Origin of the sequence: Schaalia sp. lx-260 (genome assembly GCF_021083645.1) — a bacterium.
Classification (GTDB): Bacteria; Actinomycetota; Actinomycetes; order Actinomycetales; family Actinomycetaceae; genus Pauljensenia.
Window position 1 is genome coordinate 57,672 of sequence record NZ_JAJNRQ010000003.1, and the last position, 57,671, is coordinate 115,342.

Here is a 57,671-nt window from a genome sequence, read left to right on the forward strand (position 1 = left end):
CAGTCCTACTTCTTTTAGTCGTTCGCTGATGCGGGCGTGGTCATGTGCTGTACGTGGTCGATGGGTCAGAATCTGTTGGCCACATGTATGAGCTGGTGATAGGGAGGTAAAAGGATCCTGCGGGAGCCACACAATACCGTGTCCACGCTGCTTACGTACATGTGTTTTTTGTGTCGCAAGGTCACTGGTGATACCGGCTAAGGTGAGGCTACCTGTTACTTTTAATTGTGGAGGCAAAAGTGCGCACAGTGCGCGTGAGAGTAAAGATTTACCTGCACCTGATTCTCCGACAATCACCAAGGTTTGACCGCTGTAGGCACGTATATTTAGGTGGTCAACCAGCAGTTTTCCGTCAATAGTAGATACGGTCACGTCATGTGCTTCAAGCGCCGGCAGGGTCATATTTTTGTCCTTTCTTCAGCGCGTAAAGCACAGTAATCACCCGCGATGTTAATTGCCGCTGCTGCTAGGACAATAAGGATTCCTGGGATTAGCGTTGCTGCGGGATTTTGGAAAATGAATGCGCGACCATCTGCTAATTGTCGTCCCCAGTCAGCTGCTTGTGCGGAAACTCCGAAGCCGAGGTATGACAGACCTGACAAAGATACAAGAGCGAAAGCCACGTTAAGGAAAAGGTTTGCCCACACAATCGGGGTGATATTTGGAACGATGTGGACGGCGAGGATACGACGTGTTGGTATTCCAAGTAAAAGTGCAGATTCGATGTATGGTTTAGGCATTTGTTGCAGTGTGGCAGCGCGTACCATTCGGATATCTGAGGGAGCAAAAAGAAGGATGAGCACAGCGACTGTCACCCAGTAGCCGCCTCCTAAAATGCCTGCTACAACTATTGCCAGCAAAGTTACCGGCATTGCCAAAAGAATTTCACAGGTTCGTGAAACTGTGCTGTCCCATAGTCCTCCTCGCCAAGCGGCGGTGACGCCAAAAAATAAGCCGATCAACATTGATCCTGCAGCAATAACTAAAGGACCGATCAGAGCCGATCGTGTTCCTGCCAGAGAAAGGAAAAGTACGTCTCGTCCTAAATTATCTGTCCCAAGGATATGTCCTGCGCTTCCGGCAGGGCTCACGCCTAAAGCAAGATTTTGTGCCAATCCGATAGGTTCAATGAGCGGAGTCATGAGGGTAATTGCGGTAAAAAATACGAGGATGAGCACCGATACTGCAACTGATAGGGGTGAAGTTGTCACTTTACGTAGATATTTTTGCCATAGTGTACGCATGCTGCGCCGGTCAGTGGTATCTGTCATTCCTGCTGTTGCTTTTCGGGTAGTTTCGCTCGGATGGGGCTGGTTTTTCTGCGATGAAGCTTCAGCGTGAGGGGTGTGTGTAGGCGAAGTATTCATCAGAGTTTTGTCCTACGCTGGGAAGTTGAGGGATCCACAATGAGCACAGATATATCCACAAGTAGGGTTGTTATCACGATCACTGCGGCAACAAGTAATACGATGGCTTGAACAACGGGTATGTCTTTGAACGTAATGGAATCAGCAAGTAGCTGTCCAAGTCCAGGAAGGGCGAATGTCTGTTCAACAAGGATCGTTGAACCGAAAAGGGTTCCCAGAATCAGGCCTGCTGAAGTCATAATTGGTATTGCAGCATTTTTCATAATAAGGGACCGGATGCGCGCAGGTTCGCACCCACGGGAGTGAGCAAAAGTCACGTAATCTTGCGTATTTTCGTAGGAGACAGATGCGCGTGTGACACGGATAATCATGGCGCACACGCCGACAGCAAGCGCAAGAGCAGGCAAGGTCAAATGCCACAAGGTATCAAGTAGGCTTTCACCTATACCGTATATGGGGAACCATCCCAGCATGACTGAGAATACGTACAGCAGAATCAGACCTAATGCGAAACCTGGGGCGCTAATTCCAACAACAGCCCATCCAACGATCATGCGATCTGCAGCTTTGCCTGTCCTTCGGGCCGCATATATTCCCAGAGGAATACCGATAACTAAGGCTATGGCAAAAGCCATCATCGTAAGGAGGAGTGTCAAAGGGGTACGTTCATACAGGAGGGTCATCACGGGAACTTGTGAGCGAATGGATGTTCCAAAATCACCGCGCACAGCTTTGCCAAGCCAGTGTAGGTATTGAAGAAAAACCGGTTCGTCAAGATGGTATTGCGAGGTAATGGCCGCACGCACGTTTTCTGTTACTTTACGGTTCCCTACCAGCGTTTTCACGAGGTCACCTGGAACAAGGTGTGCCAAGGAAAAAACGAGGAACGACAGGATAAACAAAACGACCAGTGATTGCGCGATGCGTGACATCACCTGCTTCAGTGCCATCCGACTCCTTCCTGCATATCTCAAGGAAGTGGTTTTTAGGGATACAGATAAGACTAGGACAGGTCTTAGAGTAATTTTCCCTCAAAATAATGGGTTGGGACGATCATCACGTTTCTTCCCTTTTTCTGTAGGCCGTACTGGGAAACCCGTATTGTCCTACAGAAAAAGGGAGTGCAGAAACATGCTCAGAGTTTTAGTTCTGAGAATCTGTCAGGCCGATCTGGCTGGCCCATCCGCTCATAAAGAAATATGAGTTTATTTCTGGGTGTAGGACACGTGAAGCAAATGCGGTCGTGTTTTTACCCCACCAGATTGGCGAGTAAATGACATCATTGAGCGCAATCTTTGTTGCTTCAAGGATTTTTGTGGCGCGAGCAGCATCATCTACTTCGCCTGCTTGCTCTGTAATCAGCTGACGCACATCGGATTGGCTATAGCGTGCTGGGTTGGATTCTCCCAGTAACCATCCTGTGATTTCAGCAGGATCACCGGTTGTCGGTGTGTAAGACATGTAGGAAAGACCGTATTCGCCAGTTCCTAAAGTCGTAATCCACTGTTCCACAGGTTTGCCGGTAACTGTTAGTTCAATCCCTAAAGATTTGAGATTTTCAGCGATCGCTAAGGCCGCAGTCCCTAATTCTGGGATAGAAGTGGGGTACAACAGTTCTGCGCTGAAGCCCTGTGGCACCACTGATTGTGCAAGTTCTGCCCGGGCAGCTTCCATATCGAAAGAGGCGGTTTGAATGTCTGCGAGGTTTTGTGCAATCAAGCTTCGCGCACTCTCAACACCAATGTGTGACCCTAATTGTTCAGGTGATTCGATTGATGTTGCGACTTCACCTTTCCCATTCAAAACAGAGGAGACAATGGAGTTACGGTCAACAGCATAGGCAATGGCACGACGCACGTGGATGTCATCAAATGGAGCCACAGCCGTATCAAAAGTAAGACCGACATAGGAGCGGTCTGTCACTGTTGTCACTTGCGTGTTCGAAAGTGCCTCATATTGAGGTTGCTGTGAGGCAGGAATTTGCAAGGAAATATCAAGTTTTCCTGATTGTTGGGCTAGTAGTCGAGTGGATTCATCAGAGAAGAAATCAAATTCGATTTTTTTCGGAGCTTTTTCGTTTGTTTTTCCCCACCACGTATCGACGCGTTCAAAAGTGGCGTGAGAATCTGCTTGAAATTCCACGGCACGGTAGGGGCCGGTTCCCATAATGAGATCTGAGGAGGAACCATATGACTGTGCGGCTTCGTAGAAGGCGCGTGAAGTAATCCATAGTCCTCCACTGGCTGTCACGGTCCAGTCGAAGTTCACGGACGGTTCAGGCAGGGTAATAGTAATTTCACGTTCCCCTGTTTTTTCCACCTGAGTTCCTTCAGCCCAGTACACCGCAGTTGAGGGTGAACGTTCAGGGTCACGCGCTATGTCGAGTGAAAAGAGGACATCGTCTGTGGTGACCTGCGTTCCGTCTTGGAATTTTGCGCCTTCACGCAGTGTGAAAACCCATGTTCGACCGTCTGTTGTTTTCCATTTTTCAGCGAGTGCAGGAACTATTTTTCCTTCTGTATCGACTCCCAGAAGTCCTTCAGAACTCACTTGAGCAACGTAGTAGTTGAGGATTCCTGCTTCGTGGGCTACGTCAAGAGTGGACAAGGATCCGGGTAGTCCGACGGTGAGCACTGAATCAGTATGATTGTTTTGTGCCACAGCTCCTGATGGTGCAGAGGTCGGCGCACAAGCGGCTACGACCAGTGTGGCAACTGAAAATGTCACGAGAGTGCTTAAATGACGCACATATTTACGTGAACCGGACATGCTTCGACCTCCTGAAAATGTGTCGTGTGTATTTTCTGACAGATCGTTGATCGCTCTGTGTGTGACCGTGAAAGGCCAAGGAAAAGCATAATCATATCTGTATCGCCTGCACGATGAATCATTTGTTGGTCGTATGTGAACAGATTCTTTGAGAATATTCAGTGATACGACTTGCAAGCACAGTCAGCCTAGATTTTATGTTTTACTGAAAAAAGTTATTGTTCATATCATTAATTCACATATTCTTCCCTAAGATTTTCCTTCTTTTTCTTTCGTTACCTACGCGGAAGTGAATTAACGCACGCATACGCTCTTATGCATTGTTTTATCTACCAGAGGCGCATAAGAACGTATATACACGTGAGATATACCCGCATTTTTCTTTCATATTGTGTTGGCATAGGCTCAACACGTACCCTTAGAAGGTTGGATGTCCACGACTCGGATGGAGACGCTCACAATGAGTACCCCCTCAACTCCCCTTTCTGTTCCTGCTCCCACGTTGCCTGACACAGTGGGTGCCGAAGGCCTCGAAAATAAGTGGGGAACCGCTTGGGAAACACACAGCACTTACGCATTTGATCGCAGCGCCACACGGGAGCAGGTGTACTCCATTGACACGCCACCCCCAACCGTATCTGGTTCACTGCATGTAGGGCATGTGTTCTCTTACACGCATACTGATGTCATTGCGCGACATCGACGTATGCAAGGGAAATCTGTTTTCTATCCGATGGGTTGGGACGATAACGGGCTACCAACAGAACGCCGCGTACAGAATTATTTCGGTGTCCGTGTTGACCCAACATTGCCTTATGTCCCTGACTTTGTTCCTCCGCATATTGGTGGCGAAGGTAAATCTATTAAAGCGAAAGATCAGCTCCCAATTTCACGTAAAAACTTTGTTGAGCTGTGCGAACGCCTCACCGTGGAAGATGAAGCACAATTTGAAGCCCTGTGGCGTTACCTTGGTTTGTCTGTTGACTGGAAACAGCACTACCAAACCATTGGCTCACGAGCTCGTAAAGTAGCTCAAGCTGCTTTCTTGCGTAATCTAGCCCGAGGTGAGGCCTATCAAAGCGAAGCCCCTGGCTTGTGGGATGTCACTTTCCAAACAGCCGTTGCTCAAGCTGAGCTGGAATCACGCGAATACCCTGGTTTCTACCATCGTCTTGCTTTCCATCTGAGCGACCCTGAAGCTGCTGCCACCGCAGCCGCAGCGGGAGCACCTATTGAAAACGGTGTTGATGTTTGCATTGAAACCACTCGACCAGAATTACTGGCTGCGTGCGTGGCTCTTGTTGCTCACCCGGATGATCCTCGCTATGCCCCCTTATTCGGAACCACAGTAACCTCACCCGTTTTCGGTGTGGAAGTTCCTGTTTTAGCTCATCCTCAAGCAGAAATGGATAAGGGCGCTGGCATTGCCATGTGCTGTACTTTTGGCGATACCACTGATATTGATTGGTGGCGCGATCTGGACCTGCCTTTGCGTGCAATTCTACGTAAAGATGGTCGTATTCATACTGAGCTTCCTGATTGGATTACCTGCGCTGAGGGCGTGGAAGCCTACAAGGAAATCGCAGGTAAAACAACATTTTCTGCACGCGAGGCAGTGGTTTCACGTCTGAAAGCCAGCGGTGAAATGCGAGGCGAACCAGTAAAAACTGTTCGTCAAACGAACTTCTTTGAAAAAGGCGATAAACCTTTAGAGATCGTCACTTCACGCCAGTGGTATATCCGAAATGGCGGTAAGAAGTGGACCCGTCCCAATGCTGGGCAGGATTTACGTGAAGAACTCATTGGCCGTGGGAATGAATTATCGTTCCATCCAGATTTCATGCGAGTGCGCTACGAAAACTGGGTCACAGGTTTGAACAATGACTGGCTTATTTCCCGTCAGCGTTTCTTCGGTGTCCCATTCCCTCTGTGGTACCGCATCAATGAGCATGGGGAAGTTGACTACGAACAAATTTTGACTCCTTCCGAAGATCAATTACCTATTGATCCTTCCACTGATGTTCCGGAAGGTTTCACTGCTGATCAGCGTGGTGTCGCAGGTGGATTCGCAGCAGAACTCGACATTATGGATACGTGGGCCACGTCTTCGTTATCACCGCAGATTGCCTGTGGCTGGCTTGAAGATGATGATTTATTTGCCCGCACCTACCCCATGGATTTACGCCCACAAGGTCAAGATATTATTCGCACCTGGCTTTTCTCAACGGTTGTACGTGCTCATTTAGAGCACAATAGTTTACCGTGGAAACATGCGGGTATTTCTGGATGGATTCTTGATCCTGACCGCAAGAAAATGTCAAAGTCTAAAGGTAATGTTGTTACCCCCATGGGCTTACTCGAAAAGTACGGCTCGGATGCTGTGCGTTACTGGGCTGCTTCGGCACGTCTGGGTCTTGACGCTACTTTTGATGAAGCGCAGATGAAAATTGGACGCCGCCTAGCCATTAAAGTCTTGAATGCCTCAAAATTCGCCTTATCAATGGGTGGGGAGGACACGCCTGTTGACCTCAATCCGCAGCATGTGACTGAGGCATTGGACCGTTCAATCCTTGCTGAGCTTCGCAATGTTATTCGCCTGTCAAGTGAGGCTTTAGAAGCCTACGATCATACGAAGGCTTTGGAAACAACTGAATCGTTCTTCTGGACCTTCTGCGATGATTACTTGGAGCTTGTAAAAGAACGGGCTTATAACCACGAAGGTAAATGGAGCGCTGCTCAGGCACAATCAGCCCGTACCGCTCTAGCAATTGTTATCAATACAGTTGTGCGTTTGCTCGCCCCATATTTGCCTTTCGTTACAGAGGAAGTATGGTCCTGGTACCGTGAAGGATCAGTCCACACGACGCTTTGGCCTCATGTGGATGAGCTTGATGGAATTGACGGTGACCGGGAGGTTTTGTCGGCAGCTTCAGCGGCTTTGATTGTTTTACGTCGCGTAAAATCCGAAGCAAAAGTCTCACCGCGTACGCCTTTCCTTTCTACTCAGATTGACGTATCAGCTCATGCGCTGCCGTTACTCGAAAGCATTGTTGAAGATTTGTCAGCTGCCACCCGCATGGAATCACGCCCCGTATTCCGCTCACTTGCGGGTCATGATGATCTTCACGTTGTCGTATCGGCTTATGAACTAGGTGAAGCACCAGCTCGCCACAAAGGGTGAGTGCTTTTCACATCGGCTCAAATGAGGCGCATGTGCGGGGTCAGGTAAGTTAAACACTTATTGTGGCCCCACATGCGCCTTATATTGGAGCTATGTGAGCGCGTTTCCTTCTCTTGTATGCTTCTTTTTTTCGTGAGCAGGGATTCTTTCGTTTTCTTCTCCCTAGGCGAGCCTTATTTCTATGAGTGTCTCTTTTGTGCTTAGAGTAGTCGCGTAAGCCCTCGGGCCACTACGAAAGGAAGATGAGGTTACCTCCCATGAGTGATGACACTCCTCTTGACGTTCATGAAGCAACCGATGGTCGCACTTTGTCAGCAGCAGGATTGACAGGAAGTGCCCCTGAAGGCGCTTCTGTTGACTCTGATGGACATACACAGGCGCTTGAATGGCATGCCCCTGTCCTTGTGCGTATTGACGAACATACGACTATCCCTTACCTATTACAACGACGAGTACAACGCAGCCCTCGACGCCCCCTCATCGCTGTTAAAGATTCCATGGGCACCACGTGGCGTGATATCACCGCCGCAGCTTTTTATGACGAAGTACGTTCCACAGCTGCTGGCCTTATTGCTCTTGGCTTACAACATGGCGATGCTATTGCGATTATGGCGCGTACACGTTACGAATGGACTTTACTTGATTTTGCTTCATGGGCTGCAGGTTTAATTCCTGTTCCCATCTACGAAACTTCTTCAGGCGAGCAAATTGAATTCATCATTAAGGATGCGCATGTGCGCGCCATCGTGACAGAAACTGTTACTCAGCTTGAACTTGCACGCGATGCATGTCGGCGTCTGAAACAAGATGATATGCAGTTTTTCTCCTTGGATACTGAAGCTATTCAAACTATCCAAGACGCGGGTATGACTGTTGCGCGTTCGGCAGTACAAGCACGTACAGATCAGCTCCTCACATCCTCAATTGCCACGATTGTTTATACTTCAGGAACTACAGGTCAGCCTAAAGGCACAGTACTCACACATGGGAATTTCACAGAGCTTGCCGTGAACTCACATGCGTGGATGCCTGAAGTTGCTATGGGAAAGGATTCACGTCTTCTCCTCTTTTTACCTCTTGCACATGTTTTTGCGCGTTTCTTGCAGGTTTTCCAAATGTCAGGCGAAGGCATTCTAGGGCATACGCCTGATACAAAAAACCTGCTCCCTGATTTACTTTCTTTCCGCCCCTCCTACCTGCTTGTTGTTCCTCGTGTTCTTGAAAAAATTTACAACTCTGCAGATGCGAAAGCTGGGAGCGGTGTTAAAAAGAAACTTTTCCGTTGGGCAGCATCCATTGCAGTTGCTTATTCGCATGCTCTCGAAACCCCTGAAGGTCCTTCACGTGCCCTCAGCGCGCAGCGGGCGTTAGCTGATCGACTTGTTTTCTCAAAAATTTTGCAGCTTGTCGGAGGAAATGCGAAATTTATTATTTCTGGTGGCGCTCCCCTTTCTACTCATCTCGCGCATTTTTACACAGGTCTGGGTTTACCTGTTCTTGAAGGATACGGTTTAACAGAAACCGTTGGACCTATTTCAGTGAATACGCCTCGCCTATCAAAAATAGGTACGGTAGGACCTCCGCTTCCTCCTCTTTCCGTCAAAATCAGTGATGAGGGTGAAATTTTGGTGAAAGGCCCCTCTATTTTCCAGGGCTATCACAATAAATCTGAAGCAACTGCTGAAGCTTTCACCCCTGACGGCTGGTTCAAAACAGGTGATTTAGGCGCCTTGGATCGTGATGGTTACGTGCGTATCACTGGTCGCGCAAAAGAAATCATTGTGACAGCCGGCGGGAAAAATGTTGCTCCAGCCTCTTTGGAAAATCCTCTGCGGGGGCATCCTCTGATTTCTCAGGTTGTTGTAGTCGGCGATCAGCGTCCTTTCATTTCAGCACTTATCACCTTGGATGCAGATATGCTTCAAGGCTGGTTGAAAAACCATGGTTTGCCGGCAATGTCGGTCAGTGAAGCATCCACGCATGTTGAAGTTCTCACGGCTCTTGAAAAGGCTGTGGAGCGAGCAAATCAGCATGTGTCCCGTGCGGAAGCAATTCGTAAAATCAAGGTGTTAACCACAGATTTCACAGAGGCAAATGGTTTGCTCACGCCTTCATTGAAAGTGAAACGTTCCCTCGTATTACAACGTTTTTCTGAAGCGATTGATGAAATTTACGGTGGACCTGTGCAAGATATGCAAGGGTAAATACTTTTCGTCATGACAGGTGGGGCACTCACATAAGGGTGTCCCACCTCTGTTTATACGGTCATATTTCACAGAGAAATCAGGCTATGAATCTGGGAAGATCAGCCTGGAAAACGGAGTGTCCCCACTCCCCTGTTGTTATCCGTTAATGTGTTTTGTGTCCCGCGAATACGAATCTTTAATATCTTCATGGTGGCGAATCACTTCGGTCACCATAAATGACAGGAATTTTTCCGCAAAATCTGGATCTAGCCCTGATTGTTCCGCTAAAGTGCGCATCCGAATTACTTGGTAGGCTTCACGTTCAGGATCAGCAGGAGGTAGGTCATACTGTGCTTTAATATGGCCGACAGACTGGGTACAGCGGAAACGTTCCGCCAGAATATGAATTAACGCCGCATCAATATTGTCGATGGTAGCGCGCGCTCTGACAAGCTCAGCAGGTAACTGCGTGTTTTCTTTACTTGAAGCTACGGATGTTCCTTCTGAGGTACGAGCAAGCTCATTCATCGAGTATTCTTTCTCTCAGGCGCTACGCATATGCGAATCATCGGTTGTGTACACATTCGCTTGAGCTTCTTCTTCTACGGCCTCACGTGTAATGACGACACGTGCGATATCTTGACGGCTCGGTAACTCAAACATAAGGTCCGCGAGGGTTTTTTCCATCACAGCGGATAAACCACGCGCTCCTGTTTTACGCACATTTGCTTGAGCAGCAATTGCTAAAAGTGCATCATGGGTGAATTCGAGTTCAATCCCATCTAATTCAAATAAATGCTGGTACTGGCCTACTAAAGAATTTTGTGGTTCTGTGAGTACCCGCGTGAGGTCTTCTTCAGATAGTTCTTTTGTTGAAGTTAGTACAGGCAAACGACCGATAAACTCTGGAATCATACCGAACTTATGCAAGTCCTCTGGAGTAACAGCTTCGTAAAGATCTCCCATTTCAGCTGTTGACTTCAAATTAGTACCAAAGCCTGTTGAACGTTGTCCCAGTCGCGTTTTCACGACTTCTTCAATACCGGCAAAAGCTCCTGCAGCAATAAATAAGATACCGGACGTATCAATTTCTAAGAACTGCTGATGAGGATGCTTACGCCCGCCTTGTGGAGGTACTGAGGCAACTGTGCCTTCGATAATTTTCAGCAGTGCTTGTTGTACACCTTCACCTGAGACGTCGCGTGTAATAGAAGCGCTTTCAGCTTTACGACCAATTTTGTCGATTTCGTCGATATAAATAATGCCGCGTTCTGCTTTTTTAATGTCATTTCCTGCTTCTTGGATCAAACGCAGCAAAATATTTTCTACGTCCTCACCTACATAACCTGCTTCAGTTAAAGCTGTGGCATCGACAATAGCGAAAGGAACACGCAGTAAAGATGCTAATGATCGTGCAAGGTGTGTTTTCCCTGTTCCTGTGGGGCCAAGTAAAAGAATATTGGATTTAGTTCCCAACATATTTTCTTCATTACCGGCTTCACGTGAACGTACACGCTTGTAATGGTTATACACGGCAACAGAAAGTGCTCGCTTTGCGCGTTCTTGCCCAATCACCCATGAATCCAAATAGGCATAAATTTCCTTTGGCTTAGGTAAAGGCGTGTGGTCTGTCACCGGTTCATCGTGTAATTCCTCAGAAATAATTTCATTACACAATTCCACACATTCATTACAAATGTATGAACCTGAACCACCGATGAGTTTACGTACCTGTTTTTGACTTTTACCGCAAAAAGAGCATTTAAGCAGTTCGGCTCCGTCAGTCAGTCGACTCACAGGTTTCCTCCTGATGGGACATTGCGATTACAAGGATCTCACTGTGGAGTCAAGCATAATACGCCTCACGTATACGCACTCATCGGCACGCGCAGACACACCAAGTCCACCCCGTCTTTTGCGTATCAACCTCCACATGCGTATATGCACGAGCGGGGTGACTCACAGTGAAAGAGTCACCCCGCTGAAGTGTTTTAGTTGTTGTTGTTCTTACGTGAAGCAAGAACTTGATCGATCAGACCGTATTCGAGGGCTTGTACGGCACTGAGAATCTTGTCGCGCTCAATATCACGACGTACTTGCTCAATCGGTGTCCCTGAATGTGCTGCTAGAGTTTCTTCTAGCCACAGGCGCATACGGTCAATTTCATCTGCCACGATTTGAATGTCACTTGCTTGTCCGTGCATTCCTTCCATCGCTGGCTGGTGAATCAGAACTCGCGCATTAGGTAACGCTAAACGTTTCCCTTTCGATCCTGCGGCAAGTAATACTGCTGCTGCAGAAGCTGCTTGCCCTAAACAGACCGTCTGAATATGCGGCTTAATGTACTGCATTGTGTCATATATGGCAGTCATTGCAGTAAAAGATCCACCCGGACTATTAATGTACATTGTGATGAGGGAATCTGGGTCTTGTGATTCAAGGACCAGAAGCTGAGCCATCACATCATCTGCTGAGGCATCATCCACCTGTACGCCTAAAAATACAATGCGATCTTCAAAGAGTTTCGCGTAAGGGTCTTGTCGCTTAAAACCATAGGCTGTGCGTTCTTCAAAATTCGGCAAGATGTACCGAGCTTCAGGTAATTGGCGAGCGATAGCTTCAAAATATGCACCTGTGCTCATCAGTTCTCTCCATTCTCCGCGCGACGACCGATTTCTTGGGGATTTTCCACTACACGATCAACAAATCCATATTCCAAAGCCTCATATGCACTGAACCAATGGTCACGATCAGCGTCAGCTTCCACTTGCTCCACAGATTTACCTGTACGTTCAGCAGTGATCGCAGCTAACTCATGTTTCATCTTCAAGATAAGGTCAGCGTTGATGCGGATTTCCGTTGCAGAGCCGCCTGCTCCGCCAAGAGGTTGATGCAAAAGCACTCGTGTATGCGGCGTAATAAGACGCTTACCTGGAGCGCCAGCGGTCAGTAAGAACTGTCCCATTGAAGCAGCCAAACCCATACCAACTGTCACCACATCAGGTTTGATGTACTGCATCGTGTCATAAATAGCCATACCAGCAGTGACTGAACCACCTGGACTGTTGATATACAGGTAAATATCTTTGTCAGGGTCTTCTGCGGCAAGTAAAAGCATCTGCGCGCAAATAGCATTCGCATTTTCGTCACGGACTTCACCGCCGAGCCAAATAATACGTTCCTGTAAAAGACGCTGATACACAGCATCTCCTAAACCGATTCCAACTTGTTGGCCCTCGTGTGCAGTTGGCTCAATGCTCATGTGCTTCCTCCACTTCATGTTCCCTATAGGCAATGATGTATCACTGGTATAAACCTAGCGGTTTTCCCCTGTAGTCCTCATCTTGAAAAAGAATATTTCGCTGACGGCGCAGCAAAAAGGCTCGGCACCGTATCATGCCAGTACCGAGCCTTCAGCCTATAAAGGCTTATACGTCACACATACGCCATTACTGAGCGTCATCTTGCGTGCCGTCTTCACTTTCTTCCTGCGTGTCTTGCGCAGTTTCCTCAGGAACATCACCAAGGAAGCGAGACAAATCCACTGGAGCACCTGTGGTATCCGTGACTGTAATCTGACGCAAGGCTTCGATCAGCGCTTTTGCTCGGCCAAGGTCAGCAACAACAGCAGACATTTGCTGAGGAGAGGAGAAAAGCTGGTTAATATCCACACCATATGTCTGGGACATCTGAATGGCATAATCAATCAGTTCTTGCTGTCCAACTTGAACATCCAGTTTCTTTGCCAAAGTTTCAGAAAGCAGCTCTGTGCGCAGCTCACGTTCAACATTTTGACGTGCTTCTTTCTTTGCCTTTGCAGAAGCTCCTTCACCTGCACGACGATCAACCTCTGCGGTGACAACAGATTCCGGCAAAAGAATTTCAGCTTTTTCAAGCAACAGATCAACGAGACGATCACGAGCTTGCAGCGCTTGATCTGCCAATTTACGTTCGCCAGCTTGTTTACGCAGGTCCTCGGTAAGTTCTTCAATCGTGTCAAATTCAGACACCATCTGCGCAAAATCATCGTCGGCTACTGGGAGTTCACGAGCCTTCATTGATTTCACAGTCAATGTCACCTCAGCTTCTTCCCCTTCGTGCTCGCCGCCTTTCAGGGTGGAGGTGAATGTTACTTCGTCACCAGCTTTTGTTCCACGCAATGCCTTGTCTTGGCCATCCAGCATCGAACCTGAACCGATTTCGTAGGACACATCAGAAACCGAATCAACTTGCTCACCATTAATTGTGGCAACCAGGTCGATAGTCGCAAAATCACCGGTTTTAGCCTTACGATTGATTACTTTCAGAGTCGCAAAGCGCCCGCGCAGATCATCGAGTTCTTTTTGAACATCTTCATCGGTTACTTCGGTTGTATCAACCTGAACAGTAATATCTTCACCTAATTCTGGGAGTTCAAAATCAGGAACTACATCTACTTCAGCGGTGAAAATAAGGGTGCCACCGTATTCGCCGGTTGTCTGAGGGATTTCAGTAACCTCAACATCTGGCTGAGCCATAGGGCGAAGCTCATTTTCTGCAACAGCGGCAGAATAATGCTGCGGCAAAACTTCATTGACGACCTGTTCGATCACAGCAGCGCGACCGAAACGCTGATCGATAATACGTGCGGGCACGTGCCCCTTACGGAAACCGGGGATGGAGACTTGCTTGGAGATGTCTTTATATGCCTTGGTCATCTCAGAAGCGAGTTCCTCATAGGGAACTTCAACGGTCAAACGAACCTTCGTGGGTTCAAGAGTCTCAACGGTGCTCTTCACAGGGTACTCTCCAACGTCTTATCAGCGGGTGTACCTCAGGTAGGCACACGACAACCCACTAATTCTACGTCAGGGTGCAGGAGAGTTGCCAAAGCGATGGGCAGGTGAGGTCAATTTCACCGCACACGTATGTGGAAAATAAGTTTTAGGCACGTTTTTTACGTTCTTTCGGGTCAATCCGATGCACCCAACGTGCGTGTTCATCCTGTTCAGTTTCACTGATGAGGGCAGCCCACACGCTATCAGGATCATCCCCTCGGTCAATGGCTTCTTGTGCTGTTCCTTTGAGCGAAGTCAAATACAGATCAGCAACTAAAGAGCGACCGTAAGTTACTCCATATACGTCATCTACAGCTTTCCAGAACTCAAAGAGACGCATCACGTGTAACTCAGGAAATCAAAGTCACCGGAACAAAAGGCACCGGAGCAGCTTCAGGAACTAGTGATCCATCTGTCAGCGACATCCGATCCGAGACTTCACGCAACACGCACCACAAAGGCACATTCAGTGCTGTGCAAATTGCTTCAAGTAACTCAGATGATGCTTCTTTTTGCCCACGTTCCACTTCGGAAAGATATCCCAAAGACACTTGAGCCTGCGATGACACTTCACGCAAAGTACGACCTTGCGTTTGACGCAGCCCACGAAGCACGTCACCTATTACGGTACGTAGTAAAGGCTGAGTGGTGTAAAGGCTCTTCATACTTCTACTTTAAGATACTCATTGCCAGCACGCATATGTGAATCACTGTATGAGCGAGTGCAACACATCGCATTGTCATTTACGCACGATAGCCACACATAAAACTGATAAGGAACGAATGAGCAGTCCAGTATCACTCTGAAATGAGCATCAGCATAAGGCTCCACACATGAGGGAAGTTCTTTATCCCTTTCACAGGCAGTTTACTGATCGTTCTCACGGGCTTGAGCAGGAAGAACCTGAGCATGATCCTCTGCCTCAGCAATCGTCGTATTCATACGCATTTTTGCTACATGCGTACCGGAATTCAGATCATTGAATGATTTTTCTTCCGTAAAGCAATGCCTTCCCACACATAAACTCCTCCAGACCACACGGTCATAAAGAGCGCAGCACCGCCTACGGGATAAATGAAATATATGGCAAGAAGTTCAACGACAGAATAAGACAGGAAAAGATCCCACGGAATCAGAAGTAAGAAAATAAAGAACATCTGCAAAACAGTCTTGAGCTTGCCGCCCATATTCGCAGAAACAACGATACCTCGGCGCAAAAAAACACTGCGCATCACAGTAATACCCAGTTCACGTACTGCAATAACGACAGTAAACCACCACGGCACAAATTCAGTCACCGAAAGAATGACAAATGCCCCCAGTGTCAACGCCTTATCAGCAATCGGGTCAGCAATCCGACCAAAATCAGTCACTATTCCATAAGACCTGGCAATTTTACCGTCAAAATGATCAGTCGCTGCCGCCACACAAAAGACAATCAATGTTGTCCAACGCGCAATACTATTGTCCTGCAAAGCAAGGACAAGGAAAATCGGAACAAGAATCAAACGAAGAACCGTGAGCGCATTGGGAAGATTCAGTGGCGAACGCTGTTCATCCTTACTTTGTGCGCGTGAAACATTGCCTACCATGTTTTGATCCTACTCGTTCACAAGATAAATCAACACTATCGTCCGGTGAGTTGCCACGCATCCTCATCTGTTTCCTCATCATCATCCCAATTGCCATGACCACGACCTCCAAAATCATGGCCAGCATAGGGGTCAGGATCATCGTCAGCCACCACGTTGTCTGATGGAATAACAGGTACAGGAAGTCCCGTCATTACACGCGGTTCATTTTCCCCATGAGAAGGTGGAATCGGAGCAGTATTTACTCCCTCAGGAATATGATCCGACTTATTTTCCACAGAAGGTGCAGGAAGTTCCGGTGATACTGAAGGCTGCTCAGGAGGGGCTGCTTCCCCGCGTAACATAGCCAGGATCTGCGGTAATTGTTCAGGTTGAACAAGAACTTGACGAGCTTTTGAGCCTTCAGAAGGGCCGACAATATCGCGCGACTCTAGTAAATCCATCAAACGACCTGCACGCGCAAAGCCAATACGCAGTTTGCGTTGCAGCATCGATGTTGAACCAAGTTGCGTGGAAATAACTAATTCTGCCGCCTGCAACAAGTCATCAAGATCTGAACCAATATCTTCAGCTACTTTCACTTGCGGAGCAGCAGAAACCACATCATCCCTGTAGGAGACTTGCATTTGCGACTTCACATGCTGCACGATCTGATGAATTTCGCTTTCTGTCACCCACGCACCCTGCACACGTAAAGGTTTTCCCTGACCAGCAGGTAAATACAAAGCATCACCTTGCCCGATCAGTTTTTCTGCGCCAGGTTGATCCAAAATGACTCGTGAATCAGCTAAAGCAGAAGTCGCAAAAGCCAAACGAGAAGGCACATTCGCTTTAATCAGACCTGTCACCACATCAACTGATGGTCGCTGGGTTGCCAGTACCAAGTGAATACCTGCTGCACGTGCAAGCTGTGTAATCCTTTGAACTGAGGCTTCCACATCACGTGGGGCAACCATCATAAGATCAGCAAGCTCATCCACAACAACAAGGAGGTAAGGATACGGCCGAAGTTTACGCTCTAAGCCAGGTAATGCCTGTACTTGCCCTGCCTCCACTGCTTTATTGAAATCATCCACATGTTTGAAACCGTATGTCGCAAGATCGTCATATCGACGATCCATTTCGCGTACCACCCATTCCAAAGCCTCAGCCGCTTTCTTAGGGTCAGTGATGATAGGACTGACCAAATGAGGAATTCCCTCATAAATTGTCAGTTCCACACGCTTAGGATCAACCAAAATCATACGAACTTGCTGCGGAGTTGCCCGCATCATAATGGAGGTAATCATCGAGTTTACAAAACTTGACTTACCTGAACCGGTTTGGCCTGCAACCAATAAGTGCGGTGTTTTTGCTAAATTCGTTACAACGTAGCCGCCTTCAACATCCTTACCCACACCGACAACCAATGGATGCGGATTACGTTTTGCTGCCCCTGAAGATAAGACATCACCTAAAACCACAATTTCACGATCAGCATTAGGAATTTCAACACCGATGGCGCTCTTACCTGGAATAGGCGCCAAAATACGCACATCCGCAGAAGCTACCGCATAGGCAATATTCTTTGACAGGTTAGTTAGGCGATCCACTTTGACACCAGGGCCAAGGACTACCTCATAGCGAGTAACCGTAGGACCCCTCGAAAATCCTGTTACCTGCGCGTCAACATTAAATTCAGCAAAAACCTGCTGCAATGATTGCACGACCTGATCGTTCACAGCAGAACGTGTTTTATGCGGCGCCCCACGCAACAAAAGATCACCAGCAGGCAAAATATACGTTGAAGGCTGATCCGTATCTGCCGTCATTTCCGGCGCAGGTACAGAAACTTCCTCTTGTGGTGGTGCTGCAAGTTCATGTGCAGGCACAGAAGGATGAGGCTCCTCAGATTGCGGCACAGGAATAGGTGCCAGCGCCTCTGTGGGCATACTGTCAACAACAGGAGGTAGGATCGGCTGCACAGCTTCATGACTTTCTTCTGGCAAAGCTGTATGCGGAGCTACTGGAAGTGCCTGAGTTCCTTGTTCAACTGGAGAACGGAAAGATTCATCCGCCTCATAAGAATCAAGGAAAGGATCATCCCCCGCTGCTAGCATGTCACGACCACGGTCACGTGCCGAACGTTCAGACTCATCCAAGTTTTCTGTTTCGTCGTCACGATGATAGGGCGCACGTAAACGGCTATAAAGAAAACGAATTTTTTCAGGCACTTCAGCAACACGAGTACGTGTTCCCAATAAAATCGAGTAAATGAACAGCAGTAAAAGAACTGCCCCCGCTCCCCAAGCAGATAAAAGCTGTGTTAGTGGGCGAGCAATAAACCAACCAATGAGTCCCCCAGCTTTTTCAATTGATTCGAGGCTATCCAAAGCAGGATTACCCTGAGTAACATGCACAAGACCAGCAACAGCAACAAGCGCACCTGTCACGCCTGCAACATGATGCGGGAGCGCAGAATTACCCGATCGAGCACGGAAAAGCTCAACTGCGAAACCTACCAGTCCCAACGGTAAAACAATAGAGAAAATTCCCACTGCCCCGGCAGAAATATGGTGGATAAAATTCCCTGCTTGACCTGAAATATTCAGCCATTCACGTAAAGCCACAAGTATGGCCGCAGCAATACATACAAATGCGAGCGCATCACGTTTAATTTGAGGGTCAGTTGCACGCCATGCACGTGCTGCGCTCATAAAAGCACGGCCAATAGCAGAGAAAATACGTGCAAGCATTCCGGGTGCCATCTCACGAGAAGATGCCCCCTGTCGAGGTGATGTTTTTTTCGATGAAGACTTCTGAGCCATGATACTTTCACGCTACGCGGCGCACGTGCAAGATTCTACTCACCTCGCCGTAAGTGAGTATGTGGATGCAAAAAATCACCTCTTATAACTACACAAGTGCGCTTTCATACCTATGAAAGACACTGAGGCTCACACAAAACACTGCATGTTCCCTTCACAACATAGGTACGCGGTGATTTTCTTGGCCTCATAGGTTGAGCGGCTGTACCTTTCCGGTATTCAACACGTCCTCTACCTGAGCGCGGCTAGGAACCGGTAAAGCTGACTCATGAGAGATCGCAATAGCAGCCGCAGCATTAGCCCAGCGGCATGCTTCTTCCAGAGAGTGTTTTTGCGCAAGGGCCGCACACATTGTTCCGATATGCGTATCACCCACACCTGCCGTATCAACAGTAACTGCTGAAAATGCAGGAATGTCAATAAAAGGCGCGTCCTCGTTAACATGCACTTGGGAGCCTTTCGCACCTATTCGACGCACCAATGAAGCATCTGGACGCATCAGATGACGAATATCTGTTCCTGGTTCGCTTGCATTCAAATTTCGTTGTAAGGCATGTGATTCACGAACATTCATTGTCACCACATCTGCGCGACGCAGTAGCTGTTTCCATGCCCATACAGGGACTTGCTCTACTGCCTGAGCAATGGATAATACAAGGGTCACTGAAGCAGGTAAAGCTGCTCCCCAGCCAGCAAGAACAGAAACAGCGGAAGGCACTGCAAGGTCTGCGCCGGAAATATGGATAACATCGCCTGGTTTCAATACTAACGAGTCCAAAGCTGCGCGCGAAGGTTCAGATTCTACCCCCGCGGTCACCACAGAAGTCATTGAGCCGTCAGCTTCTAACAGTTGAATAGCAACCCCAATATCACCTACCAGTTCCTGAGTCAGCAGTTGAATACCGGCAGAAGCTAACTGTTGACGAACGGTTGATGAATTAGGTCCAGTACCCAATGGAGAAGCAAGAGCCGCATGTGCTCCCATAGATGCAGCAGCCGATAAAGTGGTGAAACCACCACCTGGCCGCGACATAGCGGTAGCAGCTTTCACGGAGCCACCACGTTCAGGCAATGTATGAATATTCAAAGGAAGAACAAGCACTACTGAGTGCGTAGAAATAAAACGTCCGCTCATTGCAGGTCCTTTCATTGTTGAACAATCACAGGAACAATCATTGGACGGCGACGCAGCCGACGTGCTACCCAACGGCCAAGGACACGACGCATCACCTGCTGCAAAGTGTATGAATCCACTCCGCCTGGCGCGGCGGCTTCTTCGAGAGCAGCAGTCAAATCTGGCAGTATTTCATCAAATACTTCCGGATTTTCTGCCATCCCGATAGCGCGAATATAGGGCGCTGACAGCACTTGCCCCATTTCTTTATCTACCACCGCAAAAACTGAGACAAAACCTTCTGCCGCTAAAGTGCGACGCTGAGCCAATTCATCCTCAGATATTTCACCAACAGAACGACCATCCACATACACCCTGTCACATGGAACCTGTCCACTGATACGCGCCTGACCATCACACAGATCCACGGTGAGGCCAGCATCAGCAAGGATGACATGATCTTCAGGAACACCGGTACTTGCAGCCAATTTCCCATTCGCAATCAAATGCCGTATTTCACCGTGAATCGGCATAACATGACGAGGTTTAACAATGTTGTAGAAAGTAAGTAATTCGCCTTGGCATGCATGGCCCGACACGTGAACCCGAGCATTACCCTGATGGAATACGTGGACTCCTGAACGAGTCAAATCATTAATTACGCGGTTCACGTCAATCTCATTACCCGGGATTAGCGAAGCCGCCAAAATAACAGTGTCCCCACTATCAAGGCAAACATGACGGTGGTTGCCGACACTCATACGCGCTAAAGCGGCCATTGGTTCGCCTTGTGAACCAGTTGCCATCCACAAACGTTCATGCGGCAAAAGTTCTTGGGCATGTGCGGCATCAACAATAAGGCCCTCTGGAACCGTCAAATAGCCTTTTTCTTGCGCGATACGCATATTTCGTTCCATTGAACGACCAACGAAAGTAATTTTACGCCCTGCTGCTGCCGCTGCATTCACCACTTGTTGTACACGGTGTACATGCGAAGCAAAAGAAGCAACAACTACCTGCCCTGTAGCATCTGCAACTATTTTTTTAAGGACTGGACCAATTTCACGTTCTGCCGGAATAAAACCAGGAACCTCTGAATTCGTTGAATCCACCATGAAAAGATCCACGCCTTCAGAACCAATACGCGCCAAACGTTGCAGATCTGTCGGCCGGTGATCTAATGGCACGTGATCGATTTTGAAGTCGCCTGTCACCAAAACAGTCCCTGCTCCTGTGCGTACACATACCGCTAAGGCATCGGGAATTGAGTGGGTAACCGATATAAATTCCACATCAAAAGGACCAATATTTACACGATCCCCCCCAGTAACCACGTGGAATAACGGTACCGGTAGTTTATGTTCACGCAGTTTTGGCTCTGTAAAAGCTAACGTCAGCTCTGACCCATACGTGGGAATATCCTCGCGTAGCATTGCGAGGTAAGGAACAGCACCTATATGGTCCTCATGCCCATGTGTCAGCACAAGACCAACCACATCATCCATACGGTCTTTGATCCAGGAAAAATCAGGCAAAATCAGATCAACACCCGGTTGATATTCCTCTGGGAAAAGAACTCCACAGTCAATAACGAGTAATTTTCCTTCATATTCAACTACATTCATATTGCGCCCCACTTCCCCTAGTCCTCCTAGAGGAATGATTCGCAGGGCACCCGGCGCTAATGGTTCAGGTTCAGTTAAATTTTCATACAGGGGCTTCATAATTCCAGTGTCCCATGTTCCTCAGGTGAATGACAGTCAGAACGCGGTCTTGGAAGGCGTATTACAGTAAATCGTAGGAACGCAGAACTTTTTCTAAGCGTGTCATTTCTTCTTTTTCAGGTTCAACCAAAGGCAATCGAACCGTTGGTGTCGAAATGATCCCTTGCATGTACAAAGCCCACTTTATCAATACTGCTCCCTGACCACTTCCCATGATGGCAGCCACCAATGGTCGCAGTGAATGAGAAAGTTCGCGCGCCTCCCACACTTGGTCCGCGTCCAATAAGTCAATCATCTGACGATACTGACGTGCGGCAACATGAGCAACGACAGATATAAAACCCGATGCTCCACCTGTCATCCACGCAAAATTCAGTGCATCATCGCCTGAGTAGTATTCAAGGCCTGTACGATGGCAGCGTTCAACACCTTGTTCAACATTACCCGTCGCATCTTTAACAGCGACAATTCGAGGATGAGCAGCCAAAATATCTAATGTGTCATCAGAAAAAGCTAGACCTGTACGTCCCGGAATATCGTAAAGCATAATTGGTAGGTCGCTTGACTCAGCAATTGCCTGTACATGAGCGCATAGTCCGCGCTGGCTGGGACGGTTATAGTACGGGCTGACAACAAGAAGACCGTGAGCGCCACTTTCCTGAGCGCCTTCGGCAATACGAACCGCATGAGCTGTGTCATTTGATCCAGCGCCGCAAATAATGCGTGCACGATCATGAATAGCTTCAACTATTGCGCGCGTAAGTTCATTTTTTTCCGGCTGGTGGGTGGTCGGTGATTCACCTGTCGTCCCTGATAATACGAGGCTGTCACATCCATCTTCGACAAGGCGCACAGCTAAAGCCACAGCCGAGTCCACGTCGATAGACCCATCTTTATGGAAAGGCGTAACAAGGGCTGGTGCTAGTGAACCGAAAATGCGCGCAGGAATATGACTCATATATACAGGCTACGTGAGGATGACTTCTACGACAGGTAATGTCCACCTGTGGAGCACATAGTAATTCCACAGATGGATTCACTGTCATATGACATGAAAAATCAGGATATTCGTGCTTCCGTTTTCCGTCACAGCATGATGCCAGTTATCGAACTAGACCATTAGTAATGTGGTTAAACGACGACGAGCTGCACGCACCTGTGGCGTATTACCAGCAACACGGAATAAATCTAATGCATGTGTTCTGACAGCGTCACGAGTCTCATCATCACAAGCATCACGCAGAGCATGTAACAGGATGTCAAATGCTTCCTCATGTTGCCCTGCGGCAAAAAGAGCATCTGCCTGCGATTGAGGATCATCAGTTGCCGTATTTTCACGCGAACGCAACAAGAGAAGCACTTTTGCTAGCTCGGTTTTCGCTACCTCATCACGAGGATTGAGTTCAATAACTTTTTCCCATGCTTTCCGTGCGTTTTCTAAATCCCCTGCTTCTTGCGCTTCACGTGCAGGAATATGTTCCGTAGGAATAGGTTCTTGCGTATCCTCAGGTTTGACTGCTACCTGAGCAGTAACTCCCAATTGTTCGGCAACGTTTCGTAATTGATCCAACAGAGCGCGTACCTGCTCTTTTGTCGCTTCACCTTGGAAAAGCGGAACAGGTCGTCCTCCCAGTAAAGCAATAACCGTTGGTAAGGCTTGTATTTGTAACGCTTGGATAAGTGCAGGAGCTTTTTCTACATCAATTGTTACGAGCTGAAACTGCCCGGCACGCTCACGCGTAAGGTCTGCCATCATGTCCAGAACAGGTCGAGACTCCAATGCTTGTCCTGCCCATAAAACCATGATGACTGGTACCGCTCGTGATGTTGATACCACATCATCAAAAGAGGATTCATCAGCTTCTCGAATTAACGGGACCTCAAGATACACCTGAGCCGACTGGGTTTCCTCTGGCTGAGAATCAGATACGGGCTGATGCGCTGATGCAGATGAGGGGTCAAGAATAGACACCGTTCCTCCAATTTTTTCTGTATGGATGAGGTGAAATTTTAGTTATCGGGATCGGTTGAATCGTCAAAGTCTACAGATTCAATGACTCGTTCAGCTCCGACAACAGAAATGCTGCCGCCGGTTTGTTTTGTTGGTACTCGCAGTAGCAAGGTGGCGATGTAATGGGAAGTTGCGCTCCCTTTCACGTTCACGTCTTCGCGCGGTGCAATAGCTGCTGTTGTTCCGCCTAAACGCATTGTTGATCGAGCTATTGTCCTCGCATAGGTCAGCGTGTATGTGAAAGAAGCTGCCACCAGTGCAGATCCATCCTCAAGTACCACCCCTGTAATTGGAGCATCTGTGAGGGTAGCTTTTGCGCTCACAGAACCTGCCGCTTGGACTGCTTCATTAAGTGTTCGTGCATCCTGAAGGTAATTTGAGGCAAATTCATCTGTAGCAAAAACAGTGTTTCCTGCGTTACCTTCATTCAGCATATTCACATATGCTTCAATTGCTTCTTTTGGTGTACTAACAAAACCTGGAGAATCCTCAGCAAGTGTGGGCGACCCTTTCTTCACTGAAGCAATTGTGAAAGTAGTTCCCCCCAAAATACGCGCCCATGAATGCAAACGGTATGGCGAACGGGCCTCATCCTGCATAAGCACATATGCAGTAGGTAAGGATGCTTCCCCATTATTGACAATATTGACTACCGCACGCGGCCATGTTGCTGTATCCGTTAAAGCAATATCACCAGCAGCCATTTTTAACGGTGTCACCGTTGAATTCATTGACTGTGCCAGTGAGTACTGAGCATGTCGCATACGCAAAGCAGGATCAAGAAGTCGCTCGTTCAATGGACCTAATTCGCCGGTCGCATCTGCATGGTCAACAACACTTTGTATTTCTTTCAGAATATTTTCGACCTTGCCCGTTTCAATGACAGGCCCTGATTGAGGTGTTTGCACAGGTTGCGCCACAATATCTTGACCTGCGCAACTTGAAAGCATAAGGGCACATACGCACGCAAAGGTGGCAACAAGTGGACGTCTCATGATCGTTTATCCCTCTTTTTACGGTCTTGCCACGCTGTCATAATTGAGGCCCATGAAGATTCTTCAGTTTTTTCCTCTTTTTTATCGGCGGCCTGAGGAAGAATCGGAATAAGACCCGTATCAAATTCATGCCCGTTAATGATGAGTCGTTCTTCACCTCGTTCACGGGCTTCACGTATTGCACGGCGGCTGGGGAAAACCGCCCCCGGACGTACAGCCGACAGATCGATCACTCCCGTATCAGTTGATGGAGCGCGAGTGTACGGCTTGTCATCTGCGTTTGCGCCCGCATGACGGCCTTGAGGTTCACTCTTTTCTTTATCTGAGATTCCATCACTTGTTTCTGTTTCTTTTTCAGTAAAAGGTTCAACAGATTCTTCGGAAGTCTCTGCCGTTTCTTCAACTTTCTGATCGGAGCTTTCCTCATTTTGAATCTCAGAAATATGCGAGGTCTGCTCATCAGCATTCTCAGATCCTTCATGATCTGATTCTTTGAAGGTTTCCGCCGTCTCCTGAGCAAAGAACGGTACTGCCTCATGATCTTCATTGTCATGAGCATTTTCAGCATTCGTTTCTTGTTCTTGCATGCCCAAAGCAAGGGCAACACTTTCAGTTCCTGTAGGCACACGCTGAGCAACCAGTTGACGTATCAAAGCAATGATTGCGATAAGAAGCAAAACACCTGCAATGAAGAAAGCTGACAAGGCAAGGAAATTTGTCCTTTGTATATGCCACACAATATCCACAGTCAGTGCTGTCGTTTTCCCGTCAGCAGAGGCAATGACAGATTTACCTTGACCAATATTGGCAATATCCAAACTTACAGTTCCCGTACCTGAAGCCTGTTGAAGCCACATGTCAGAAGAAAGAATCGAAGCAGACTGCGCTGTATCAAAAGATTGGCCAATCTCTACAGATGAGGAACTACTTTGCGTACTTTCAGCGGAAGATTCTGAGGTTTTTTCCGCTTCAGCAGCACTTTCTTGTTCATCTGATTGAGCAGTATCGCGCCTTTCGTGTTGCACTTGAGGGATTTGTGGATGTTCTTCTACTTTCAGGCTTTTTCGATCAGAAGCAACACCGATGATCTCCGTATAAGCGTCACTGCCAATCCAACCATTAACATCTGTCACACTGCCTAAGGCCACAGCCACAGGACCACCCGAAGGTGAAGTAACAGTTACCGTTGCTGATGAACCAATTAAAGTAAAAACACCATCACGTGTCGTCACAAAAGGTGCAGAAGCTGTCGTTTGGGCGCGTACTTCCTGTGAAGGACGCAAAACCGTCACAGCGAGAACCCCAGTAAGCACACACACCACAGCCATCAGAGCAACAATGGCGGCCACAGAGAACTGCTTTAAGCGTTTCACAAATCCCCCTCACATGAGAGGCACACACTACCCATCAAGGATATGAAGAATGTGCCCAAGACGAAACCCTTCGTCGCTATCTTACTCATTGCAGGCACTTACTGCGGTCGCAAACGTCTGCGCCAACATTCACTATGCCAATGACGACGCGCTTGAGGCCCATATTCATGTCCCCAGGAAGCTTCCTCAGGCCAGGCCACAATATGCGGAACTCCAAGTACCGTGCCAGAACAACCAGGGCATATGTAACTTTTCTGAGAAACAGCTACCTGTTGTACTTGATAGAGCACGCCTCCTGGCCCCATCTCACTGTGACGAATCCCGGCAATACGTGAAAGATCTAATTCACGATGACGCTCAGACCAGCGACGTTTAGATGAACGTCGACTCATTCGACCTTTTCGCCTCTATACCATACTGCAAGCGGTCGGATGTCCTCATCAATCAAAACGATATCGGCATATGTTCCCTCACGTAAAGCACCGATATCATTACTGCCCACAATGGTCGCTCCCTGAGCGGAAGCCATATAGATCGCATCTTCCAAAGGAATATGAGCAACCTGAACGGCTATACGTACACAGTCAATCAGGTGCGCGGTTCCTCCGGCAATGGAACCGCCATGTGTCAAACGAGCAACCCCATCCGCTACGGTGACTGCTTGAGATCCCAGCTCATAGCTTCCATCAGCCATACCAGCCGCAGCCATAGCGTCAGTAATTAACACACATGAATCACGCCCGACTGTTTCCCATACAGTGCGAACAATCTGCGGATTTAAGTGAATGCCATCACAAATCATCTCCACAATGGCGCCACCACGAGCAGCATCAGAGATAAATTCCATAATCGGCCCTGGATCTCTATGATGCAGTGGCCGCATCCCATTGAAAAGATGTGTCACTGTCGCTCGGCCACACCGACGTACTTCTTCACTGACACGAGCCAAGCTCTGACGCGAAAACTCTAAGGCGTGACGTGCTGCTTCGGGAGCCGCATCTGTATGCCCCCATGAAGGTACAGCTCCCCCTTCGATCAATACTTCCGCAACCGAGTTTGGACCCCACGCACCTTCTTTTTCAGGGGCCAATGTCATTGTGACAACATATCCTTGGCCTACCTCAATAAGCTGACGGGTGAGTTCTGGATCGGGCTGAGCAATATACGTCGGATCTTGCGCGCCTTTACGTTCATGAGAAACAAAAGGTCCTTCATAATGCACACCGGCGAGTTGCCCTTCAGCAGCCAGTTGCCCAAGTAAGCGCCCTCGTTCCATCAGGACTTGTGGCGAAGCTGTCACACATGAAGCCACTAAAGAGGTCGTCCCGTGACGTCGATGCTCCATGATTGCTGTCATCGCTTGTTCACGGCTTTCAGCATTGGGGAAAGATTCCCCTCCCCCTCCGTGACAGTGGACGTCAACGAGTCCCGGTATGAAAGTACCCTCATACTGATCCGCTTGGTCAATATCAGGAACTAGCTGTGGGAAACGCTTCTCGATATCAGCCCTCTCCCCTACAGCTTTGATCCGATCCCCCTCACATAAAAGGACACCATCATCAATAAAGTGATCATCCACAAGGATGCGGCCGCGCAGGATCATTGAAATTGTCATAGTGCTATTCTCTCTTTTTATGTCATAAATCGCAGAGTTTCACGCAGGAAATGACTGGAATCACGACTCATCATTACAGGCAGCTATCAGGTTTCATAAGGCAAAGACACGCTCCCCGTGTAAAAGAATCATATTTTCTGTGCTTGAGCGCGATAAGAACACGTATGACATACGAATTCAGAAAAGACGTGAATGAGGATCGTCGAGACCCCTCATCGCGTCATAATCCAATATCAGACATTCGATTCCACGGTCGTGCGCAAGGGTTCGTGCTTGCCGCGATATTTCCTGTCCAGCGTATATTCCTCGGAGCCCTTCTAATAAGGGATCTCGTGAAAGCAAATGGAGGTATCGGGTCAACTGCTCGACCCCTTCGATTCCTCCTCGTCTTTTGACTTCAATTGCAACAGGAAGTCCCTGCGGGTCACGAACCATGAGGTCCACAGGACCTACAGGCGTGGGATATTCCCGACGAACAAGCTCCCATCCTTTTCCTAAAAGTTGAGGAATTTGTTCCGAAAGTAACGCCTGAAGATGACTTTCCACACCGTCTTTTACAAGGCCGGGATCAATTCCTAGTTCATGTGATACATCGCTGAAAATTTCATATATGCGAATATCCAGACGATCATCCGTTTTTGCTGCTTGAACTGTCCATATTTGCGTAGCCCTATCCGCTTCTTCTTCAGGATTCAGGAGCGTAATAGTGAGATCACATGGCGCAGTCATCCAATTCAGAGGCTTATATGAGCCGCCGTCAGAATGTATGAGAACTGATCCATCCGCTTTCCACATAATGACGCGAGGAGCCGGATCTAAATGAGCACTTAAACGTCCTGAGTAATCAACCGTACAGGTGGCAATAAGAATACGCACGGCACGAGACTACCAGTAGCTTCCCCAAAAGCACAGCTGCTACCGATGTTCAGCAGGTAGCCCCGATTCAACCCACGATACCAAGCCGTTATACGTTTTCGGCTCAATTAATACGAATAAACGTTCCTCGTCTGCAACAAGACGAACTTCAACAATACTTCCATCTGCACAATGAGGCTGTGGCGCAGATACTTCCAAACCACGACGTGGCAATGTGTACACAGGCTTACGGGAAAAACCAACCAGACGATACCAAGTCAAGGTTTCGGTTCCATACATTCCGATCCCTGAGGTCCATCCCGCTTGAATATCCGGGCGAGCCCAGCATCGGAAAGAACCGAATTCATTGGATAACTTACGTGCACGAATATTAAGAATTATCCATAATAACAATGCAATAATGAGGAGGAACAGAAAAACCCGTGGCAACACGGTTAGGAAAATATTCATTTTCCTTCCACCTCTTTCCTTCTGATTCTTTCTTTGTATGTTACCGCTATTCGTACACGCAACGAAAAAGGCAGGTGAAGAATAACTTCACCCGCCTTTCCCTAAGCAATAGAACCGTGATCTACCACAATAGTGACGAAGCCTGAATCAACAGAGGCAACCCCGTTATCTACTGTGAATGAATGTTGTCCCTCAGATGTATGCACAATGACTTGCCCCTGCGCCAACATAGCAAGTAGAGGCTGACGCCCCGGCAAAATACCGAGAAGCCCATCAACTGCAGGAACTTGAACCTGCGAAGCCACTCCGTGCCATAAACGTCCCTCGTGTGAAACAACTTCGACTTGTAGATGAGACTTGGTCATCAGGCGTCCTTTTGCAATTCGTGCCAAGCACGTTCAAGATCGTCGATACCACCGATATTGAAGAATGCCTGCTCAGGAACCTCATCGTAGTAACCTTCAGCGATTCGTTTGAATGCTTCAATTGTTTCAGACAAAGGAACAGTTGAGCCAGGAACGCCGGTGAATTTCTCAGCCATATACGTGTTCTGCGACAAGAACTGTTCAATACGACGGGCACGTGCCACCGTAATCTTGTCTTCTTCAGACAATTCATCCACGCCCAAGATGGCGATAATGTCCTGAAGTTCCTTGTTTTTCTGCAAAATAGCTTTCACATGCGTCGCAACATCGTAGTGTTCACGTCCCACCAGAGCAGGATCAAGGATACGACTGGTTGAAGCCAATGGATCAACCGCAGGATACAGACCACGAGAAGCAATTTCACGTGAAAGCTCTGTAGTAGCATCCAAGTGCGCAAATGTGGTGGCGGGAGCAGGATCCGTGTAGTCGTCTGCCGGAACGTAAATTGCTTGAAGTGAGGTAATGGAATGCCCACCAGCAGATGTAATACGTTCCTGCAATTGACCCATTTCATCAGCGAGATTTGGCTGGTAGCCCACAGCAGAGGGCATACGACCAAGCAAAGTTGATACTTCCGAACCTGCCTGAGTAAAACGGAAGATATTATCAATGAACAACAAAACATCCTGATGCTGTACATCGCGGAAGTATTCTGCCATTGTCAGACCCGTCAAAGCGATACGCAGACGAGTCCCTGGTGGCTCATCCATCTGACCAAAGACCAAAGCTGTTTTGTCAAAGACACCAGCTTCTTCCATTTCATGAATGAGGTCATTACCTTCACGAGTACGTTCACCAACGCCAGCAAAAACCGACACGCCACCGTGATCTTGAGCAACTCGCTGAATCATTTCCTGAATCAGAACGGTTTTACCGACACCAGCGCCACCGAAAAGACCAATCTTTCCGCCCTGCACATAGGGTGTGAGTAGGTCAATGACTTTAATACCTGTCTCGAACATTTTTGTTCGAGCTTCCAGCTGGTCAAAAGCCGGAGGCTGACGGTGAATTGGCCAGCGTTCGGTGATTTCCAGTGTTTCGCCTTCTTTGAGATTCAAAGGCTCACCGGTCACATTAAATACATGTCCTTTGGTCACGTCACCAACGGGAACGGTAATCGGGGATCCTGTGTCTGTCACAAGAGCACCACGCACAAGACCGTCTGTGGGTTTTAACGCGATTGTGCGCACCAAATTATCACCCAAGTGTTGAGCGACCTCAAGGGTCATTGTGAAGGTGCCGGCGGCATCTCCTTGACCTGACAAATCAACGTCAACATGCAGTGCGTTGTATAAAGGCGGAATATTGTCTGGCGGGAATTCAACATCGACAACAGGGCCGACGACTCGCGCGACGCGCCCTTGACCGCCAGTGGATGTATGTGACATATCTTCTCTCTCCATGACCGTGGGCTTTCAGCCCTGAACCAAAGCGTCGGCCCCACCGACGATCTCGCTAATTTCTTGCGTGATCTCCGCCTGACGGGCCGAGTTGGCCAGGCGCGTGTATTTCGTAATGAGTTCTTCAGCGTTATCTGTTGCGGTGTGCATAGCACGCTGACGAGCCGCAAGTTCAGAAGCTGCTGATTGCAACAAAACGTTGTGAATACGGCTCTCCACATACAGTGGAAGAACAGCATCCAGAACCCTTTCAGCAGATGGCACAAATTCATACTCTGGGAAAGCCTGATCTGGTTCATCAGAAAAACCACGCTCTTTTTGGCGTTCTTCATCAGAGTTTGGGGCATCCACCACAGATAGCGGCAGCATCTGGCGTACCTCAGGAATTTGAGTCACCATCGTCTTGAAACGTGTGTATACCAAATGCACTTCAGATACAGCCTGTTCCAAGTCTTTGTGTAAGAAGCGTCCCAGTAATTCTGAGGCGATGTGCCGTGTCATTTGTGGTGAAGGTGAATCAGATTCGCCTTCCCATGAGTGCTCGATAGGCACATTTCGGAAGCGGAAATATGACTGAGCACGTCGACCACAGGTGTAGAGTACAGGCTGTTTTCCCTGAGCACGTAGGTTGTCAAGCAACTTCTCTGTTTCACGCAGAATCGTTGCAGAATATGCGCCTGCCATACCTCGATCTGAGGCAACGACAAGGACAGCAACTCGTGAAGTATCTTCTCGTTCTCTCGTGAGGGGATGATCGATATCTGTATGCACAGCCACAGCAGCCACGGCCTGAGAAAGTGCCTTTTCATACGGGCCTATTTCTGTCGCTGCACGACGCGCCGCACCGATACGCGATGCGGCAATCATCTCCATCGCGCGGAAGACCTTACCCAGCGTACGCGTTGAAGCGATACGCTGCTTATAGATCCTCTGCTGGCCTCCCATATATCAGGCCTTTCCACCGGGACGTGAACGAGTAATCTCTTCGCGCGAAAACTCAGCTTCAACCTCGTCATTATCTGCCATATCCATGCCACGACCAGCACTGATCCACTGGTCATGGAAAACACTCACCTGTTCTTGCAGCTCAGCTTCAGTTTCATCACTCAGCTGACCGGTTTCTTTAATAGTGTCAAGAACGGTTGAGTGCGCACGCAGATGCTGTAGTAAGCCTTTTTCAAAGGGCAGCACATCTGAAACTTCCAAATCATCAAGGAAACCATGTGTACCAGCCCAAATAGAGGCTACTTGATCTTCCACCTGATATGGCGAATTCTGAGGCTGTTTAAGCAGCTCCATTAAACGTTCACCGCGTGTGAGCTGACGACGTGTAACCGCATCTAGGTCAGAAGCGAACATCGCAAAAGCAGCCATCGAGCGGTACTGAGCTAAGGTGAGCTTTAATGTACCGGCGACTTTCTTCATTGCTTTAATTTGTGCAGCACCACCAACGCGCGACACAGAAATACCAACATCAACCGCTGGACGCTGGTTCGCATTGAATAGGTCGGATTGCAAGAAGATCTGACCATCGGTAATGGAAATAACGTTCGTCGGAATGTAAGCAGACACATCATTTGCTTTTGTTTCAATGACCGGTAGGCCTGTCATCGAACCGCCACCCAGTTCATCGGAAAGTTTCGCACAACGTTCCAACAGACGTGAGTGCAAGTAGAAAACATCGCCAGGATAGGCTTCGCGCCCCGGAGGACGACGCAAAAGCAATGACACAGCTCGATAGGCTTCCGCTTGTTTTGACAAGTCATCAAAAACAATCAGAACGTGCTTACCTTCATACATCCAGTGCTGACCAATAGCTGAACCTGTGTAGGGAGCCATGTACTTGTAGCCTGCAGGATCAGATGCGGGGGAAGCCACAATTGTTGTGTATTCCAAGGCTCCGGCAGCTTCAAGTGTTGAACGTACGGCCGCGATCGTGGAGCCTTTTTGACCGACTGCCACATAAATGCAACGCACCTGCTTGTTGGGGTCACCTGACAACCAGTTTTCGCGCTGATTCATGATCGTGTCAATAGCGATCGCTGTTTTACCGGTCTGGCGGTCGCCAATAATTAACTGACGCTGCCCACGACCAATAGGAATCATTGAGTCGATTGCTTTCAAACCCGTTTGCAGCGGTTCATGGACAGATTTACGTGCCATAACACCGGGGGCTTGTAATTCCAAAGCACGGCGACCAACAAGATCTGTTATATCGCCCAGACCGTCAATAGGCCGACCCAGTGGATCAACTGTGCGGCCGAGGTAGCCATCACCCACAGGCACTGATAAGACCTCGCCCGTACGATGAACGCTTTGGCCTTCTTCGATGTTGCCGAAGTCACCGAGGATAACAGCACCAATTTCACGCTGGTCAAGGTTCATTGCTACGCCCAAGGTGCCATCTGCGAAACGCAGAAGTTCATTGGCCATAGTGCCAGGTAAACCTTCAACATGAGCAATACCGTCAGCGGTTTCCGTCACTCGACCAACTTCTTCGGTGGCAACCTCCGAGGGACGGTAGGACTGGGCAAAAGAGTCCAAAGCAGCCCTGATTTCTTCGGGACTGATGGATAAGTCAGCCATTGAGTCTTCCTTTTGTTAAACGGGGTGATTCTAAAAAGATGACGAGCCAGCAAGAGCGCGTCGTAGTTCAGTTAAACGTGCAGAGATTGTCGCATCGACTGATTCATTTCCTGCACGTAAACGGAACCCACCCATCACCTGAGGGTCAACCGTTACAGCAAGAGTAACGTCAGATTTTAGACGCTCTGACATAACTTTACGTAACCGTGCAGCCTGTTCTGGGCTCAACGGAGCAGCAACATCCACAGTGACAAGTACGCGCGTATCAACGAGCGCTGCCGTTTCAGCATACATGCGTAGTTTCGATAAGAGACGCCCATGTACAGTACGTCCTACCGCACGACGAATCAGACGCATTGTATAAGGCGACAGATGCGCATGAAAGATTGCGTGTGCAAGTTCAGCACGCTCATGTGCCGTTCCTGTGCCCATATCTGACAAGCTCATCCGCAACTGACGATTATCTGAAAGAATCTCTTGAACACGTAGTAGCTCATTTTCAACGGTTTCAAGAGCATCAGCACGTTTGGCAGCCATCAGTGTCACGTAGATACCGCACATTTCAGTGATATCTGGTAACACATCTGGCTGTGACCAATGCACGGCTGACATGGAGTTGAGAACACAGCATGTGGAAGATTCCACTGATCTTGCAAATGCGTGTGATACCAAATCCTCTTTGTCACTAACTGTGCGCGCTGGATCTGACAGGGCACGTCTCAGTCGAGAATCAGCGCGGAGTATGTCAGCTACACCGAAAAGATCCTCCGCAAGGCGCATCACATCCACTTCCGAAGCCGAAAGGACATCATCCAGTGTCGTGCGAACTGTGATAGGCAGCAACTCCGTGAGATCACTCATCAGATATTCTCCGTGACCGTTGTACGCGACTCCAGATCATCTAAGAAACGATCCACCACACGAGCGGTAAGAGCTGTATCCGCCAAATGCTCCCCTACTATGCGTTCGGCAAGCTCAGTAGCAAGCAAGCCAACATCTGTACGCAAGGTAATTTGAGCGGCTTGTTTCTCAGCCAAAATCTGACGTTGAGCAGTATCAAGTATGCGAGCTGCTTCAGCACTGGCCTCAGCACGTGCGGCCGCAATAATGTTACGTGCATCATCGGTAGCTTTTTCACGTACTGCATGTGCTTCTACCGCTGCTTGACGAAGTAAGTCCTCACGGTCACGTTCAGCGGCAGCAGCATCTGCTTTTGCTTTATCCGCTGCGTGAAGCCCTTCTTCGATGAGGCGTGCACGTTCATCAAGCATTGCATAGATCTTAGGTAAGCCGTACTTACCAACAACTAAAACAAGGATGAGCAGCACAAAGGCAGACAGAAAAACTTCAAATAACGGCGGTAACAGAACCGAGTTTTCCCCTGCCGCATGGCTGCTTGCAGCAACGAGCAGTGTATTCATCACTTAATAATCATCGGCATGACGAATCCGATAAGGCCAAGAGCTTCAACCATACCAGCGCCAATAATCATATTCGTGAACAAACGGCCAGCAACCTCAGGCTGACGCGCAGTTGCTTCCTGAGTCTTTCCCACCAGCAAACCAATGCCGATAGCAGGACCGATAGTTGCAATGCCGTAGCCAATGTAGGCAAGCGATATACCCATGTAGGTTTCCTTTTCATTCGGGACACCGGCAAGGTGTCTGTGGGTGAGAGAACCGTCAGTGTGCTTCGACGGACAGCTTAATGTAGACAGTGGATAGGATCGTGAAAATGTAGGCCTGCAGGAAAGCCACAAAGACCTCAAAAAAGGTCATGATGAACATGGCAGCTCCTGTGAGCAAACCTAAAGAGCTCAGTGCATTCACCTGAGAAAGCAGCAAAGCCGTTCCAAAGTATGTGAGCGCAAGAATCAAGTGCCCCGCGATCATATTGCACAAGATACGAAGTGTGAGCGTGAAAGGACGAATAACAAAATTCGATAAGAACTCAATCGGTGAGATGATCACGTACATGATCTTCGGAACACCTGGGGGCATTAGTTGCGAACGTAGATAATGGCCAAGGCCTTGAGCACGGATACCTGCAACTATAGATGTGATATAGACGCACGCGGCAAAAACCATAGGTACAGCGATCACAGAAGTCACTGCAATGTTGATTCCGGGGATCACACCCGAAAGATTCATCAACAGTATGGCAAAGAAAATGGTGGTGAGCAGCGGAGCAAAACGTTTCCCACGCACCGGGCCAAGCATATTTATAGCTATGTCACCGCGGATAAATTCAGCGGCAAGTTCAAGAAGGGCTTGACCTCTGCTTGGTATAAGTGAACGCGAACGCACCACAATCACAACAACCACACACAGGAGAGTCGCCATGATGATTCGTGCAAGCGCCAAGCGGTTAAAGGAAAAAGCAGTCCCTCCCCCAAAGATGGGTGTCGGGAAAAAATCCTCCACACTTGGCTGGTGCGGAGCCATGGTAAAAGCCGGTATTGCTGTCACCAGCATGATGCATACCAAAATACCGACAAGCACCCAGTACCAGACAGGTGTCTTATACACGCGACGAGGCGTTGCCTCTGTAACAGTCGAAGTAGACAGGATGCCCTCCACAGATTCGTTATTCAGCATCGATAAACGGTCGCAGCTGGCCAAACCAACCCGTTAATAATAGCAGGAAGAAAGAGGAAAAGTGACTCCAGAACTGTGAGGTAAACAGAAAAAGAAATGCCTTTAGTTACCCGCTGCCGACTTGTTCAGTGATATAAAAACAAAAAATTCTGCGACCATGACAATAATCACTGTCACAATGATTGATAAGCCAATAAAAAACGTATGTAGATCCAAGGCACGCCCACAAAGCACGCAGGTAAGAAGTACTGTAATTTTCAGAATATATCCGGCACCGATTCCGAGCACTATCCTCTGTGGATCACGTGCGATAAAACGGAGTGTAAATACCTGAATTCCCACCAAAAAGAACGTAGCTCCCAGTGATAAGACAAGTGAACTCCAATGTACTTTTCCAAGAAAAGCAGCCATAACCTCAGTGCAGATCACGCATACAGCACAAAGCCACAATACGCGGGATACCTTTGCAATGACCGGCAACAAAGTTGCTGTTATTTTCCGGTGGTCATCAGATAAAAAATTGCCATCATGACTTGTCATGAGCAGGTACCTCCTGGAGGTTTTTTCGCCGTCTCCCCCGCAAAAACGGAAATTCGTAGAATGTTAAAAACACTGTGATTGCAAGAACAGGTAAGGCAACCACAGCAACCTTATACACAGAAAAAACCAGTAAAGCGGCTGCTGGGAGCGCAATAATCGCAGTCCATAACCATAAAATGGCCACTACCTCACGGTGCCCGCGTCCCCTCGCTAATAATCGATCATGAAAATGTGAACGATCTGCATGGAAGGGACTACGCCCCTTGAGCATTCGCCGGATGGATGTTACTACCAGATCACCGATTGGTATAAGGATGACAGAAATTGGCAAAATAATTGGTAACAAGCCAACGAATACTTGCCCATCTCCCAAAAGTGCAGGGTCAATTTGTCCTGTCACAACAATACCTGCACCGCCGAGAAGCAAACCTAAAGTCTCAGCCCCGCCTCCCATCATGATGGATGAGGGATGGAAGTTGTACCACAAAAAGCCAACGCATACGCCCATTAAAATCACTACGGTCATCGAAGCAGTGGTCGCATAGGAAGGTGCTCCCATAATTCTGGTCAAAATATAGGAGTATATGAAGAAAGAGCCCGCACCAATAGCAACGATTCCAGCTGCAAGACCATCAAGACCATCAATAAAGTTCACAGCGTTGATAATGCCGACGATAACAACAATTGTCAGAACTAAAGATAGACGTGACGAACCGATTGTCAGGCCAAAAATCGGAAACGAAACAAGCTGTACGCCTCCAAGTCCCATAAGACCAGCAATAAGGACCTGCGCGGAAAGTTTTGCAACCCAATCCAGCTCTATCAGATCATCAACGACACCTAAAATACACATCGCCGCGGCTCCACCCATCAGGGCCCACGGGACTGTCGTTGCAAAAAGGGGAGTCATATAGGGAATTTTGCTGGCCAGGAGCATCGTGAGCAGCAACGCCAAAGTCATTGCGACCCCGCCAAGGCGTGGAATAGGGACAGATTGTACGTCGCGGTTACGTAGAGGCGGAAGAATCCCCCACCGCAGACAGCACCACCGCACCAAAGCAGTGAGGATCAGTGTTAAAGCGGCTGCGATGAGCGCTAAAAGGATATAAACCTTCATGCCGCTTTGTATCCTCCGTCCCTTTTCGTATCGTTGCTATTCACTGGATCAGCCTTGTAGGACTTCCATAATCTGTTCTAAGGATATGGCTCCTTCACGAATTGGACGAAATGTTTCTTCGGTCACGTCAAGGATTGTTGAGGGAATTGCTAAGCCAGATGGTCCACCGTCAATATATGTTGCTACTTTTTCGCCAAAATACTCACAGGCACGGGTAATGGTAGTTGCAGGCTCTTGTCCTGTGAGATTTGCTGAAGTAACAGCAAGAGGACCTGTCACACGCAGTAAATCACACATCAGTGGCAAATCAGGCATACGCAAAGCGACGGTTCCGTGGGTTTGTCCCAAATTCCATCCAAGTTCCGGCTGCGCCTGCACGATCAAAGTTAAAGCACCCGGCCAAAAATTCTGTGCAAGGGTTATAGCAACATCAGTAACATTTGTACCTATCCGCTGCATATCACTTGGATCCGCTATGAGAACCGGAGGTGGCATATGATGGCCACGTCCTTTTGCAGCTAGTAGACGAGTCACCGCATGAGGATCATCGGCCCGGCATCCAATGCCATATACGGTATCTGTAGGGATCACAATAAGTTCGCCCTGAGTAACTTCAGCAGCGATGCTGTCGCGCACATCTTCATCCCACTGTGCAGAAGAATCAATGATTCTCATTGCGATTGGTCCTCTCGTGAGGCTATCGTGTGTTTTTCACGTTTTATCTGTGTCGATGCACGTGTGGGTGCCAGCTTTGGCATGGTATCCACTGTCTGGATGCGTGTACCTAGCCAGCCAGGCCCTGTGCTGCTCATGCAAGTTTTCTTTTCCATAGTTTACAGTCATGGCTTACGCGCACAAAGATAACGGTCACGACCTGTGAGATCGACACCCGTATGCACATCAATAAAACCACAGCTTCTCGCGCTCTCACGCATATCCTGTGCTTGGCTGGTGGCATGTTCGACGAAAAGAGCTCCACCAGATTTCAGTAGGTTCCATGCGCGGTGAATAATTCCTCGCGGCAGAACCATACCGTCTTCTCCTCCGCCGTATAGCGCTGTTGATGGATCGTAGAGTGCTTCTTTTTGCGTCACGGGTTCCCGTTCGGGGATGTATGGCGGATTGGAGATCAGTACATCTACTGTTCCGTCTATCTCGCGTAATACTTGAGGGTCTGTTGCATCACCTTGGTGTAAGTGGATACGGTGCTCTAAGCAATATTTATGAATATTACGTGCAGCAGTGTCATAGGGCGTGGGCATGAGCTCAACAGCATAGACATGAGCGTGTTCTACTTCCGTTGCCAAGGCCAAAGCAATTGCACCTGAACCCGTACATAAGTCCACAACACGTATTTCATGCTCTGCGGATGAGTAACGGTGAGCTTCATCAATAGCAGCACCGGCAACAACCTCGGTTTCAGGACGGCAAATGAAAACTCCTGGCCGAGCGTACAGTTCGAGATTTCTAAACCACATACGACCGATAATGTGTTGCAGTGGGATACGCGCACGACGCTGATGCACACCGGAACGAAAACGTTCTGCCGTATGGGGGGAAAGGATTTGCGGTGCTGTCCACAAATTATCGGTCCCTAAAGCCCATTCCATGAGGATTGAGGCTTCACGCGCTGGTTGTGCCCCCTCAATAGATGTGAGCTGTTGTCGTGCCCATTGCATAAGTTCTCGCATAGGCACACTATGTCCGGTCGAAAATGACCTGTCATTCACTGGACGTGGTCCTGTTGAAGTCGCGCAGCTTCATCTGCTTCGATAGCTGAGGCAATGACTGGCCCTAAAGCACCTTCAAGTACGTGGTCAAGATTATGCGCTTTGAAACCTGTGCGGTGGTCAGCTATACGATTTTCAGGGAAATTGTACGTACGGATACGTTCAGAACGATCAACTGTACGTACTTGGCTGAGGCGTTGGGCGCTGTTTTCTGCTTCACGTTTTGCTCGTGCTTCAGCAGCTAAACGAGAGGCTAAAACGCGCAAGGCTGCCTCTTTGTTTTGTAACTGCGATTTCTCGTTCTGCATGGATACCACAATGCCACTGGGAATATGGGTGATACGTACTGCAGAGTCAGTTGTATTCACGCTTTGCCCACCGGGTCCTGAGGAGCGGAAAACATCAATACGTAGATCATGAGGATCAATCTGGATTTCCTCGTCGTCTTCTACTTCCGGCATCACAAAAACGCCTACTGCACTCGTATGAATCCGACCTTGTGATTCAGTGACTGGGATACGTTGAACTCGATGCACACCGCCTTCATATTTCAGGTGTGCCCATACGCCTTCTTCTGGGGTTGGCGTTCCTTTCGCTCGGATAGCAAGTGTGATGTCTTTATATCCACCCAGCTCAGTGTGAGTAGCGGAAAGTTCAGTAACGGTCCATCCCTGCGTTGCGGCATATCGCGCGTACATACGTGCTAAATCTGAAGCAAATAGTGCTGATTCTTCACCGCCTTCACCAGCTTTTACTTCAAGAATTACATCAAGTGCGTCATCTGGATCACGGGGGGCAAGGACGTCAATAATCGCTGCTTTTGCTTTATCCGCGGCTTCACGTAGTTCTGGTAGTTCTTCTGCGAAAGATTCGTCTTCTGCGACAAGTTCTTCGGCGGCATTGAGGTCGGCGAGGGCCGCGCAATAGCGGTCATAGGTGCTTTTGACACGTGAGAGTTCAGCAAAACGCCGTCCGACTTTACGTAACATTCCAGAATCTGAAAGTACTGCAGGATCTGACATTTGCGCTTCGACTTGAGCGTATTCTTCCAGCAGCGGTTCCAGTGCTGTAAAAGTACTTTCTGGTGTAGGTGTTGCTGGCATAGGAATGATGTCTCCTCAGGCAAAAACAAGTTGGGAAGGAAAAGTGCCGTCATACAATTATGCCGCTTGCAAGTAAGCTGCAGGTAGTTTTTCTTTATTTCATGCGGCCCGTATGGTCTACAGATATTTTCGCAGTCTCATCAGGTTATAGGGATCGCAGTGTTTTATCACGACTCATTATTCCCTTGCGAAAGGTTATGCTGTCTTGTTCTGGCTAGAGAACTCACAGATAAAGAATCATGATGCATAGGCTTATGCGCAGCGGTGCCGGTAACCGTAGTGGTTACCGGCACCGCTGATAAAGTCACTTACTGGGGCGCACACGCTTGCCGTAGCGAGCCTCGAAGCGTGCCACACGACCGCCTGTATCGAGGATCTTTTGCTTACCGGTATAGAAAGGATGGCAAGCTGAGCACACGTCCACGCGCATTTCACCTGAGGTGATGGTGGAACGGGTAAGGAAAGAGTTACCGCATGTGCAGGTAACGGTTGTCTCAACGTATTCAGGGTGAATGCCCTGTTTCATGGTGTTCTCCTTAAGGAATTCGAGGATGCCGGGTCCCCAAGGACTTTACCAAGAGGTGAACCGGAACCAGTTGATATTGTGCCACTCTTGAGCCGTCAGGTCCACAGAGAAAGGCATCATGCGCAGTGAAACGTAACACCGACATACAGTCTAAAAGTGGTGAGCTTGTGAGGTTCTCGATTTTTTTCGGGATACCTCACAAGCTTTCGCACGTATTTTCTTACTTCAGCCTAGGCTTTAGTCAACTGTCGGTGTTGTTTTTTGCACAAGCATCAAAAACTCTGCATTTGACTGAGTTTCTTTGAGCTTTTCAAGGATGATTTCCAAAGCGCTCTGCTGGTCAAGTGTGCCCAAAACGCGACGAAGTTTCCACATAATGCGGAGTTCTTCGGGTCGGAAAAGAACTTCTTCGCGTCGTGTACCTGAAGCATTCACATCAATTGCAGGGAAGATACGACGATCAGCCAGTTGACGTGAAAGCCGGAGTTCCATATTACCAGTGCCCTTAAATTCCTCGAAGATGACTTCATCCATCTTGGAGCCGGTTTCCACCAAAGCAGAGGCGATAATCGTTAATGAGCCGCCTTCTTTGAGGTTACGAGCTGCGCCGAAGAATTTCTTTGGTGGGTACAGTGCTGAGGCGTCCACGCCACCGGAAAGAATACGGCCCGAGGCTGGGGCTGCCAGGTTGTAGGCGCGTGAGAGTCTGGTCAGTGAGTCCAAAAGAACCACAACGTCTTGTCCGAGTTCTACCAGTCGTTTTGCGCGTTCAATTGCAAGTTCAGCAACAATTGTGTGATCTGCTGCGGGTCGATCGAAGGTGGAGGCAATCACCTCACCTTTAACGATTGAGCGCATATCGGTCACTTCTTCTGGGCGTTCATCAACCAAAACAACCATGAGGTGTACTTCAGGGTTATTCACTTCGATTGCTTTGGCGATTTGTTGAATCACCATGGTCTTACCTGCTTTAGGCGGGGAAACGATAAGACCGCGCTGTCCCTTACCAATTGGAGCAACTAAATCAATAACACGCGGTGTGAAAGCCTTAGCGGAGGTTTCCATTCGCAGTTGCTCATTGGGATATAAAGGAGTGAGCTTACCGAATTCACGTCGAGCTGCAGCTTCTTCTGTGGTCATGCCGTTGACAGCATCAACTCGCACCAGAGCATTGTATTTTTGACGTTGACGTTCACCTTCGCGTGGCTGACGTACTGCACCGACAACTGCGTCGCCTGCACGCAGACCCCAACGGCGCACATTACCCAATGTGACATATACATCATTTGGGCCAGGTAAGTACCCGGATGTACGAACAAAAGCATGGTTTTCTTGTATGTCAAGAATACCGGCAATAGGCGCTAAAACGTCGTCTTCACGTAATTGGAATTCCATGTTGTCACGGGGACGCTCACGCCGATCAGTTCGATCGCGGTTATCGCGGCGCTCGGTCCGATCAGTACGCTCTCGGCCGCGACGACGATCCCGGCCGCGACGACGACCACGGTTTTCTGTATCGTCCCCTTCAGGAAATTCAATAGAGTCAAGGCTGCGCTGGGTTTTTTCTTCCAGCTCAGGAAGCTGCTCGCCGCCGTCATCTTCATGGGATACGCGAGCCGGAAGATCCAAAGTAATATGTGCTGGCTCGGCGGATTCTGTGGAAACTACGCGACGGCGACGGCCTTTACGGACCGATTGTTCTGATCCAGTTTTTTCCTCTACTTGAGGAAGGTCAAGAACCGGTTCGGCCTCAGGCATCGAAACCGCGCGACGCGGCCGACGTGCAACAGGCTTTTCAGAGGGGGCACGTGTTTCTTGTGCTGCCGCAAGTGCAGCAACGAGCTCACCTTTACGCAGAGTGGAAACACCTTTAAGTCCCATACGGGATGCGAGTGCTTTTAATTCTGACAGTTTGAGGGCCTGCAGGTCTTTTCCAGTCACTGCGGCGCTTGTGTCATTGCTCAAGGATTAATCCTCATCTGGATATGCCCCGTTCAGGGGAATGTGGGAGCTTCTACACTCACGCACTGTGAGAATAGTAAGCCAAGAATGTAATGAAATCAGGTCACCTTGAATTACCGACAATCGGCAAGGTCACGTTCGACCTGTATGTCCACATATTAGCAACAATAACCCCCTTGTTGTCCACATCGACAAAAAGAAGGTTTTTATGCACTACAGCACACATTCATCGCATGTGACTAATAATGTGCAATATCTTTACATAAGGCATACTTTAACGAAAGACATTTTTCAAAAATCTGACTTTATACCTTAATATATCTAAATATTCTAAAATTACACACGAGGTTTACTTGCATAAATCTTTACTTTAGATCTTTTTCTTCAACCATATTCAACTGATACTCATGCGGTGGCTTCGCATAAACAAAACCACCGCATGCGAGTGTAATGAAATAAAAATCCCTCAGGATTCTTCCTCACTCATCGAATGTATGAACGACGTGCAACTACCATAGCTCCGCCGAGAGCTAAAATAGCCACTGCACCGCCGATAACTCCTGCAGCCACACCGGTTTCCGCGAGCTTACCGCCCTTTCCTTCTTGTTCGGGAGCTTGCATGGGTTCAGACTGAGCTTCGTCGCTTTCAGTTGCTTCATCTTCTGCACTCATCAAAGATTCACGGTAAGCAGCATCAGAATTAAGGCCATAACCGTCCTGATCGTTCATAGACGGACCTGAATCCCAGTTTGCTTCAATGTCATGCTCAGCGCGGTAAGCAGCATCAGAGTCAGCACCGTAGCCATCTTGGTCATTTACAGAAGGACCTGAACTGAATTCTTCCTCAGCGGATGAGTGTGTTGCTTCGGCATCAGATGCCCTGCCATAACCATCCTGGTCATTCATAGAAGAACCTGAATCAAAATCCTCAGGTGCTGGAGGCTGTACTTCTTCCGCAGCTTCTGGTCCCGGTGCAGGTGGCTCGCCATCAGCGAAAGCGGGCAAAGTAAAAACTCCCAGCGCAAGAGCAGCGCCAGCAGCTAAAGCTGCTGATGAGCGTTTCAGTTGTTTCATGTCATTTCCTAGCTTCGATCTATGTACATACGCACAGTGGTAAAGGGAAGCGCAAAGCGCTCATCAATGACGCTACCCCCCCCCCGACCGATTTAGTCAAGCCCTTCTTCTGACCAAAAATCAGCAAATCATTTCTTTTAATGAGTAAGGCAGGACACGAAAACTTCCTTATCGCATTCATCACTACTCACCTTTGTCGAGTAGTGTTTGCGTGTTTTATCTGAATTTTTCACAGTTTATGCGCTTTGATTTATTCACGATCTACGCGGAGGAAATCACGCAGCACACGTTTATTGAGTGCTGCTTATAGGAAAATATTCAAAAATACAGATACGTCACAAATACATCACAATGACAAAATACGTGCGTTTTTACGAAAAACATACCTCGCACCACATAGGCAAAGCGAAGTAAAGGAGTGCTTTTCTTCAAAGCCCTACCTTTTTATTTCATACGCGCACACTGGGGATGAACATCTCAAATTGTCAGCCCGCTGTTTGCAATACCCTCTTTTTATTACTGAGGCACACGCATCAATTAACGTTCATGCGACGTGCTTTTCAGTTGCCCACGTGTCACCGTTAAACCACGATGAGGAATACCTACATTCACCACATGCCACCCTGCTGCTCGCGCATCTGAGCAAATTTTTGCTGGCACTGATTCCAAAGAAATCACTGTCGGCCCAGCCCCAGAAACCACAGCCGCTATACCGGCTGCACGTAACCAATCCACAAGCGCCAAAGACGGTTCCATATTTGAGCGTCGTTGTTCTTGATGAAGTCGATCATCTGTAGCAATCATCAACAATTCGTGGAAATCTGGTGACATACGCCCCCCACTTGCTGAGGCCACAAGATTTGTGCCTAAAAGAGCAGTTAAAAGCGCAGCGCGAGACACGTTATAGCTCGCATCCCCATGCGGCACTGTGGCGGGTAAAGCAGCGCGAGCACGTGATGTAGAAAGCTCAAAGTCTGGGATAAAGACCACCGGTTGTAGGCGCTGTGGCACGCCAACAGAAACCATACCCGGACGCCCATTTTCCATCCAAGCTATCGTGGCACCCCCGTAAAGCGCAGGCGCCACATTATCAGGATGACCTTCTAATTCTGTTGCAATATCAAGCATATCCGCTTCGGTAAGTGCCTCTGGATCACCAACTAAAGCACGAGCAAGACCGCAACCCGCAACAATCGCAGCAGCAGAAGAACCTAAACCTCTGCTGTGCGCAATCCTATTCATACACCGCATGCGGATACCCACCTGTGGCGCTCCCATACGATCAAGAGTAAAACGCAAAGCACGCACGATGAGGTTGTCTTCACCGGTTTCTACAGTGCCGGCACCTTCTCCTTCAATGACAACTTCTGTAGGACCTGATGTTGCATGAACAGAAACGTCATCCCACACATCTAAGGCCATTCCCATACTGTCAAAACCTGGCCCCATATTCGCAGTTGTTGCAGGAACTTGAACTGCAACGAAATCATTGCGTAATTGCATGTGGACTATTCTCCTTCAACACGTAATGTTGAAATTACTTGACGTACCGCGTCGCAGCATTTCAGATCATTGACCACAGCTCGTAAATCTGATTCTTTTCCACTGTGAGTAACCAGAGTAATTGCCGTACATGCATCAGCAGAGTCATAGCGTTGATTCACCGACTGAATTGATACACCATAACGTGCGCACACGCCGGCAACTTCAGCAAGAACCCCCACACGATCTTCCACTTCAATACGCATGTGATAACGGGTATGAGCCAGACCAGGTTCAAGAATCGGTAATTGCGCATACACAGATTCACGCGGCGCATGACCACCATAAGCACGATGATGAGCAGCCGCTACAAGATCAGACAAAACTGCTGAGGCTGTAGGAGCACCACCGGCACCTTGCCCGTAAAACATCAAACGTCCTGCTGCTTCCCCATCAATCGCCACAGCATTAAAGGCCCCTGACACCGTTGACAACGGATTATCAGCACCAATAAGAGCAGGATGAACGCGAGCAATAATTCCTTCTGTTCCTTCTGCTGTCACATGGCGCTCAGCTATCGCAAGGAGTTTAATAACCTGTCCTGTTTCACGTGCTTGTGCCATATCATCGGCAGTAATTGAGGTGATACCCTCCACAGCAACATCTTCAATACCGACGCGAGTATGGAAAGCCAAGGAAGCAAGAATTGCACATTTCGCTGCAGCGTCAAAGCCTTCCACATCGGCAGTTGGATCCGCTTCAGCGAAACCAAGTTTTTGTGCCTGTTCTAATGCCTGCTCATATGAAGCACCCGTAGAATTCATCGCATCCAAAATGAAATTCGTTGTGCCATTAACAATGCCCATCACTTGAGTGATACGGTCCCCTGCAAGCGATTCTCGCAGACCATAGACCACAGGAACTGCCCCGGCAACAGCGGCCTCGTAATACAAATCGGCACCATTGGCAGCAGCAGCCTCATACAGTTCAGGACCGTGAGCGGCAAGAAGCGCTTTATTGCCTGTCACCACTGAAATACCTTGATCCAGTGCGCGACGAACATATGTGCGCGCAGGTTCAATGCCGCCGATAAGTTCAACAACAATGTCACGTCCATCAATTGCTTGGGCTGGATCTGTTGTTAAAAGAGCTGGATCAATAGTGACATCACGAGGAGCATCGAGGCGACGAACGAGGACTGATGCTACGCGCATACGAGCACCCGAACGTGCTGCAAGTTCTTCAGCTTGCTCCCCCAGTATGCGGATAACCTGCGATCCCACTGTTCCGGCGCCAAGGACAGCTACATCCAGTACAGGTGAAGTCTCAGACATCGTTTTCCTCCAGGTCACTATTTACGGTCATATCAAGCGATCTACGCCATGATATTAGACTCTTTCCATGTAAGTGTGCGTGAGTGTTTTGCTTTTGTTCTCTCAAGTAGCGATGCGCATATTTTCCTGTAAAGATTAACAACTCACACACATATTAGGACTAATGTCCCTGCGGTTAATTATTTGTTTTAACACTTCCAACGACGGTGACCGATCGCATAGATTTTTTTCCCTTTTTCTCCCTCTTTTACCTTGAAAGAGCGCCACACTGGAATAGACGTCTTACAGGACGTTACAAGTGCCGACCGGCCACACGTACCGACGTTTACACCTATAGAACGTGGGAACATCTGAGAAGAGGAATCATGACAGAGCAGACCGCTCCAGCAGACACAGCCGCTGCGTGGGAAGGCTTTGAATACGGTCCATGGACAGAATCAGTGGATGTCCGCGACTTCATTCAGCGCAACTACACACCCTACGAAGGCGACGCCAGTTTCTTATCCGGCCCAACCGAAAAGACACAGCGCGTATGGCAAACTCTTGAAGACAAGTACCTCAGCGCTGAACGTAAAGTACGTATCCTCGACGTTGACACCCACACACCTGCAGACATTGACGCTTTTGCTCCCGGGTATATCAGCGAAGATGATGATGTCATCGTTGGTTTACAAACAGACTCCCCTCTCAAGCGCGCAATGATGCCAAACGGTGGCTGGCGCATGGTGGAAACCGCCATTAAAGAAGCAGGCAAAGAAGTCGATCCTGAAGTCAAGAAAATCTTCACCCAGTACCGCAAAACACACAACGACGCGGTATTCGACATTTACACCCCCCGCATCCGTGCGGCACGTTCCTCACATATCATCACCGGCTTACCTGATGCTTATGGCCGAGGCCGTATCATCGGTGACTACCGCCGTGTTGCTCTCTACGGTGTTGACCAGCTCATTGAATGGAAGCAACAAGATAAAGATGCTGTTGCTCATCAACCATTCTCAGAACACTGGGCACGTTACCGTGAAGAACACTCAGAGCAAATTAAAGCCCTGAAGAAACTCAAGAAAATGGCCGCTGATTACGGCTTCGACATTTCTGGACCAGCTCGTAACTCCCAAGAAGCTGTGCAGTGGACGTACTTTGGCTACCTCGCATCTGTGAAATCACAAGATGGTGCAGCCATGTCTATCGGCCGCCTCTCAGCATTCTTTGACATCTACTTTGAACGCGACTTAGCCAGCGGAGCAGTAACTGAATCTGATATTCAAGAAATCATTGATGCTCTTGTCATTAAGCTCCGTATCACACGCTTCTTGCGCACCATTGACTACGATCAGATCTTCTCTGGTGACCCCTACTGGGCAACATGGTCAGATGCTGGTTTTGGTGAGGACGGACGTACTCTAGTCACCAAGACTTCATTCCGACTGCTGCAAACACTGCGCAACCTCGGCCCTGCACCCGAACCGAATATCACGATTTTCTGGGACGAAAATCTACCAAATGGGTACAAGGAATTCTGCGCAGCAATTTCCATTGAAACCTCCTCCATCCAATACGAGGCAGATGAACAGATTCGCCAACACTGGGGCGATGACGCAGCCATTGCCTGCTGTGTTTCTCCGATGCGCGTCGGCAAGCAAATGCAGTTCTTTGGCGCTCGCGTAAACGCAGCAAAGACACTGCTATACGCCATCAATGGTGGCCGTGATGAAATGTCAGGTAAGCAAATCGTCACAGGATACGCACCTGTTGAAGGCGATGGGCCACTTGATTTTGATGAGGTCTGGGCCAAGTACGAAGAAATGCTTGACTGGGTAGTTGGCACCTATGTTGAAGCTCTCAACATTATCCACTACTGCCATGACCGGTACGCATATGAATCCATTGAAATGGCCCTGCACGATTCTGAGATCATTCGCACCATGGGTTGCGGTATCGCAGGTCTATCAATCGTTGCTGATTCACTTTCTGCTATCAAATACGCGAAGGTCACACCGGTTCGTGATGAAACCGGTTTGATTGTTGACTACGTGACAGAAGGCGACTTCCCAACCTACGGTAATGACGATGACCGCGCTGACGATATTGCCGCGACAGTTGTCCATACCGTTATGGATAAGATCAAAGCTATCCCCATGTACCGCGATGCCATTCCCACGCAGTCCGTTCTGACGATTACATCCAATGTTGTCTACGGAAAAGCAACAGGTAACTTCCCTTCAGGACACCGCGCAGGAACACCTTTCGCGCCCGGTGCAAACCCTGAAAATGGCATTGACACGCACGGCATGGTCGCTTCTATGCTGTCCGTCGGTAAACTTGATTACAACGATGCTCTTGACGGAATTTCGCTCACCAACACGATTACTCCCTCCGGTCTTGGTCGCACAAAAGACGAACAAGTAACCAACCTCGTGGGAATTCTCGATGCAGGTTTCGTCCCAGACGACAGCTGCGAATGCACCGTCCAAAACTGATATTCATTCCCTATACACCCACTGAAGAAAAGAGAAAAATCATGGCTACCAAGACCTACGAAGAACGCCTTGCTGCAATGCGTGCTGCTCGTGAAGAACGCGGACACCGTGCTGGCTTATACCACGCCAACATCAATGTGCTGGATCGCGCCACACTTGAGGATGCTATTGAGCACCCCGAAAAGTACCCGAACCTCACTGTTCGCGTCTCAGGCTACGCAGTGAACTTCGTTAAGCTCACCCGCGAACAGCAACTGGATGTTCTGTCCCGTACCTTCCATCACTCAGCCTGATTTCTGAATGATATCCTCGTGGCGCCGTCCTATGAGTGGGTCGGCGCCACACTCATCCCGTCCGTATTTTTGAGGGAAGTTCCGTAAATATGACCGCCACTTTTATTGATGCTTCAGCTGTTATGGGCGACCAGAATTTCCAAGCACCGACAGCGCGTCTTTCCGGTGCTGGAACACAAGGCCTTACTGAACTGACCGATATTGAACGCACCGAACGACTTGAACGTATGCGGGCCGGAACCCTCGGGTCAGTTCATTCATGGGAGCTCGTCACTGCAGTTGACGGCCCCGGTACACGTTTGACCATATTCCTCAATGGTTGCCCCCTCCAATGCCTGTACTGTCACAATCCTGACACTTTGCGCATGCGTGACGGTCATCCTGTCGAAGCCGACGAAATCTTAGGGCGTATCCGTCGTTATCGTCGTATTTTTCGCACAACAGGAGGCGGCATTACGCTTTCTGGTGGCGAAGTCCTCATGCAGCCAGCTTTTGCAGCGCGTATTCTCCGCGGCGCAAAAGAAATGGGGATACACACAGCAATTGATACATCCGGTTTCTTAGGTGCTGCCGCATCCGATGAAATGCTTCAGGATGTTGATTTAGTTCTTTTAGACGTTAAATCCGGCATTCCAGAAACATATACACAAGTCACCGGTCGACAATTGCAACCCACCATTGATTTCGGTGATCGTCTCTCCTCTTTAGGAATTGAAATCTGGGCGCGTTTCGTCCTTGTTCCTGACCTCACAGACGCACCTGAAAATATTGAAGCAGTTGCCGACATTATTTCACGCTGGTCATCTGTCAGCCGCGTTGAAGTGCTTCCTTTCCATCAAATGGGTATGGATAAGTGGGCCTCTTTAGGTTTAGAGTACGCACTCACAGATGTGCGTCCCCCTTCAGCTGAACGCACCGATCAGGTTCGTCGTATCTTCCGTAACCGGGGTTTTACTGTCTACTAAACAGGATCTGTCACATCATCCCGGCCGCGTATCCAAGTATTGCGCAGTGAAATATTTCCTCAGTGGCTGGGTGGAACCCACGTCAAACCGGGTTTTCCCCAGCCTTCACGAGTAATGGCACGACTTACCACCTCATCGTAGGGCGCGTTCACACGGTCACAGTACAAAGTACCGTTGAGATGATCGAATTCATGTTGAAAAATGCGTGCAAGCCACCCATAGGCTTCAATACGCAGAGGATTTCCTTGCTCGTCACATCCTGTCAAAATAGCATGATCTGCGCGTCTCAGAGGATAAGAATAACCGGGTACCGATAGGCAACCTTCTCGTTCAATTTCACGGTCAAGCGCCTCCTCACGAAAATCAGATAATTCAAGTGAAGGATTGATAACTACTCCGGAACGGCCCTGATCTGGAATATCAATACCAGCATGGCGACGTAAAAAACGATCATAAGGGTGTGACCCAGAATAATGCCACGTAAATATTCGCAGCCCTACTCCTACCTGAGGAGCAGCTAAACCCACTCCTGGCGCAGCGTGCATCGTCTGTTGCATATCGTCAATAAGAGTATGTATCTGTTGATCGATAGAGGACACTTCTTGTGCGCTCGTATGCAGAACTGGTTCACCAACAATCGTGATGGGAAGAATGGTCATATTCCGACAATAGCGGCCATATGCTGATGATGTGATATGCAGATCCTCACCACACAAAGAAAAAATGAGGAGAATCACATACTAGGGTGAAGGTCAAGAGAGGCAAAAACAAAAAATAAGACTTTTCTCAAGAAATAAGTACGGTAGCTTCTCAGCACACATCACTTAGCTGCACTCAAACGCAAGGGTGACATGAGACACTAGAAGGAAAGGACGTATCCATTGGAGGAAAAATGACTCCCGCTGCTTCAGGAACAGAAGTGACACTCACTTCAGGTGAATACACTGCCCGTATTGTCAGTGTCGGCGCAGGCATTGCTGGACTCACACTCAACGGAAAAGATCTGGTCCACCCACATTCCGTTGATGAAGTTCCTCTCGGCTATCTCGGAAAAACACTGGTTCCGTGGCCTAACCGTATTGCAGGGGGCTCATATACTTGGAAAAACACGCGCTACGATGTGCCCATCAATGAACCGACCACAGGATGCGCTTTACATGGCCTCATGGCGTGGACTGACTGGCACATCATTCATTCCGACCACGATTCAACAACCCTTGGAGCGTTCATTGCCCCTCGATATGAATACCCGTGGACACTGCAATGCTGGGTTACCTATGCCCTGCACGCAGATACTGGATTATCTGTTTCCATCACAACGAAAAATACGGGTAAGGAAACTGCTCCTTATGGCGTATCATCGCACCCCTACCTCACAATTGGACTGACACCAGCAGATGAGTACGTACTGTCAATCCCAGCAACCCACGTAGCGCAAACTGATGACAACCTCATACCTGTTGGCCTGTGCGCAGCCAAGCAATTAGACCTTGATTATCGCACTCCACGTCTGGTGAGCACTCAATCTATCGACCATGCTTTCACAGGACTTCCCAACGAAAAATGGGCCGTGCGATTGGCTTTACCGGAAAAGGATGAATGGGTTGAAATTGAAGCGGCAACACCATGGGTCCAAGTGTATTCTGCTGAGAAACTCGGACGCCGCAGCATTGCAGTTGAACCAATGACCTGCCCTCCAAATGCCTTTAACTCAGGGATAGATGTCATCGAATTGCAGCCAGGTGAAAGTCACACACTTTCTTTCAGTATCCGCGGCCATATTCACTAAGGAACTACGTGTGAAACAGCCTCCCTCACACAAAAATCGCACGGGAATGCGGCGATTATTCTTTCACCATGAAAGACCTTATCTAATTCCTTAAAAAAACTTACATAGATGCATCTAAGGACAGCATATGATCTAAAGTCTGCGGAAATATCATCCACTGTGCGTGACCGGACTCTACACCAAGAACCCCCGGTTTAGTCATCATATTGTAATTTGAAGCCATCGAGTAACCATATGCGCCAGTTACAGGAACAACTAACAGATCGCCAGCACGCACATCCGCAGGTAAATCAACATCCCATACTATGACATCACCGGATTCGCAATGCTTCCCCACCACACGGGAACGCACAAGCGGGGCATCCGATACGCGTTGACCCAATGTTGCCGTATAGCGCGCACCATATAAAGCCGGACGAATATTGTCAGACATTCCACCATCAACCGCTACATAACGGCGCACCGCACCAGAATCATCAATGGTCGCATCTTTTGTCGCACCGACACGGTACACCGACACTGTTGTCGGCCCAATAACAGAACGCCCCGGCTCAACGGATACACGCGGAACAGGAATATCATGCCGCGCACATTCATCACGTATCGCCATCGCTAAAGCACGCACAACCTCAGCAACAGACGGCGCACATGCATCATGTCCCGAATAAGCGATAGCAACTCCCCCACCACAATCCAATTCAGGCAGTGGATAGCCCACACGCTTACTGACCTGTGCAGTTAATGCACACATGATACGTGCAGCTTCCACAAAAGCCTCTGCACCATAAATTTGGCTCCCAATATGGCTATGCAAGCCGCGCAGCTCAATATGAGAACTCGCTTGGATTGCTTCAATCACCGCATCTAATTGCCCGTCAGCAATTCCAACACCAAATTTTTGATCTTCATGACCGGTTGAAATGTACTCATTCCCACCTGCATGAACACCTGTTTTCACACGAACCATGACTCGCGCTTTTACGTGAAGTTCACTGGCAATACGTTCCACCTGTTCCACTTCATGCAAAGAATCAATGAAAATACGCTCAATACCGGATAAATTCCCCGCAGATAAAGCTGCACGAATTTCCTCATCCGTTTTATTATTTCCATGTAATCCAATGTTTTGTGGAGGAATGCCTGCACGCAAAGCACATGTGAGTTCCCCTAAGGAAGCAGTGTCCACGCCCATTCCAACTGCTGTTACTTCACGGATAACATCGGCACACAGAAATGCTTTCCCCGCATAGAAAGCATCACCTCCATTCATGCCGTAGCCTTCCCAGAATTCCTCAGCCATGACATGCGCCCACATACGTGCACGCTCACGAACATCAGCACGATCAACCACATAAACGGGGGTCGTAAAGTTTTCCGCAATATCGCTCACACGCACTCCACCAATGGAAAGTACGCCCTCGGAATCACGTACAGCGCTCCAAGGCCACAGATCAGGGCGCTCTGTCGGCTCTGGACACACTAAGGAACCTACAGGAAACTGATCACCGTCGGTAAGAGCCTCACCCATGGTTCATCCCTTTCAGGAGGTCAGAATTATTTCACCGGTCAGTACCATCCGTCAGTTGGTCACATTCGCTCAGGAGCACTCACACCTAATAAATCTAAACCTGAACGAAGTACGCACGTCACCGCATCGTTAAGCCACAGGCGTGCCACATGAGAATCTTCCACAGGGTCTTCACCACGCGGAGTTACACGGCACTGCCCATACCATGTGTGATAGGTCGCTGCGACAGATTCTAAGTATCGAGCTAAACGATGAGGCTCCCGTAGTTGAGCGGCTTGCGCGATCTGCGCAGGAAATTGCGCTAAAACCCCCAGCAGCTCAGCATCCGCTGCCGTGTCCAAAGCAGCAGGAACGAAACCAGCTAAACGAGTCACAGCATGTTCAGCAGCATTACGCGCCACATTACAGGTACGCGCATGAGCATATTGAACGTAATACACCGGATTATCATTTGTACGCGATGCTAAAAGATTGACATCGATATCCAAATTTGAATCCATTGATACGCGAACCAAGGCGTAGCGTGCCGCATCTACACCCACAGCATCTACAAGATCATCAAGGGTCACAATTGTTCCCGCACGTTTAGACATACGGACAGGTTCCCCATCTTTCACAAGGTTCACCATTTGTCCAATGAGGATCTGCATATTGACGTTCGGCTGGTCACCGAATGCTTCACACATCGCCATCATTCGCCCGATGTACCCATGATGATCAGCTCCCAGCAGGTAAATTGCTGTATCTGCACCACGCGAGCGCTTATCCAAGTAGTAGGCGACATCACCGGCAAAATAGGCTGCTTGTCCATCGGATTTAATGAGGACTCGGTCCTTATCGTCACCATATGTCGTTGTGCGCAACCAGACAGCACCTTCACTATCAAAAACTTCTCCGCGTTCACGGAGCACATCAATTGCGCGTGCTACTGCACCAGATTCATGTAAAGAATCCTCATGGAAGAACACATCGAATTCTGAATTGAATGTGCGCAGACGTTCTTTAATCTCATCAAACATGAGTTCCACACCACGACGACGGAAAGCTTCAATAGAATCTGCTTCAGGCAAAGTAGCGGGGTCTGCTTCACCAGCCTGTGCTGCATCAGCTTGGACTCGGGTGGCAATATCCGTAATGTATTGTCCGCCATATCCGTCTTCAGGAACGTCTTGTCCTAAAGCACGAGCGCGAAGTGAACGGGCAAAGCGGTCAATTTGTGACCCGTGATCGTTAAAGTAATACTCGCGGGTCACGTGCGCGCCGCATGCCATCATTAAGCGGGCCAGTGAATCACCAACTGCTGCCCAGCGTGCACCGCCTAAATGAACAGGTCCTGTGGGGTTTGCGGACACATATTCTAAGTTAATATGCGTACCGCTGAGGCTTTCGTTGCGCCCGTATTCGTTGCCAAGCTGGACAATTGTGCGGGCAAGTTCACCAGCTGATGCTGCGGCAAGACGAATATTGATAAAACCTGGTCCTGCGACTTCTACGCTGTCAATTCCCTCGTGGCTCGAAAGCATATCTGCAAGGAGGGTTGCAAAATCGCGGGGAGCCATCCCTGCTTTCTTTGCCATTTGCATAGCAATATTGGTGGCCCAGTCACCGTGATCGCGGTTGCGTGGACGTTCAACTTTTACCGCGGCAGGAATGTCATCTTCGTCAAGAGAAAGCGTCCCCGCGTGGAGGGCATCGACAAGTGTTATACGAATTAAAGCAGCAAGTTCTTCAGGAGTCACCTGTAAATCGTAGAATGATACGCCCGTTTCTGGCTACTACATCCACGTACACGAGCCTGTGGCATGTCAATATTCACAGTTCTTTTAAGGATTCATTCCATTTTCGTTCCTCGTGTTGCTCATGAGTATTGTTCAGGCAGCACCTGCAGTATTTATTTTCCTTATCGATCCGAAAAAGATTTCATAGGAAAAATGAACTTTGTGACGTGGTTTTGTACTTTCAAGCAAAAAGACTGATAAACTAACCCGACGTTGGCCCCGATAGCTCAGTGGATAGAGCGTTCGCCTCCGGAGCGAAAGGCCGCAGGTTCGAATCCTGTTCGGGGCACCAATAGAAAAAGGTTTGACAGCAACGAAAAGTTAATTATAACTACTTCTGATTTTCGCAGACTTAGTCGTTACTGTAGCCATTGCTGTAGCCATTCATTCCTGACAGAAATAATCCCTCTTTTATCAGAACTCACCTAATGATGAGTGACTATCGCGGAGATTATGGCGCGTGGTGGGCATAAGGATGTGGAGGTTGTGATGGTTTACCAGCGTGCAGCGGCGGAGTGTGATCGCGAGCTTGCGGCGCGTATGCCAGTGGAAATATAAAACACTGTTCCACAACTCGACATAGCACCATGCATGGTTTATAGTTATATGTGTTAGCGAGGTAAACCTCGAAATACTAATTGAAGATAGGAGGACGGGATGGAGATTGTGAACCTGATTATTTCGGTTGCAAGCCTTACGGTTTCGGTTATCGGACTAATAATTGCCGTGGGGCCACCACAAGGTCCGGGTAAGCACCGCAAGTAAACGGGCGGGGGTCGAAAACAGACTAATTGATTTCGACCCCTCCCCCTTCAGGTTAACAGAAATATCCCCGCCTTCCTCTTATTCTCATGATAGGAGAATACGCATGAACACGCGAGCCTTTATGCTTTGTTGTCTTGCTTTCGTTCTGGCTTTAGGATCACTCCTTACCCTGACTATGCGGGGCCTTGCTTTTGAGTGGATCGCTCTAATCTGGGCACTATGGGGTACTTCTTTAGGGATAAGCATTTCGTCTCTCGTTTTCACGTGGAAGAAAAAATGAGCAAGCCTACGTACTACCTAGGTTTATCCGCGTTAGCAGCACGCGCGGGAATCACAAAAAACACCGCGTCCAGTTACCGTAGAAACGGGTACCTACCCACTCCTGACGTACTCATAACAGAGGGTGAAAAGAACATTAGTGGATGGAGTGAGGAAACCATTGATGAGTGGTTAGCCAATCGCCCCGGTCGTGGTGCTCGTACAGACCTGCATGGTAAAAGAGAAGCCTAAAAACACAAAAGCCACCCCGCCCTGCGGGTGAGTGCCCGTGGGTGGGGTGGTTTGTTTTATTGTTGCGGGTTGTTGTGTTCGAGGTGGGACAGGCGGTGTTCGATGTGTTCGTGCGTGTGTTCGGCCCGCTCGTCTAGGAGTGTGAGTCTTTCGTCTAGGAGTGTGAGGCGGTGTTCTACGGCTCCGATACGATGGTCGAGGGTTTTCAGGCCTCGTTCGACTCGGGTGATTGCGTCTTTCATGCTGGAGCCGTGGTTGGGTCGCATTTGTCGCCATGTGGCTGTGGCAGCAATCAGTGCGCCTAGTCCTGTGAATCCGCCGAGGGCTTGCAAAATGTCAGCCAGCATCAATCCGCGCTTTCTGGTGTGAATGTGGTTTTGTGTACGTCGGTTGAGTTCGGGTCCGCTATCGAGGTGAGCACACTGATAAGCGCAGCAGTCGCGGCAAGGCCTACCGCTTGGCCCCAGTCCAGCCCCCAGACCACTGTTCCTGTGGTCAAAACAGCAAGCAGAGCTTGCGCCGCTGTTTTAATGGCCCGCTCACTTACCCCGAGCCAAAACGATGTTCTCATATACGCTTCCATGATTATTGTCCTTTCTCCTTAGCTTAGTAACTGGTTAACTCGTGCCTGAACCGCGTCGTATGCGTCACCTAACGCTGCTCGGCGCTCATCACCGTTACCGAACTCGCCGCGTATCACGGCGCGTGCGAGCGCTTCAATGTCAGGTCCGGCAGAGGGCGCGGGGTCAGGGGCTGCTCCTAGTATTTCGTTGACGCGGGCTTGCACTGCGTCTGGGTCGTAGCCCGCC

The 57,671-nt window shown here is 48.8% G+C and carries 55 protein-coding genes and 1 tRNA gene (2 of these 56 cut by a window edge); 9 read left to right on the forward strand and 47 right to left on the reverse strand.

Annotation, left to right across the window (positions count from 1 at the left end; genetic code table 11):
• The 4 genes from LRP57_RS04190 to LRP57_RS04205 form a co-directional block, all read right to left on the reverse strand.
• A protein-coding gene (locus LRP57_RS04190) for an ABC transporter ATP-binding protein (protein WP_231205286.1) crosses the window boundary here: on the reverse strand, positions 1 to 402 show its start. It extends 1,236 nt beyond the left edge of the window; 402 of the gene's 1,638 nt are visible here — the first part of the coding sequence; the start codon lies at positions 400 to 402; the stop codon falls past the left edge of the window.
• Entirely contained in the window at positions 399 to 1,367 is a 969-nt protein-coding gene (locus LRP57_RS04195) for an ABC transporter permease (protein WP_231205287.1), read from the reverse strand. Before LRP57_RS04195 ends, LRP57_RS04190 begins: the two co-directional genes overlap by 4 nt.
• Positions 1,367 to 2,317, reverse strand: coding sequence for an ABC transporter permease (locus tag LRP57_RS04200; protein ID WP_231205288.1), 951 nt, complete (start codon positions 2,315 to 2,317; stop codon positions 1,367 to 1,369). Before LRP57_RS04200 ends, LRP57_RS04195 begins: the two co-directional genes overlap by 1 nt.
• A gap of 193 nt (positions 2,318 to 2,510) precedes the next feature.
• Positions 2,511 to 4,136, reverse strand: a complete 1,626-nt coding sequence (locus LRP57_RS04205; RefSeq protein ID WP_231205289.1) for an ABC transporter substrate-binding protein — start codon at positions 4,134 to 4,136, stop codon at positions 2,511 to 2,513.
• Positions 4,137 to 4,596: 460 nt separating this feature from the next.
• On the opposite strand from LRP57_RS04205, the gene valS reads away from it, so the two are divergent.
• Both valS and LRP57_RS04215 read left to right on the forward strand, forming a co-directional pair.
• On the forward strand, positions 4,597 to 7,317 hold the full coding sequence (gene valS / locus LRP57_RS04210; RefSeq protein WP_231205544.1) for a valine--tRNA ligase: 2,721 nt from the start codon (positions 4,597 to 4,599) through the stop codon (positions 7,315 to 7,317).
• Positions 7,318 to 7,574: 257 nt separating this feature from the next.
• Positions 7,575 to 9,521, forward strand: a complete 1,947-nt coding sequence (locus LRP57_RS04215) for an AMP-dependent synthetase/ligase (protein ID WP_231205290.1) — start codon at positions 7,575 to 7,577, stop codon at positions 9,519 to 9,521.
• A gap of 138 nt (positions 9,522 to 9,659) precedes the next feature.
• Here LRP57_RS04215 and LRP57_RS04220 read toward each other — a convergent pair whose 3' ends face one another.
• From LRP57_RS04220 to LRP57_RS04400, 37 genes are all read right to left on the reverse strand, one after another.
• Positions 9,660 to 10,031, reverse strand: coding sequence for a chorismate mutase (locus LRP57_RS04220; protein ID WP_231205291.1), 372 nt, complete (start codon positions 10,029 to 10,031; stop codon positions 9,660 to 9,662).
• Positions 10,032 to 10,046: 15 nt separating this feature from the next.
• Positions 10,047 to 11,300: an ATP-dependent Clp protease ATP-binding subunit ClpX gene (gene clpX / locus LRP57_RS04225; RefSeq protein WP_231205292.1), complete on the reverse strand. Its 1,254-nt coding sequence runs from the start codon at positions 11,298 to 11,300 to the stop codon at positions 10,047 to 10,049.
• Between the two features lie 194 nt (positions 11,301 to 11,494).
• Entirely contained in the window at positions 11,495 to 12,145 is a 651-nt protein-coding gene (locus tag LRP57_RS04230) for an ATP-dependent Clp protease proteolytic subunit (RefSeq protein WP_231205293.1), read from the reverse strand.
• Positions 12,145 to 12,765, reverse strand: coding sequence for an ATP-dependent Clp protease proteolytic subunit (locus tag LRP57_RS04235; protein ID WP_231205294.1), 621 nt, complete (start codon positions 12,763 to 12,765; stop codon positions 12,145 to 12,147). Before LRP57_RS04235 ends, LRP57_RS04230 begins: the two co-directional genes overlap by 1 nt.
• A gap of 187 nt (positions 12,766 to 12,952) precedes the next feature.
• Entirely contained in the window at positions 12,953 to 14,281 is a 1,329-nt protein-coding gene (gene tig, locus LRP57_RS04240) for a trigger factor (protein ID WP_231205295.1), read from the reverse strand.
• A gap of 145 nt (positions 14,282 to 14,426) precedes the next feature.
• Positions 14,427 to 14,660: a DUF3046 domain-containing protein gene (locus tag LRP57_RS04245; protein ID WP_231205296.1), complete on the reverse strand. Its 234-nt coding sequence runs from the start codon at positions 14,658 to 14,660 to the stop codon at positions 14,427 to 14,429.
• A gap of 10 nt (positions 14,661 to 14,670) precedes the next feature.
• Positions 14,671 to 14,985, reverse strand: coding sequence for a helix-turn-helix domain-containing protein (locus LRP57_RS04250; protein ID WP_231205297.1), 315 nt, complete (start codon positions 14,983 to 14,985; stop codon positions 14,671 to 14,673).
• Positions 14,986 to 15,292: 307 nt separating this feature from the next.
• Positions 15,293 to 15,913, reverse strand: coding sequence for a CDP-diacylglycerol--glycerol-3-phosphate 3-phosphatidyltransferase (gene pgsA, locus LRP57_RS04255; protein ID WP_231205298.1), 621 nt, complete (start codon positions 15,911 to 15,913; stop codon positions 15,293 to 15,295).
• Between the two features lie 35 nt (positions 15,914 to 15,948).
• Positions 15,949 to 18,720, reverse strand: a complete 2,772-nt coding sequence (locus tag LRP57_RS04260) for an FtsK/SpoIIIE family DNA translocase (protein ID WP_231205299.1) — start codon at positions 18,718 to 18,720, stop codon at positions 15,949 to 15,951.
• Between the two features lie 187 nt (positions 18,721 to 18,907).
• Positions 18,908 to 19,855, reverse strand: a complete 948-nt coding sequence (locus LRP57_RS04265) for a PfkB family carbohydrate kinase (protein WP_231205300.1) — start codon at positions 19,853 to 19,855, stop codon at positions 18,908 to 18,910.
• 11 nt (positions 19,856 to 19,866) lie between these two features.
• A complete protein-coding gene (locus tag LRP57_RS04270) occupies positions 19,867 to 21,558 on the reverse strand; it encodes a ribonuclease J (protein WP_231205301.1) in 1,692 nt (563 codons plus the stop codon).
• Positions 21,559 to 21,619: 61 nt separating this feature from the next.
• Complete coding sequence (gene dapA / locus LRP57_RS04275; RefSeq protein ID WP_231205302.1) at positions 21,620 to 22,516, reverse strand: 4-hydroxy-tetrahydrodipicolinate synthase; 897 nt, start codon at positions 22,514 to 22,516, stop codon at positions 21,620 to 21,622.
• A 153-nt stretch (positions 22,517 to 22,669) separates the two neighbouring features.
• On the reverse strand, positions 22,670 to 23,530 hold the full coding sequence (locus tag LRP57_RS08325) for a tetratricopeptide repeat protein (RefSeq protein ID WP_231205303.1): 861 nt from the start codon (positions 23,528 to 23,530) through the stop codon (positions 22,670 to 22,672).
• 38 nt (positions 23,531 to 23,568) lie between these two features.
• Complete coding sequence (locus LRP57_RS04285; protein WP_231205304.1) at positions 23,569 to 24,564, reverse strand: hypothetical protein; 996 nt, start codon at positions 24,562 to 24,564, stop codon at positions 23,569 to 23,571.
• The gene (locus LRP57_RS04290) at positions 24,561 to 25,937 is read right to left on the reverse strand and encodes a hypothetical protein (protein WP_231205305.1); all 1,377 of its coding nucleotides are present in this window, start codon (positions 25,935 to 25,937) and stop codon (positions 24,561 to 24,563) included. Before LRP57_RS04290 ends, LRP57_RS04285 begins: the two co-directional genes overlap by 4 nt.
• A 98-nt stretch (positions 25,938 to 26,035) precedes the next feature.
• A complete protein-coding gene (locus tag LRP57_RS04295) occupies positions 26,036 to 26,329 on the reverse strand; it encodes a hypothetical protein (protein WP_231205306.1) in 294 nt (97 codons plus the stop codon).
• Positions 26,326 to 27,552: an N-acetylglucosamine-6-phosphate deacetylase gene (locus LRP57_RS04300; protein ID WP_231205307.1), complete on the reverse strand. Its 1,227-nt coding sequence runs from the start codon at positions 27,550 to 27,552 to the stop codon at positions 26,326 to 26,328. The genes LRP57_RS04295 and LRP57_RS04300 overlap by 4 nt, the downstream gene beginning before the upstream one ends.
• A 177-nt stretch (positions 27,553 to 27,729) precedes the next feature.
• On the reverse strand, positions 27,730 to 28,428 hold the full coding sequence (gene nucS / locus LRP57_RS04305) for an endonuclease NucS (RefSeq protein ID WP_231205308.1): 699 nt from the start codon (positions 28,426 to 28,428) through the stop codon (positions 27,730 to 27,732).
• A gap of 39 nt (positions 28,429 to 28,467) precedes the next feature.
• Positions 28,468 to 28,878 carry a DUF2550 family protein gene (locus LRP57_RS04310; RefSeq protein WP_231205309.1) on the reverse strand — a complete coding sequence of 137 codons (411 nt, stop codon included), beginning with the start codon at positions 28,876 to 28,878 and terminating at the stop codon, positions 28,468 to 28,470.
• Between the two features lie 101 nt (positions 28,879 to 28,979).
• The gene (locus LRP57_RS04315; protein ID WP_442984578.1) at positions 28,980 to 29,246 is read right to left on the reverse strand and encodes a F0F1 ATP synthase subunit epsilon; all 267 of its coding nucleotides are present in this window, start codon (positions 29,244 to 29,246) and stop codon (positions 28,980 to 28,982) included.
• Positions 29,243 to 30,691 (reverse strand): F0F1 ATP synthase subunit beta, encoded by a 1,449-nt coding sequence (atpD, locus tag LRP57_RS04320; RefSeq protein ID WP_231205311.1) that lies wholly within the window; start codon positions 30,689 to 30,691, stop codon positions 29,243 to 29,245. Before atpD ends, LRP57_RS04315 begins: the two co-directional genes overlap by 4 nt.
• Before the next feature lie 27 nt (positions 30,692 to 30,718).
• Positions 30,719 to 31,648, reverse strand: coding sequence for a F0F1 ATP synthase subunit gamma (locus tag LRP57_RS04325; RefSeq protein WP_231205312.1), 930 nt, complete (start codon positions 31,646 to 31,648; stop codon positions 30,719 to 30,721).
• 3 nt (positions 31,649 to 31,651) lie between these two features.
• Positions 31,652 to 33,289 (reverse strand): F0F1 ATP synthase subunit alpha, encoded by a 1,638-nt coding sequence (atpA, locus tag LRP57_RS04330; RefSeq protein WP_231205313.1) that lies wholly within the window; start codon positions 33,287 to 33,289, stop codon positions 31,652 to 31,654.
• 30 nt (positions 33,290 to 33,319) lie between these two features.
• Positions 33,320 to 34,150, reverse strand: coding sequence for an ATP synthase F1 subunit delta (atpH, locus tag LRP57_RS04335; protein ID WP_231205314.1), 831 nt, complete (start codon positions 34,148 to 34,150; stop codon positions 33,320 to 33,322).
• Positions 34,150 to 34,710 carry a F0F1 ATP synthase subunit B gene (locus LRP57_RS04340; RefSeq protein ID WP_231205545.1) on the reverse strand — a complete coding sequence of 187 codons (561 nt, stop codon included), beginning with the start codon at positions 34,708 to 34,710 and terminating at the stop codon, positions 34,150 to 34,152. The genes atpH and LRP57_RS04340 overlap by 1 nt, the downstream gene beginning before the upstream one ends.
• Positions 34,710 to 34,916, reverse strand: a complete 207-nt coding sequence (atpE, locus tag LRP57_RS04345; RefSeq protein ID WP_231205315.1) for an ATP synthase F0 subunit C — start codon at positions 34,914 to 34,916, stop codon at positions 34,710 to 34,712. The genes LRP57_RS04340 and atpE overlap by 1 nt, the downstream gene beginning before the upstream one ends.
• 55 nt (positions 34,917 to 34,971) lie before the next feature.
• Positions 34,972 to 35,886, reverse strand: a complete 915-nt coding sequence (atpB, locus tag LRP57_RS04350) for a F0F1 ATP synthase subunit A (protein WP_231205316.1) — start codon at positions 35,884 to 35,886, stop codon at positions 34,972 to 34,974.
• Between the two features lie 102 nt (positions 35,887 to 35,988).
• Positions 35,989 to 36,426, reverse strand: a complete 438-nt coding sequence (locus LRP57_RS04355; protein WP_231205317.1) for a hypothetical protein — start codon at positions 36,424 to 36,426, stop codon at positions 35,989 to 35,991.
• Positions 36,413 to 37,543 carry an MraY family glycosyltransferase gene (locus LRP57_RS04360; protein ID WP_231205318.1) on the reverse strand — a complete coding sequence of 377 codons (1,131 nt, stop codon included), beginning with the start codon at positions 37,541 to 37,543 and terminating at the stop codon, positions 36,413 to 36,415. Before LRP57_RS04360 ends, LRP57_RS04355 begins: the two co-directional genes overlap by 14 nt.
• Positions 37,544 to 37,591: 48 nt before the next feature.
• Positions 37,592 to 38,218, reverse strand: coding sequence for an L-threonylcarbamoyladenylate synthase (locus tag LRP57_RS04365; protein ID WP_231205319.1), 627 nt, complete (start codon positions 38,216 to 38,218; stop codon positions 37,592 to 37,594).
• Positions 38,219 to 38,382: 164 nt separating this feature from the next.
• A complete protein-coding gene (gene prmC / locus LRP57_RS04370; RefSeq protein WP_231205320.1) occupies positions 38,383 to 39,234 on the reverse strand; it encodes a peptide chain release factor N(5)-glutamine methyltransferase in 852 nt (283 codons plus the stop codon).
• Positions 39,235 to 39,269: 35 nt separating this feature from the next.
• Entirely contained in the window at positions 39,270 to 40,376 is a 1,107-nt protein-coding gene (gene prfA / locus LRP57_RS04375; protein WP_231205321.1) for a peptide chain release factor 1, read from the reverse strand.
• 304 nt (positions 40,377 to 40,680) lie between these two features.
• Positions 40,681 to 40,902, reverse strand: a complete 222-nt coding sequence (gene rpmE, locus LRP57_RS04380) for a 50S ribosomal protein L31 (RefSeq protein WP_231205322.1) — start codon at positions 40,900 to 40,902, stop codon at positions 40,681 to 40,683.
• A 237-nt stretch (positions 40,903 to 41,139) separates the two neighbouring features.
• Complete coding sequence (rho, locus tag LRP57_RS04385; protein WP_231205323.1) at positions 41,140 to 42,867, reverse strand: transcription termination factor Rho; 1,728 nt, start codon at positions 42,865 to 42,867, stop codon at positions 41,140 to 41,142.
• 480 nt (positions 42,868 to 43,347) lie between these two features.
• Complete coding sequence (locus tag LRP57_RS04390; protein WP_231205324.1) at positions 43,348 to 43,938, reverse strand: hypothetical protein; 591 nt, start codon at positions 43,936 to 43,938, stop codon at positions 43,348 to 43,350.
• Between the two features lie 537 nt (positions 43,939 to 44,475).
• Positions 44,476 to 45,441, reverse strand: a complete 966-nt coding sequence (gene thrB / locus LRP57_RS04395) for a homoserine kinase (RefSeq protein ID WP_231205325.1) — start codon at positions 45,439 to 45,441, stop codon at positions 44,476 to 44,478.
• A 5-nt stretch (positions 45,442 to 45,446) separates the two neighbouring features.
• Positions 45,447 to 46,754 carry a homoserine dehydrogenase gene (locus LRP57_RS04400; protein WP_231205326.1) on the reverse strand — a complete coding sequence of 436 codons (1,308 nt, stop codon included), beginning with the start codon at positions 46,752 to 46,754 and terminating at the stop codon, positions 45,447 to 45,449.
• Between the two features lie 365 nt (positions 46,755 to 47,119).
• On the opposite strand from LRP57_RS04400, the gene pflB reads away from it, so the two are divergent.
• From pflB to pflA, 3 genes are all read left to right on the forward strand, one after another.
• Positions 47,120 to 49,234, forward strand: coding sequence for a formate C-acetyltransferase (gene pflB, locus LRP57_RS04405; protein ID WP_269212658.1), 2,115 nt, complete (start codon positions 47,120 to 47,122; stop codon positions 49,232 to 49,234).
• Between the two features lie 41 nt (positions 49,235 to 49,275).
• The gene (gene grcA2, locus LRP57_RS08265) at positions 49,276 to 49,527 is read left to right on the forward strand and encodes an autonomous glycyl radical cofactor GrcA2 (protein WP_269212659.1); all 252 of its coding nucleotides are present in this window, start codon (positions 49,276 to 49,278) and stop codon (positions 49,525 to 49,527) included.
• Between the two features lie 89 nt (positions 49,528 to 49,616).
• Complete coding sequence (pflA, locus tag LRP57_RS04410) at positions 49,617 to 50,492, forward strand: pyruvate formate-lyase-activating protein (RefSeq protein WP_231205327.1); 876 nt, start codon at positions 49,617 to 49,619, stop codon at positions 50,490 to 50,492.
• 59 nt (positions 50,493 to 50,551) lie between these two features.
• Here pflA and def read toward each other — a convergent pair whose 3' ends face one another.
• Positions 50,552 to 51,151 carry a peptide deformylase gene (gene def / locus LRP57_RS04415; RefSeq protein WP_231205328.1) on the reverse strand — a complete coding sequence of 200 codons (600 nt, stop codon included), beginning with the start codon at positions 51,149 to 51,151 and terminating at the stop codon, positions 50,552 to 50,554.
• A 233-nt stretch (positions 51,152 to 51,384) separates the two neighbouring features.
• On the opposite strand from def, the gene LRP57_RS04420 reads away from it, so the two are divergent.
• The gene (locus tag LRP57_RS04420) at positions 51,385 to 52,281 is read left to right on the forward strand and encodes an aldose-1-epimerase (RefSeq protein WP_231205329.1); all 897 of its coding nucleotides are present in this window, start codon (positions 51,385 to 51,387) and stop codon (positions 52,279 to 52,281) included.
• A gap of 100 nt (positions 52,282 to 52,381) precedes the next feature.
• Here LRP57_RS04420 and lysA read toward each other — a convergent pair whose 3' ends face one another.
• Positions 52,382 to 53,809, reverse strand: a complete 1,428-nt coding sequence (gene lysA / locus LRP57_RS04425; protein WP_231205330.1) for a diaminopimelate decarboxylase — start codon at positions 53,807 to 53,809, stop codon at positions 52,382 to 52,384.
• A gap of 59 nt (positions 53,810 to 53,868) precedes the next feature.
• Positions 53,869 to 55,548, reverse strand: coding sequence for an arginine--tRNA ligase (gene argS, locus LRP57_RS04430; protein ID WP_231205331.1), 1,680 nt, complete (start codon positions 55,546 to 55,548; stop codon positions 53,869 to 53,871).
• Positions 55,549 to 55,803: 255 nt separating this feature from the next.
• Between argS and LRP57_RS04435 the strand changes: the two genes are divergently transcribed.
• The 3 genes from LRP57_RS04435 (at position 55,804) to LRP57_RS04440 (ending at position 56,862) form a co-directional block, all read left to right on the forward strand.
• Positions 55,804 to 55,879 (forward strand) — tRNA-Arg (locus LRP57_RS04435).
• Positions 55,880 to 56,022: 143 nt separating this feature from the next.
• A complete protein-coding gene (locus tag LRP57_RS08270; protein ID WP_269213847.1) occupies positions 56,023 to 56,145 on the forward strand; it encodes a hypothetical protein in 123 nt (40 codons plus the stop codon).
• A gap of 483 nt (positions 56,146 to 56,628) precedes the next feature.
• Complete coding sequence (locus LRP57_RS04440) at positions 56,629 to 56,862, forward strand: helix-turn-helix transcriptional regulator (RefSeq protein ID WP_231205332.1); 234 nt, start codon at positions 56,629 to 56,631, stop codon at positions 56,860 to 56,862.
• Positions 56,863 to 56,918: 56 nt separating this feature from the next.
• On the opposite strand, the gene LRP57_RS04445 is transcribed toward LRP57_RS04440, so the two are convergent.
• The 3 genes in view from LRP57_RS04445 to LRP57_RS04455 are tightly spaced (at most 30 nt apart) and all read right to left on the reverse strand, a layout consistent with a single transcriptional unit that may run on beyond the window.
• Positions 56,919 to 57,209, reverse strand: a complete 291-nt coding sequence (locus LRP57_RS04445) for a flagellar motor protein (RefSeq protein WP_231205333.1) — start codon at positions 57,207 to 57,209, stop codon at positions 56,919 to 56,921.
• Positions 57,209 to 57,433 (reverse strand): holin, encoded by a 225-nt coding sequence (locus LRP57_RS04450; RefSeq protein WP_231205334.1) that lies wholly within the window; start codon positions 57,431 to 57,433, stop codon positions 57,209 to 57,211. Before LRP57_RS04450 ends, LRP57_RS04445 begins: the two co-directional genes overlap by 1 nt.
• Before the next feature lie 30 nt (positions 57,434 to 57,463).
• Positions 57,464 to 57,671 carry the final stretch of an N-acetylmuramoyl-L-alanine amidase gene (locus LRP57_RS04455; RefSeq protein ID WP_231205335.1) on the reverse strand. Its footprint extends 743 nt past the window's final position, so the window shows 208 of its 951 coding nt (coding positions 744-951); its start codon lies off the right edge, out of view — the gene reads right to left on this strand; the stop codon is at positions 57,464 to 57,466.

What these genes read in the sequence shown, in the direction of transcription:
- LRP57_RS04420 (WP_231205329.1), top strand. Translation starts at nt 51,385, where the DNA reads ATGACTCCCGCTGCTTCAGGAACAGAAGTGACACTCACTTCAGGTGAA.
- LRP57_RS04200 (WP_231205288.1), bottom strand. Translation starts at nt 2,317, where the DNA reads ATGGCACTGAAGCAGGTGATGTCACGCATCGCGCAATCACTGGTCGTT.
- thrB (WP_231205325.1), bottom strand. Translation starts at nt 45,441, where the DNA reads ATGCAATTACGCAATGATTTCGTTGCAGTTCAAGTTCCTGCAACAACT.
- LRP57_RS04235 (WP_231205294.1), bottom strand. Translation starts at nt 12,765, where the DNA reads ATGAGCATTGAGCCAACTGCACACGAGGGCCAACAAGTTGGAATCGGT.
- pgsA (WP_231205298.1), bottom strand. Translation starts at nt 15,913, where the DNA reads ATGGTAGGCAATGTTTCACGCGCACAAAGTAAGGATGAACAGCGTTCG.
- atpA (WP_231205313.1), bottom strand. Translation starts at nt 33,289, where the DNA reads ATGGCTGACTTATCCATCAGTCCCGAAGAAATCAGGGCTGCTTTGGAC.
- pflB (WP_269212658.1), top strand. Translation starts at nt 47,120, where the DNA reads ATGACAGAGCAGACCGCTCCAGCAGACACAGCCGCTGCGTGGGAAGGC.
- LRP57_RS04355 (WP_231205317.1), bottom strand. Translation starts at nt 36,426, where the DNA reads ATGACAAGTCATGATGGCAATTTTTTATCTGATGACCACCGGAAAATA.
- LRP57_RS04325 (WP_231205312.1), bottom strand. Translation starts at nt 31,648, where the DNA reads ATGGGAGGCCAGCAGAGGATCTATAAGCAGCGTATCGCTTCAACGCGT.
- LRP57_RS04450 (WP_231205334.1), bottom strand. Translation starts at nt 57,433, where the DNA reads ATGAGAACATCGTTTTGGCTCGGGGTAAGTGAGCGGGCCATTAAAACA.
- LRP57_RS04285 (WP_231205304.1), bottom strand. Translation starts at nt 24,564, where the DNA reads ATGAGACGTCCACTTGTTGCCACCTTTGCGTGCGTATGTGCCCTTATG.
- lysA (WP_231205330.1), bottom strand. Translation starts at nt 53,809, where the DNA reads ATGGGTGAGGCTCTTACCGACGGTGATCAGTTTCCTGTAGGTTCCTTA.
- LRP57_RS04220 (WP_231205291.1), bottom strand. Translation starts at nt 10,031, where the DNA reads ATGAATGAGCTTGCTCGTACCTCAGAAGGAACATCCGTAGCTTCAAGT.
- LRP57_RS04300 (WP_231205307.1), bottom strand. Translation starts at nt 27,552, where the DNA reads ATGACAATTTCAATGATCCTGCGCGGCCGCATCCTTGTGGATGATCAC.
- LRP57_RS04195 (WP_231205287.1), bottom strand. Translation starts at nt 1,367, where the DNA reads ATGAATACTTCGCCTACACACACCCCTCACGCTGAAGCTTCATCGCAG.
- rpmE (WP_231205322.1), bottom strand. Translation starts at nt 40,902, where the DNA reads ATGAAACAGGGCATTCACCCTGAATACGTTGAGACAACCGTTACCTGC.
- LRP57_RS04295 (WP_231205306.1), bottom strand. Translation starts at nt 26,329, where the DNA reads ATGAGTCGACGTTCATCTAAACGTCGCTGGTCTGAGCGTCATCGTGAA.
- LRP57_RS04400 (WP_231205326.1), bottom strand. Translation starts at nt 46,754, where the DNA reads ATGTCTGAGACTTCACCTGTACTGGATGTAGCTGTCCTTGGCGCCGGA.
- LRP57_RS04215 (WP_231205290.1), top strand. Translation starts at nt 7,575, where the DNA reads ATGAGTGATGACACTCCTCTTGACGTTCATGAAGCAACCGATGGTCGC.
- atpE (WP_231205315.1), bottom strand. Translation starts at nt 34,916, where the DNA reads ATGGGTATATCGCTTGCCTACATTGGCTACGGCATTGCAACTATCGGT.
- LRP57_RS04440 (WP_231205332.1), top strand. Translation starts at nt 56,629, where the DNA reads ATGAGCAAGCCTACGTACTACCTAGGTTTATCCGCGTTAGCAGCACGC.
- pflA (WP_231205327.1), top strand. Translation starts at nt 49,617, where the DNA reads ATGACCGCCACTTTTATTGATGCTTCAGCTGTTATGGGCGACCAGAAT.
- LRP57_RS04310 (WP_231205309.1), bottom strand. Translation starts at nt 28,878, where the DNA reads ATGAATATTTTCCTAACCGTGTTGCCACGGGTTTTTCTGTTCCTCCTC.
- atpD (WP_231205311.1), bottom strand. Translation starts at nt 30,691, where the DNA reads ATGTCACATACATCCACTGGCGGTCAAGGGCGCGTCGCGCGAGTCGTC.
- LRP57_RS04205 (WP_231205289.1), bottom strand. Translation starts at nt 4,136, where the DNA reads ATGTCCGGTTCACGTAAATATGTGCGTCATTTAAGCACTCTCGTGACA.
- def (WP_231205328.1), bottom strand. Translation starts at nt 51,151, where the DNA reads ATGACCATTCTTCCCATCACGATTGTTGGTGAACCAGTTCTGCATACG.
- LRP57_RS04365 (WP_231205319.1), bottom strand. Translation starts at nt 38,218, where the DNA reads ATGAGAATCATTGATTCTTCTGCACAGTGGGATGAAGATGTGCGCGAC.
- LRP57_RS04390 (WP_231205324.1), bottom strand. Translation starts at nt 43,938, where the DNA reads ATGAAACAACTGAAACGCTCATCAGCAGCTTTAGCTGCTGGCGCTGCT.
- LRP57_RS04270 (WP_231205301.1), bottom strand. Translation starts at nt 21,558, where the DNA reads ATGAAGCCCCTGTATGAAAATTTAACTGAACCTGAACCATTAGCGCCG.
- atpB (WP_231205316.1), bottom strand. Translation starts at nt 35,886, where the DNA reads ATGCTGAATAACGAATCTGTGGAGGGCATCCTGTCTACTTCGACTGTT.
- LRP57_RS04260 (WP_231205299.1), bottom strand. Translation starts at nt 18,720, where the DNA reads ATGGCTCAGAAGTCTTCATCGAAAAAAACATCACCTCGACAGGGGGCA.
- LRP57_RS04340 (WP_231205545.1), bottom strand. Translation starts at nt 34,710, where the DNA reads ATGAATACACTGCTCGTTGCTGCAAGCAGCCATGCGGCAGGGGAAAAC.
- atpH (WP_231205314.1), bottom strand. Translation starts at nt 34,150, where the DNA reads ATGAGTGATCTCACGGAGTTGCTGCCTATCACAGTTCGCACGACACTG.
- prfA (WP_231205321.1), bottom strand. Translation starts at nt 40,376, where the DNA reads ATGCCAGCAACACCTACACCAGAAAGTACTTTTACAGCACTGGAACCG.
- LRP57_RS04265 (WP_231205300.1), bottom strand. Translation starts at nt 19,855, where the DNA reads ATGAGCGGACGTTTTATTTCTACGCACTCAGTAGTGCTTGTTCTTCCT.
- dapA (WP_231205302.1), bottom strand. Translation starts at nt 22,516, where the DNA reads ATGAGTCATATTCCTGCGCGCATTTTCGGTTCACTAGCACCAGCCCTT.
- LRP57_RS04360 (WP_231205318.1), bottom strand. Translation starts at nt 37,543, where the DNA reads ATGAAGGTTTATATCCTTTTAGCGCTCATCGCAGCCGCTTTAACACTG.
- LRP57_RS04230 (WP_231205293.1), bottom strand. Translation starts at nt 12,145, where the DNA reads ATGAGCACAGGTGCATATTTTGAAGCTATCGCTCGCCAATTACCTGAA.
- prmC (WP_231205320.1), bottom strand. Translation starts at nt 39,234, where the DNA reads ATGCGAGAACTTATGCAATGGGCACGACAACAGCTCACATCTATTGAG.
- LRP57_RS04445 (WP_231205333.1), bottom strand. Translation starts at nt 57,209, where the DNA reads ATGCTGGCTGACATTTTGCAAGCCCTCGGCGGATTCACAGGACTAGGC.
- valS (WP_231205544.1), top strand. Translation starts at nt 4,597, where the DNA reads ATGAGTACCCCCTCAACTCCCCTTTCTGTTCCTGCTCCCACGTTGCCT.
- LRP57_RS04245 (WP_231205296.1), bottom strand. Translation starts at nt 14,660, where the DNA reads ATGCGTCTCTTTGAGTTCTGGAAAGCTGTAGATGACGTATATGGAGTA.
- LRP57_RS04250 (WP_231205297.1), bottom strand. Translation starts at nt 14,985, where the DNA reads ATGAAGAGCCTTTACACCACTCAGCCTTTACTACGTACCGTAATAGGT.
- grcA2 (WP_269212659.1), top strand. Translation starts at nt 49,276, where the DNA reads ATGGCTACCAAGACCTACGAAGAACGCCTTGCTGCAATGCGTGCTGCT.